This is a genomic window from Streptomyces sp. NPDC031210, assembly GCF_055570395.1.
The window spans coordinates 222,199-277,908 of record NZ_JBVIHH010000003.1 but is presented as its reverse complement, the minus strand read 5'-3'; the positions used below and the strand labels follow the sequence as shown (position 1 = coordinate 277,908).

50 protein-coding genes and 2 pseudogenes (2 of these 52 cut by a window edge) are annotated in these 55,710 nt (G+C 70.5%); 23 read left to right on the top strand and 29 right to left on the bottom strand.

Going from position 1 to position 55,710, the window contains the following annotated elements; translation table 11 throughout:
- Both tap and tpg read left to right on the top strand, forming a co-directional pair.
- Positions 1-1,425, top strand: the 3' portion of a protein-coding gene (tap, locus tag ACZ45Z_RS08400) for a telomere-associated protein Tap (RefSeq protein ID WP_468358091.1). The gene continues 900 nt to the left of window position 1, outside the view; 1,425 of the gene's 2,325 nt are visible here — the last part of the coding sequence; its start codon lies beyond the left edge, outside the window; the stop codon is at positions 1,423-1,425.
- 9 nt (positions 1,426-1,434) lie between these two features.
- Entirely contained in the window at positions 1,435-1,992 is a 558-nt protein-coding gene (tpg, locus tag ACZ45Z_RS08395) for a telomere-protecting terminal protein Tpg (RefSeq protein WP_468358088.1), read from the top strand.
- A gap of 23 nt (positions 1,993-2,015) precedes the next feature.
- Here the strand turns inward: tpg and ACZ45Z_RS08390 are convergent.
- Positions 2,016-2,533: pseudogene (locus tag ACZ45Z_RS08390) on the bottom strand (helix-turn-helix transcriptional regulator); the annotation flags it as partial.
- Between the two features lie 62 nt (positions 2,534-2,595).
- On the opposite strand from ACZ45Z_RS08390, the gene ACZ45Z_RS08385 reads away from it, so the two are divergent.
- Positions 2,596-2,958 carry a hypothetical protein gene (locus tag ACZ45Z_RS08385; protein WP_468358085.1) on the top strand — a complete coding sequence of 121 codons (363 nt, stop codon included), beginning with the start codon at positions 2,596-2,598 and terminating at the stop codon, positions 2,956-2,958.
- Positions 2,955-3,416 (top strand): VOC family protein, encoded by a 462-nt coding sequence (locus tag ACZ45Z_RS08380; RefSeq protein WP_468358082.1) that lies wholly within the window; start codon positions 2,955-2,957, stop codon positions 3,414-3,416. The genes ACZ45Z_RS08385 and ACZ45Z_RS08380 overlap by 4 nt, the downstream gene beginning before the upstream one ends.
- 148 nt (positions 3,417-3,564) lie before the next feature.
- Here ACZ45Z_RS08380 and ACZ45Z_RS08375 read toward each other — a convergent pair whose 3' ends face one another.
- Entirely contained in the window at positions 3,565-3,933 is a 369-nt protein-coding gene (locus tag ACZ45Z_RS08375) for an ArsR/SmtB family transcription factor (protein WP_468358079.1), read from the bottom strand.
- Between the two features lie 110 nt (positions 3,934-4,043).
- Between ACZ45Z_RS08375 and ACZ45Z_RS08370 the strand changes: the two genes are divergently transcribed.
- Positions 4,044-5,210, top strand: coding sequence for a Gfo/Idh/MocA family protein (locus ACZ45Z_RS08370; RefSeq protein WP_468358076.1), 1,167 nt, complete (start codon positions 4,044-4,046; stop codon positions 5,208-5,210).
- A gap of 241 nt (positions 5,211-5,451) precedes the next feature.
- On the opposite strand, the gene asnB (ACZ45Z_RS08365) is transcribed toward ACZ45Z_RS08370, so the two are convergent.
- Complete coding sequence (gene asnB / locus ACZ45Z_RS08365) at positions 5,452-7,290, bottom strand: asparagine synthase (glutamine-hydrolyzing) (RefSeq protein ID WP_468358735.1); 1,839 nt, start codon at positions 7,288-7,290, stop codon at positions 5,452-5,454.
- Between the two features lie 398 nt (positions 7,291-7,688).
- Here asnB (ACZ45Z_RS08365) and ACZ45Z_RS08360 point away from each other — a divergent pair, with 398 nt between their 5' ends.
- From ACZ45Z_RS08360 to ACZ45Z_RS08340, 5 genes are all read left to right on the top strand, one after another.
- Complete coding sequence (locus ACZ45Z_RS08360) at positions 7,689-8,918, top strand: hypothetical protein (protein WP_468358073.1); 1,230 nt, start codon at positions 7,689-7,691, stop codon at positions 8,916-8,918.
- A 303-nt stretch (positions 8,919-9,221) separates the two neighbouring features.
- On the top strand, positions 9,222-10,211 hold the full coding sequence (locus ACZ45Z_RS08355) for a phytoene/squalene synthase family protein (protein WP_468358732.1): 990 nt from the start codon (positions 9,222-9,224) through the stop codon (positions 10,209-10,211).
- A 122-nt stretch (positions 10,212-10,333) separates the two neighbouring features.
- Positions 10,334-11,323, top strand: a complete 990-nt coding sequence (locus ACZ45Z_RS08350) for a polyprenyl synthetase family protein (RefSeq protein ID WP_468358070.1) — start codon at positions 10,334-10,336, stop codon at positions 11,321-11,323.
- Positions 11,324-11,402: 79 nt separating this feature from the next.
- The gene (locus ACZ45Z_RS08345) at positions 11,403-12,002 is read left to right on the top strand and encodes a hypothetical protein (protein ID WP_468358067.1); all 600 of its coding nucleotides are present in this window, start codon (positions 11,403-11,405) and stop codon (positions 12,000-12,002) included.
- A 67-nt stretch (positions 12,003-12,069) separates the two neighbouring features.
- The gene (locus ACZ45Z_RS08340) at positions 12,070-14,241 is read left to right on the top strand and encodes an MMPL family transporter (RefSeq protein WP_468358064.1); all 2,172 of its coding nucleotides are present in this window, start codon (positions 12,070-12,072) and stop codon (positions 14,239-14,241) included.
- Positions 14,242-14,336: 95 nt separating this feature from the next.
- Here the strand turns inward: ACZ45Z_RS08340 and ACZ45Z_RS08335 are convergent, their stop codons facing one another.
- Positions 14,337-14,750: an acyl-CoA thioesterase gene (locus ACZ45Z_RS08335; RefSeq protein ID WP_468358061.1), complete on the bottom strand. Its 414-nt coding sequence runs from the start codon at positions 14,748-14,750 to the stop codon at positions 14,337-14,339.
- Positions 14,751-14,870: 120 nt separating this feature from the next.
- Here ACZ45Z_RS08335 and ACZ45Z_RS08330 point away from each other — a divergent pair, with 120 nt between their 5' ends.
- Positions 14,871-16,061 (top strand): MFS transporter, encoded by a 1,191-nt coding sequence (locus tag ACZ45Z_RS08330; RefSeq protein WP_468358059.1) that lies wholly within the window; start codon positions 14,871-14,873, stop codon positions 16,059-16,061.
- Between the two features lie 179 nt (positions 16,062-16,240).
- Here the strand turns inward: ACZ45Z_RS08330 and ACZ45Z_RS08325 are convergent, their stop codons facing one another.
- Positions 16,241-17,161: a pentapeptide repeat-containing protein gene (locus ACZ45Z_RS08325; RefSeq protein ID WP_468358056.1), complete on the bottom strand. Its 921-nt coding sequence runs from the start codon at positions 17,159-17,161 to the stop codon at positions 16,241-16,243.
- A 535-nt stretch (positions 17,162-17,696) separates the two neighbouring features.
- Between ACZ45Z_RS08325 and ACZ45Z_RS08320 the strand changes: the two genes are divergently transcribed.
- Positions 17,697-18,446 (top strand): dienelactone hydrolase family protein, encoded by a 750-nt coding sequence (locus tag ACZ45Z_RS08320; RefSeq protein WP_468358053.1) that lies wholly within the window; start codon positions 17,697-17,699, stop codon positions 18,444-18,446.
- Between the two features lie 142 nt (positions 18,447-18,588).
- Here ACZ45Z_RS08320 and ACZ45Z_RS08315 read toward each other — a convergent pair whose 3' ends face one another.
- Positions 18,589-18,909 carry a putative quinol monooxygenase gene (locus tag ACZ45Z_RS08315; protein ID WP_468358050.1) on the bottom strand — a complete coding sequence of 107 codons (321 nt, stop codon included), beginning with the start codon at positions 18,907-18,909 and terminating at the stop codon, positions 18,589-18,591.
- A 100-nt stretch (positions 18,910-19,009) separates the two neighbouring features.
- Here ACZ45Z_RS08315 and ACZ45Z_RS08310 point away from each other — a divergent pair, with 100 nt between their 5' ends.
- A complete protein-coding gene (locus ACZ45Z_RS08310; RefSeq protein WP_468358047.1) occupies positions 19,010-19,327 on the top strand; it encodes an ArsR/SmtB family transcription factor in 318 nt (105 codons plus the stop codon).
- 251 nt (positions 19,328-19,578) lie between these two features.
- On the opposite strand, the gene ACZ45Z_RS08305 is transcribed toward ACZ45Z_RS08310, so the two are convergent.
- On the bottom strand, positions 19,579-20,166 hold the full coding sequence (locus tag ACZ45Z_RS08305) for an antibiotic biosynthesis monooxygenase (RefSeq protein WP_468358044.1): 588 nt from the start codon (positions 20,164-20,166) through the stop codon (positions 19,579-19,581).
- 276 nt (positions 20,167-20,442) lie between these two features.
- Between ACZ45Z_RS08305 and ACZ45Z_RS08300 the strand changes: the two genes are divergently transcribed.
- On the top strand, positions 20,443-21,753 hold the full coding sequence (locus tag ACZ45Z_RS08300; protein WP_468358041.1) for a hypothetical protein: 1,311 nt from the start codon (positions 20,443-20,445) through the stop codon (positions 21,751-21,753).
- 119 nt (positions 21,754-21,872) lie between these two features.
- Here ACZ45Z_RS08300 and ACZ45Z_RS08295 read toward each other — a convergent pair whose 3' ends face one another.
- Complete coding sequence (locus ACZ45Z_RS08295) at positions 21,873-23,456, bottom strand: succinic semialdehyde dehydrogenase (protein ID WP_468358039.1); 1,584 nt, start codon at positions 23,454-23,456, stop codon at positions 21,873-21,875.
- Between the two features lie 277 nt (positions 23,457-23,733).
- On the opposite strand from ACZ45Z_RS08295, the gene ACZ45Z_RS08290 reads away from it, so the two are divergent.
- The gene (locus tag ACZ45Z_RS08290; protein WP_468358037.1) at positions 23,734-24,651 is read left to right on the top strand and encodes an oxygenase MpaB family protein; all 918 of its coding nucleotides are present in this window, start codon (positions 23,734-23,736) and stop codon (positions 24,649-24,651) included.
- Between the two features lie 7 nt (positions 24,652-24,658).
- On the opposite strand, the gene ACZ45Z_RS08285 is transcribed toward ACZ45Z_RS08290, so the two are convergent.
- The 8 genes from ACZ45Z_RS08285 to ACZ45Z_RS08250 form a co-directional block, all read right to left on the bottom strand.
- Positions 24,659-25,933, bottom strand: a complete 1,275-nt coding sequence (locus tag ACZ45Z_RS08285) for a polyprenyl synthetase family protein (protein WP_468358035.1) — start codon at positions 25,931-25,933, stop codon at positions 24,659-24,661.
- A gap of 52 nt (positions 25,934-25,985) precedes the next feature.
- Positions 25,986-26,942, bottom strand: a complete 957-nt coding sequence (locus ACZ45Z_RS08280; RefSeq protein ID WP_468358033.1) for a diacylglycerol/lipid kinase family protein — start codon at positions 26,940-26,942, stop codon at positions 25,986-25,988.
- A gap of 4 nt (positions 26,943-26,946) precedes the next feature.
- A complete protein-coding gene (locus ACZ45Z_RS08275; protein ID WP_468358030.1) occupies positions 26,947-28,560 on the bottom strand; it encodes an MFS transporter in 1,614 nt (537 codons plus the stop codon).
- A gap of 4 nt (positions 28,561-28,564) precedes the next feature.
- The gene (locus ACZ45Z_RS08270; protein WP_468358027.1) at positions 28,565-29,419 is read right to left on the bottom strand and encodes an SDR family NAD(P)-dependent oxidoreductase; all 855 of its coding nucleotides are present in this window, start codon (positions 29,417-29,419) and stop codon (positions 28,565-28,567) included.
- A gap of 265 nt (positions 29,420-29,684) precedes the next feature.
- Positions 29,685-31,448 carry a VanW family protein gene (locus ACZ45Z_RS08265; protein ID WP_468358025.1) on the bottom strand — a complete coding sequence of 588 codons (1,764 nt, stop codon included), beginning with the start codon at positions 31,446-31,448 and terminating at the stop codon, positions 29,685-29,687.
- Positions 31,449-32,033: 585 nt separating this feature from the next.
- On the bottom strand, positions 32,034-33,407 hold the full coding sequence (locus tag ACZ45Z_RS08260; RefSeq protein ID WP_468358022.1) for an ATP-binding protein: 1,374 nt from the start codon (positions 33,405-33,407) through the stop codon (positions 32,034-32,036).
- Positions 33,404-33,931, bottom strand: coding sequence for a hypothetical protein (locus tag ACZ45Z_RS08255; protein WP_468358019.1), 528 nt, complete (start codon positions 33,929-33,931; stop codon positions 33,404-33,406). Before ACZ45Z_RS08255 ends, ACZ45Z_RS08260 begins: the two co-directional genes overlap by 4 nt.
- 284 nt (positions 33,932-34,215) lie before the next feature.
- On the bottom strand, positions 34,216-34,668 hold the full coding sequence (locus tag ACZ45Z_RS08250) for a hypothetical protein (RefSeq protein WP_468358016.1): 453 nt from the start codon (positions 34,666-34,668) through the stop codon (positions 34,216-34,218).
- A 373-nt stretch (positions 34,669-35,041) separates the two neighbouring features.
- Between ACZ45Z_RS08250 and ACZ45Z_RS08245 the strand changes: the two genes are divergently transcribed.
- Together ACZ45Z_RS08245 and ACZ45Z_RS08240 are read left to right on the top strand one after the other, a co-directional pair.
- Positions 35,042-35,752, top strand: a complete 711-nt coding sequence (locus ACZ45Z_RS08245; protein ID WP_468358013.1) for a response regulator transcription factor — start codon at positions 35,042-35,044, stop codon at positions 35,750-35,752.
- Positions 35,749-37,275 (top strand): sensor histidine kinase, encoded by a 1,527-nt coding sequence (locus tag ACZ45Z_RS08240; RefSeq protein WP_468358010.1) that lies wholly within the window; start codon positions 35,749-35,751, stop codon positions 37,273-37,275. The genes ACZ45Z_RS08245 and ACZ45Z_RS08240 overlap by 4 nt, the downstream gene beginning before the upstream one ends.
- A 16-nt stretch (positions 37,276-37,291) precedes the next feature.
- Here the strand turns inward: ACZ45Z_RS08240 and ACZ45Z_RS08235 are convergent, their stop codons facing one another.
- Positions 37,292-37,741, bottom strand: a complete 450-nt coding sequence (locus ACZ45Z_RS08235) for a hypothetical protein (protein ID WP_468358007.1) — start codon at positions 37,739-37,741, stop codon at positions 37,292-37,294.
- Between the two features lie 372 nt (positions 37,742-38,113).
- Here ACZ45Z_RS08235 and ACZ45Z_RS08230 point away from each other — a divergent pair, with 372 nt between their 5' ends.
- From ACZ45Z_RS08230 to ACZ45Z_RS08220, 3 genes are read left to right on the top strand one after another with little or no spacing between them, the layout of a single operon-like run.
- Complete coding sequence (locus ACZ45Z_RS08230; RefSeq protein WP_468358004.1) at positions 38,114-38,560, top strand: hypothetical protein; 447 nt, start codon at positions 38,114-38,116, stop codon at positions 38,558-38,560.
- Positions 38,557-38,832: a hypothetical protein gene (locus tag ACZ45Z_RS08225; protein ID WP_468358001.1), complete on the top strand. Its 276-nt coding sequence runs from the start codon at positions 38,557-38,559 to the stop codon at positions 38,830-38,832. Before ACZ45Z_RS08230 ends, ACZ45Z_RS08225 begins: the two co-directional genes overlap by 4 nt.
- A 60-nt stretch (positions 38,833-38,892) precedes the next feature.
- Positions 38,893-39,024: a hypothetical protein gene (locus tag ACZ45Z_RS08220; RefSeq protein ID WP_468357998.1), complete on the top strand. Its 132-nt coding sequence runs from the start codon at positions 38,893-38,895 to the stop codon at positions 39,022-39,024.
- Positions 39,025-39,073: 49 nt separating this feature from the next.
- Here ACZ45Z_RS08220 and ACZ45Z_RS08215 read toward each other — a convergent pair whose 3' ends face one another.
- Complete coding sequence (locus ACZ45Z_RS08215; RefSeq protein ID WP_468357995.1) at positions 39,074-39,325, bottom strand: cupin domain-containing protein; 252 nt, start codon at positions 39,323-39,325, stop codon at positions 39,074-39,076.
- A 130-nt stretch (positions 39,326-39,455) separates the two neighbouring features.
- Positions 39,456-40,124, bottom strand: coding sequence for a cysteine hydrolase family protein (locus ACZ45Z_RS08210; RefSeq protein ID WP_468357993.1), 669 nt, complete (start codon positions 40,122-40,124; stop codon positions 39,456-39,458).
- A 76-nt stretch (positions 40,125-40,200) separates the two neighbouring features.
- Between ACZ45Z_RS08210 and ACZ45Z_RS08205 the strand changes: the two genes are divergently transcribed.
- Together ACZ45Z_RS08205 and ACZ45Z_RS08200 are read left to right on the top strand one after the other, a co-directional pair.
- The gene (locus ACZ45Z_RS08205; protein WP_468357990.1) at positions 40,201-40,713 is read left to right on the top strand and encodes a PadR family transcriptional regulator; all 513 of its coding nucleotides are present in this window, start codon (positions 40,201-40,203) and stop codon (positions 40,711-40,713) included.
- Between the two features lie 57 nt (positions 40,714-40,770).
- A pseudogene (locus ACZ45Z_RS08200) lies at positions 40,771-41,536 on the top strand (transposase); the annotation flags it as partial.
- A 7-nt stretch (positions 41,537-41,543) separates the two neighbouring features.
- Here ACZ45Z_RS08200 and ACZ45Z_RS08195 read toward each other — a convergent pair.
- From ACZ45Z_RS08195 to ACZ45Z_RS08180, 4 genes are all read right to left on the bottom strand, one after another.
- Positions 41,544-44,153: an MFS transporter gene (locus ACZ45Z_RS08195; RefSeq protein ID WP_468357987.1), complete on the bottom strand. Its 2,610-nt coding sequence runs from the start codon at positions 44,151-44,153 to the stop codon at positions 41,544-41,546.
- A 275-nt stretch (positions 44,154-44,428) separates the two neighbouring features.
- Positions 44,429-44,977 (bottom strand): AAA family ATPase, encoded by a 549-nt coding sequence (locus ACZ45Z_RS08190; RefSeq protein WP_468357984.1) that lies wholly within the window; start codon positions 44,975-44,977, stop codon positions 44,429-44,431.
- A gap of 114 nt (positions 44,978-45,091) precedes the next feature.
- On the bottom strand, positions 45,092-45,625 hold the full coding sequence (locus ACZ45Z_RS08185) for a TetR/AcrR family transcriptional regulator (protein ID WP_468358729.1): 534 nt from the start codon (positions 45,623-45,625) through the stop codon (positions 45,092-45,094).
- Positions 45,626-45,786: 161 nt separating this feature from the next.
- The gene (locus ACZ45Z_RS08180) at positions 45,787-46,437 is read right to left on the bottom strand and encodes a CBS domain-containing protein (RefSeq protein WP_468357981.1); all 651 of its coding nucleotides are present in this window, start codon (positions 46,435-46,437) and stop codon (positions 45,787-45,789) included.
- Positions 46,438-47,433: 996 nt separating this feature from the next.
- On the opposite strand from ACZ45Z_RS08180, the gene ACZ45Z_RS08175 reads away from it, so the two are divergent.
- Complete coding sequence (locus ACZ45Z_RS08175) at positions 47,434-47,865, top strand: GNAT family N-acetyltransferase (protein WP_468357979.1); 432 nt, start codon at positions 47,434-47,436, stop codon at positions 47,863-47,865.
- A gap of 391 nt (positions 47,866-48,256) precedes the next feature.
- Here the strand turns inward: ACZ45Z_RS08175 and ACZ45Z_RS08170 are convergent, their stop codons facing one another.
- From ACZ45Z_RS08170 to ACZ45Z_RS08145, 6 genes are all read right to left on the bottom strand, one after another.
- Positions 48,257-49,894, bottom strand: a complete 1,638-nt coding sequence (locus ACZ45Z_RS08170) for a DUF885 family protein (RefSeq protein WP_468357976.1) — start codon at positions 49,892-49,894, stop codon at positions 48,257-48,259.
- Positions 49,895-49,941: 47 nt separating this feature from the next.
- On the bottom strand, positions 49,942-51,762 hold the full coding sequence (gene asnB, locus ACZ45Z_RS08165) for an asparagine synthase (glutamine-hydrolyzing) (RefSeq protein WP_468357973.1): 1,821 nt from the start codon (positions 51,760-51,762) through the stop codon (positions 49,942-49,944).
- 21 nt (positions 51,763-51,783) lie between these two features.
- On the bottom strand, positions 51,784-52,929 hold the full coding sequence (locus ACZ45Z_RS08160) for a GNAT family N-acetyltransferase (RefSeq protein WP_468357970.1): 1,146 nt from the start codon (positions 52,927-52,929) through the stop codon (positions 51,784-51,786).
- Positions 52,926-53,345, bottom strand: coding sequence for an aspartate 1-decarboxylase (gene panD, locus ACZ45Z_RS08155; RefSeq protein ID WP_468357967.1), 420 nt, complete (start codon positions 53,343-53,345; stop codon positions 52,926-52,928). Before panD ends, ACZ45Z_RS08160 begins: the two co-directional genes overlap by 4 nt.
- Positions 53,346-53,387: 42 nt before the next feature.
- Positions 53,388-54,749, bottom strand: coding sequence for a DUF6002 family protein (locus ACZ45Z_RS08150; RefSeq protein WP_468357964.1), 1,362 nt, complete (start codon positions 54,747-54,749; stop codon positions 53,388-53,390).
- 92 nt (positions 54,750-54,841) lie between these two features.
- A protein-coding gene (locus tag ACZ45Z_RS08145) for a non-ribosomal peptide synthetase (protein WP_468357961.1) crosses the window boundary here: on the bottom strand, positions 54,842-55,710 show its 3' end. Its footprint extends 949 nt past the window's final position; the window shows 869 of its 1,818 coding nt (coding positions 950-1,818); its start codon lies off the right edge, out of view — the gene reads right to left on this strand; the stop codon is at positions 54,842-54,844.

Genomic DNA, 55,710 nt, shown 5'->3' with positions numbered 1-55,710 from the left:
CTGACGCGGCGCGGATTCGGGCCGTGGGCCCGCGTCTACCGGCCCGCCCAGGGCGGCCGCCGACAGTGCGTGCAGTTGGCGGTCCTGCCCTGGGGCGCGCTCGATACCCGGTCGTGGGGGAGCACCGAGCGGTTGGAGCCGGCCGGTATCGCCCGCGTGCTGGGCACCTACGCCTCGCGCGTCATCACGCCACGGGGCTCGACCGCCGTCTGCGGCCTGGAGGCGATGACGGCGCTGCGGCCGCCGACCCGCGCGGTGAAGGACGAGGCGAGCGGCGGTTGGGTGTCCGCTCCGATGCCCGGTTCGCTGACCGCGGCCGTCGACCCGGCACCGGTGGAGGCCCCGGACGAGCACCCGGTCGCCGCCGCCCTCTACCCCCGGGGCCACCAGCGCACCCCGGCTGAAGTTCTGGACGAGGAGGCGTACGAGTGGACGCGTGATCCCCAACTGCTCACCGACGCCGAGTGCACCCGTACCTTCGCGGTCGGCATCGACGTCAACACCGCCTTCCTCGCGGCGGCCAACCGCTTGGTCGTCGGGCTCGGTGCGCCGGTTCACGTCAAGGCGCCGCCGTTCGACAAGAAGACACCGGGCTCGTGGCTGGTGGACCTGTCCGGCATCGAGCTGGACCCGCGCCTGCCCAACCCGTTCACCCCGCACGGCGTGCGTCCCGACGGGCCGGCCTGGTACGCCACGCCGACCGTCGCCTACGCCCAGGAGCTCATCGACACCTACCACCTGCCGGCCACCATCCGGCCGCTGGAGGCGTGGCTCCGCCCCGAGTCCGGCCCGTATCTGGATCCTTGGTACAAGCGCGTCTCCGAGGCGTACAAGGCGACGATGGCCGACCTCGGCGTCACCTCCGACCTGTCGGAGGCGGAGTTCCTGGCGGCGATGGAACGCCACAAGGCCACCGACCCCGCCCTCGCCGCCGTGCTGTCGGCGATCAAGTCGACGGTCAAGGGCGGCATCGGCAAGCTGCGCGAGCGTCCGCAGGGCGCCCGCTACAAGTTCGGCGAGGACTGGCCCGCGCTGGAGCGGCCGACCTGGCGCCCCGACATCCGGGCCGCCGTCATCTCTGCCGCCCGCGTCAACATGCACCGCAAGATCCTCAAGACGGCGCTCGCCACCCAGCAAGCCCCGGCGCCGACGAGGGATCTCCTGCTGAGCGAAGAAGCACTGATCCCCGTCGCGCTGCTGTCGGACTGCGCCGTCTACCTCTCCGACGGCCCCAGCCCACTCGACTTCCTCCCGCGCACCGCCGACGGAAAACCTGCCCCCGGCACCTTCCGCCTCGGCGTGTCGCCGGGGATGGTGAAGCACGAGGGCACCCAAGAACTGCTGTGGGCGGTCCAGATGCTCGACGAAGGCCACAACCCCGCCCGCCACATCAAGGGCACCGACGCCGCACTCGACGGAGAGTAGGAGCACCCCGTGGGCCTCCTCGGCGACAGCCTCGACAAGGCTGAGGCGAACACCGCCACCCGCCCGATCCCGAAGTCCGCCGGCGCGCGGATGCGGTTCCTGGTCAGACAGGAGAAGGGCTCGACCAAGGCCGTGGCGCGGCTTCTGGGCATCTCGCAGCGCACCGTGGAGCGTTACCTCAAGGACCAGATCAAGCGGCCCCGCAGGGATCTCGCCGCCCGCATGGAGCGTGAGGTGCGCAAGCGCTGGCAGCCCCGCGTGCGGGAGAAGGCGAAGAAGCAGGCGGCGAGCCGGACCGGGATCGTCATCGAGACGCGGGCGAGGTTCGGGTTCACCGCCGCGCCGGGAACCACCGACGACGGGCGGATCCGGCTGATCACTCAGCACCTGCCGCCCGCCTACGCCGCCCGCCTCTTCGACGCCCAGGCCGCCGGCGCCACCGAGCAGCAGTTGCAGAACATCGCCGCCGAGGGCCTCCAGGAGATCTACTTCAAGGACAGCGGCCGCCGCGCCGACGGACTCCTGGTGGAGTTCACCGACATCGATTACGTGGAACTCGACTTCTGACCCGGCAGTTGGGAAGAGTCAGGTGCCGGCGCGTGGACGAGGAAGCGCGTCTGGTGCGGGTAGACCCGGCTCGCCACACCCTCCGGCACGTACGTTGCCGCGTCGGGCGCCGCGCGCGGGAGGAAGCGCCAGGCCCGTGCGGAGGCGTCGGTCATCCGGTCGACGCGGAAGCTGCGCCAGTCGTCGCGATCGAGGTCGTAGGCGAGGAGGTACCAGCGCCGGTCGGAGGCGACCAGGCGGTAGGGCTCGACCCGCCGCCGTCGCACCTCGCCCCCTGGGGGCACCTCCCGGGCGGAGTTCGCGGGAGCGTAGTCAGGTCCTGCCCCGGGCCGAGTTGGTAGCCGCCGCCGACACCTTGACTGGCATGCACCGGATAGCCGAGCGTGCGCAGCCGCTCGACATCACGCCGTACCGTGCGCGGCGTGACCCCGAGACGGTCGGCGAGCTCGGGGCCGGTCCAGACCTGGCGCTGCTGGAGCAGCCCGAGCAGGGTGAGCACCCGCTCCGTCGTGCCCCGCTCATCACCGCTCGCCGCATCCACGTCGCCCAGCCTGCCAGCGCTAGCGGACCGATCCTGTCCGCTATGGGTGTCAGGGTGACTCCATGGACGTAGACGTAGAGATGGACGTAGACGTAGAGGTGGACGTGGGCGTGGGCGTGGGCGGGGAGGGAGACGCAGGCGCACTCGATTTGAACGGGACGCTGCGTGAGCAGTGGGAGTTTCACTGGAACCACCAGCTCCGAGCCCGGCTGGAGGGTCTGACCGACGACGAGTACTTCTGGTCGCCGGTGCAGGATGCCTGGAGCGTGCGGCCGCGCGGCAGCTCGACGGCGCCTGTCCGGTTCGGTAGCCGGGGAGTTCACGATGGGCTACGCCCACCCCCAGCCGGTCACCTGTCCGAGGTCTGCCTGCTGCGCGACCTCTACCCGCACACGAAACCCGCCACGAACGGAGCAACCCGATGAGCCGCCACCTCCAAATCACCTTCGACGCCCACGACCCGCGGGCACTGTCGGCCTTCTGGCGCGACGTACTGGGCTATGTCCACCCCGGCCCGCCCGGAGTCGACCTGCCCGAGGACGCCGACCCGCTGGCCGCTTGGGACGACTTCCTCGCGGGGGTCGGCGTACCGGAGGAGCAGCGCAACGCGAAATCGGCCATCGAGGACCCGGCCGGGCACGGACCACGGCTGTTCTTCCAGCAGGTGCCGGAGGACAAGGTCGCCAAGAACCGCGTCCACCTCGACGTCCGCGCGGCCCCTGGACTGCAGGGCGAGGAGCGGATGGCGGCGCTGGAGGTCGAGTGCGACCGGCTCGTCGCGCTGGGAGCGACGCGGGTACGTCGCTACGAGCCCGCGCCCCCGATGAGCGCCGGCTTCATCGTGATGACCGACCCGGAGGGCAACGAGTTCTGTCTGGACTGACGGACTGACGGACTGACGCACTGGACTGACGCACTGGACTGACGCGGCTGGGCGGTTGTCGCTCCCGGCCATAGAGCGACGCAAAGTCGCAGTTCACAGGGTGCGGCGGCACCGTAGCTGCCGAGCGGGTGTTGTCTTTCTGTGGCGACTAGCGCGCGGCTCCCGTGCGGGCGGCTCCCGTGCGGGCGGCTCCCGTGCGCGCGGCCGCCTCGCGCAGGACGAGGTCGAGCAGGCCAGGGAAGCGCCGGTCCAGCTCCTCGCGCCGGAGGGAGTTGATGCGGCGCGTGCCCTCGTCCTGCTGCCGGATCACTCCGGCCTCGCGCAGCACGCGGAAGTGGCGGCTGACGGTGGACTTGCCGACCGGGAGGTCGAAGCAGCCGCAGGCCACCTCCGACTTGGCGCCGAGGGTGGTCACGATGCCCAGGCGGACGGGGTCGCTGAGGGCGTCCATCACGGTGAACAGGTCGATGTCCTGCTCGTCGGGGTGGAGCAACGGAGAAGAGGTTCGGCTGGCCACGGCCCCAGTATCCACGGACCGCTCCGAAATTTCATGTTCGCATGTGAGCGAACATGGGCTACGGTGGTGATCATCGGCCGGTGGCGCCGGCCCACACGAAGGGAACCGCCATGACCTCCTCTCTCGCATCCCCGCGGGCCTCCACGCCCACCTCCGCGTCGACCGCCCCGATCGGCGTCGGCATCGTCGGGCTCAGCGCCGGCGGCGGCTGGGCGGAGGCGGCCCACGTCCCGGCCCTCGCCGCCCTGCCCGACGCCTACGAGCTGCGCGCCCTCAGCGCCAGCAGCGCCGAGTCGGCGAAGGCGGCCGGGGGGAAGTTCGGCGTTCCGCTGGCGTTCGGCAGCGTCGAGGAGCTCGTCGCGCGGGACGAGGTGGACCTCGTGGTCGTGACCGTGAAGGTGCCGCACCACCGGGAGCTGGTCATGTCCGCGCTGGCCGCCGGGAAGACCGTGCTGAGCGAGTGGCCGCTGGGCAACGGGACCGCGGAGGCCGAGGAGATGGCCGAGTTCGCGCGGTCGCGGCAACTGCGCGGCTTCGTCGGGCTCCAGGCCCGCTCCGCGCCCCCGGTCCGCTACCTGCGCGACCTGGTCGCGGACGGCTACGTCGGGGAGGTGCTCTCCACCAGCGTCATCGCCTCGGGGCGGGTGTGGGGCGCCACGTTCGCCAACCGCAACACCTACTTGCTCGACCGTGCCAACGGCGCGACGATGCTGTCCATCCCGTTCGGCCACACCGCCGACGGACTCGCCTCGGTGCTGGGCGAGTTCACCGAGCTCAGCGCCACGACGGCCACCCGGCGCACCAAGGTCCGCCACGAGGAGACCGGGGAGTCCGCGCCGACGAACGTCGACGACCAGATCGCGGTGACCGGAACCCTCGAATCGGGCGCCGTCGCCTCCCTCCACTTCCGCGGCGGGCTCGCCCGCTCCACCAACTTCCTGTGGGAGATCAACGGAACCGAGGGAGACCTGCTCGTCACCGGCGACTCCGGACACCTCCAGTTCGGGCAGGTCACGATCCATGGCGCCCGCGGGAAGAACGCGACACTGGCCGAGCTTCCGGTCCCGGCCCGTTACGACGCGAACGTTCCCGCCCTCGCCCTCGCACGCGACACCATGGCCTACACCGTCGGCCACGCCTACGCCCAGTTGCGCGCCGACCTCGCCGAGGGCACCCACACCGTCCCCGACTTCACCCACGCCGCGCGCCGCCACCGCCTCCTCGACCACGTCCAGCGGGCGGCCATCACGGGGGAGCGCCAGCGCGTCAACGGCTAGTCGGCGGAGGTTGTGGTGCCGCGCCCGGTGAACGGGTGCGCGAGAGTGGCGGTGAGCCGCAGCCGGCCGGTGAGGGGAGCGGTGGCGGGCGAGAGGGGCGCGGTCGATACTGGTCTGGTACCCGGAGTGACCCGGCGCGGCCGACGCCGAACACGACGGACTCGCCCCACCGGTGAGGTCAGACCTCCAAACTTACGGATCAGACCTCCAAACGTACGGATCAGACCTCCAAACGTACCGATCAGACCTCCAAACGTACGGAGTAGCGGCGCAGCCACGTGTTGAGCAGCAGCGCGCACTCCATTCCGTAGCGGTCCAGGTAGTCCTCCAGGCCCGGCCCAGGGGGCGGGCTGTCGGTCATCTCCGCCGCCCACTCCCGATCGAGCAGCGCGTGCACGGGCTGGCCCTGATCGGCCATCAGGTCGGTGAACTGGGCGCGGATGGCCCGTGCGTACGCGCGGTGTGGCGTCGAGGGGTAGGGGCTCTTGCGCCGGTCGGCGACGGACGCGGGCAGCAGGTCGCGCGTGGCGGCGCGTAGCAGGCTCTTCTCGCGGCCGTCGTGCGTCTTCATGGCCCATGGGGTGTTGTGGACGTAACCGACCAGGCGGTGGTCGCAGAACGGCACCCGCGCCTCCAGGCCCGTGGCCATGGACATGCGGTCCTTCCTGTCCAGAAGCCGCGGCAGGAAGCGGGTGAGCGCGAGATGGCCCGCCTCCCGCATGCGTCGCTCCTGTACGTCGGTCACGGCGGCGACGTGTTCGACCTCGGCCACCGCCTCCCGGTAGCGGTCGCGCCGGTACGCGGCCAGGTCGAGCCGTTTGCGCAGGGCGGGGGAAAGCATCCGGTCGAGGGTGCCCGCAAAGGTCCGCCGGCCCTCCCCGAGCCACGGGAAGGTGCCGGAGGCGACCGCCTCGGGATTGTGGAACCAGGCATAGCCGCCGAAGAGTTCGTCCGCCGACTCCCCGGACAGGGCGACGGTCGAGTGTCGTCGTACGGCTTTGAACAGCAGGTAGAGCGAGGTGTCGCGTTCGGCGCGGCCGATGGGCAGGTCCCAGGCGGTGAGGGTGGAGGTGCGGTGCAGCGGATCGGCGAGGTCGGCCGCGGGCAGGACGATGTCCGTGTGGTCGGTGCGGGCGTGGGCGGCGACCGCGTGCGCGTACGGCCGGTCCGGGCTGGCGGATCCGGAGTCGCCGGGGTCCGCGAAGTCCACGGCGAAGGTGGCGAGCGGCCCCGAGCCCTGCGCCGCCAGTCGCCGGGCAGCCAGAGCCGAGAGGGCGCTGGAGTCCAGGCCGCCCGACAGGAGTGTGCAGCGCGGCACGTCGGCCACGAGCTGGCGGTCCACGATGTCGTCGAGCAACTCCCGCACGGTGTCGACCGTCCCGGCGAGGTCGTCCGTGTGCTCGGCAGCGGGCAGTGTCCAATACGGGCGCTGGTCGGACCCGTCACGCGTCACGCGCAGCACATGTCCCGGCTTGACCTCGTACATCCCCTGGTAGACCGCGTGACCGGGGGTCTTGGCGAGCGCGAACAGCTCCCGGAGGCCGTCGAGACCGACGACGGCCTCGGCCCAGGGGTGCCTGAGGATCGCCTTGCACTCGGAGCCGAAGAGCAGCCCGTCGGGGGTCGGCCAGTAGAAGAGGGGCTTGATACCCAAACGGTCGCGCACGAGGAGCAGCCGCTCCGCGCCGGTGTCCCACAAGGCGAAGCCGAACATTCCGTTGAGCCGCTCGACGAAGCGCGCAGGGCCCCACTCCAGGTAGGCGTGCAGCACGACTTCGGTGTCGCTGAGGGTCCGGAAGCGGTGGCCCAGCGCGGCCAACTCGGCCCGTAGTTCACGGTAGTTGTAGATCTCGCCGCTGTAGCTGATCACCACCGCGGGTCGGCCGGCGGACATCGGCTGGCTGCCTGTGGCGGGGTCGATGACGGCGAGCCGACGATGACCCAGGAGCGCGTGGCGGCCACTCCACAGACCCTCCGCGTCGGGCCCCCGGCAGGCCATGCTCGCCGTTATGGCCATCAGCACATCGCGGTGCGCCGTCAGGTCCCTCGCGAAGTCCACCCAGCCCGCCACACCGCACAAGTCGCGCACGCCTCCTTCGCCGGATGGACAGCCGACCGAAAATGTACGCCACAGGCGGCGACAACCGGCCGCGTTGTGGTCGGGCGGGGTGTCGGCGGCGCCGGGAAGGGCCGGCCGGATACGTGAGCGAAGAACACCTCAGACAGATCACCTCAGACAGATCCTCCAGCCCGATCCCCTGGCGAACCGTTTCCAACGGTCGGGGGCTGCCACCACGCCCTGACGCTCGTTGAACTGCTAACTCGCCCCGAAGTCAATGACATTGACCCTGCGCGGCAAGTTCAGGCCCCCCGACGCCGGCTGTTCCCGACGCCGGTCGGGCCAGGTCCGCAGGCGGTTGAAGCGCACGTGTAGGTTTTCCCCTGGGGAAGGCGATCACGCGGGGGGAAGCGATGGACATGTCGGCTGCGCGGGCCCAGGCGTACCAGCGGGTGCACGAGGAGACCCGGGCCCGACTGGCGGCGGCGGTGGGCGCAGACACCGCCGACCTTGACCGCACCGCGGGGGAGGCCGCCGACCGACTGCATGAAAGCGGGCAGGAGCCCGACTTCGAGGTCAGGTCCGCGGACTTCGCGACCGACCCGTTCTTCGTCTGCGCCGACCGTTACTGGCGCCGACGCTTCGCCGACAGCCCCTCCGCGGCCACCGCCTTGGCCTGCGCACGCTGGATCGCCGTACACACCACGGCGGGATGCCGCTCCGCCGTCCGTGAGCAGTGGACCCTGGGCAACGGCTTCATCAACCGGGCCCATCTGGAGACGCGCGAGCAGATCGACGAGGCCGCCCGAGCCCTCGCCGGCACCCCTGAGGCTGCCGACCTGGCCCTGACCGTGCTGCTCTACCACGCGGGAAAGCTCCGCGCGAACTTCGCCTTCGACGACCTGAACGCCGTCCTCACCGCCTCCGCCCTCGCCACCGCTGCCGGCCCCCACCGCAACGAGCCCGTGGTGCTGGCGCTGCGGTCCTTCGCGGCGTTCGGCAGCCGCTCCCTGACCACCGAGCACGCCCGCGAACTTCTCGACCGGGCCTGGGCGGCACCGGACCGTTCGCGGCATGTGGTGGACGTGTGCCTGAACGGGCTGGCGTTCTCCGTGCCCTTCGACGGTCAGGGCGAACTCCTGCGCCGCATGGCCCAGGAGGCGGTGGACACCCACCCCGACAACCACATGTTTCGCTTCCGCCTCGCCACAGCCCACCACCTGTGCGCCGATCACGACGAGGCCCTGCTCCACCTCGACGCCGCTCTCGCCCTGCTCGCCCAGTCAGGGGCCTTCAGCCGCGAACTGCTCCTGGAGCAGTATCTCGTCAAGCGGGACGCCATCCATGAGGCCCGACTGCGTGCCTTGCGCGAGGCTGAGCACGAGGCACGCTGGCAGCGACAGGACGCGGCCAACGCCGACCTGGAGCGCGCCATGCACCGCTCCTCCGTACGGGCTGTCGAGCTGGTCGCTGTCTTCACCTCGGCGATCGCCTTCGCGGTCGGCTCCCTCCAGGTCACCCTCAGCGGCACGCTGAAGCTGCGCGAGCGGCTGTGGCTGCTGACTGCCCAGGGAGCGGGGCTGGCCGTCTTCGCCCTGCTCATCGTCGGCGGCACCTGGCTGATCACCGGCAGACGCTCCCGCCGCTGACCACCCACGCCCCTTCAGCCCTCCACTCCCTCCACTCCCTCCTCGTCCGCCTCGTCACGGGTGCGGCGCTCGCCAACAGAGCCCTGGGGGGTGCGGACGCGCACATCAGCGCGCGGCAGCAGCGCTCGGCCGCCCCGCGTATCCGCCGCGTGCCCCCGCCGGAACGGCGCGACCCTTGACCACCGAACTTGAGGGAAAATACTCTCAGATTACGGTAAGTGATGCATTGGTCACTTTTCGCACACGTGACCGGATCGGGGCGGCCTGACCGGCGACTACGCAGCAGGTGGCGACCTCTTGGGAATGCCGCCGGGCGGCGATTCCACGCTGGGAGGGCCAATGGCTATGGGTATGTCGCGGTGGTTGGCTGCGGCCGGAATCCACGACCCGCGACTGCGGGCGAGTTACGAGTTCTGCGACCGGTTCCACCGGAGACGGCAGAGAACGATGTATGTGGGCACGTTGCTCCTCGCGCCGGCCACACGCCCCTACCTGATCGCGCTGAGCGCCTTCGCCCTCTCCACCGATGACGTAGCGGACACCGGCGATCCGGCGCTGCGGGCCGACCGGTTCACCGACTGGACCGAGGCCACCGCGGCCGACCTGGCCGCCGGCCACAGTGGCCATCCGGTACGGCATGCCCTGGCCCATACGGTGCGCACGTACGACCTGCCACTAGAGGGCCTGTCGAGGATGGTGACCGGCTGGCGTGGCGACGTCGGAGTGGCCGGCTTCGCGACGTACGCCGAGCTGCGGGCCCACATCCACGCGACCACGACCGAGTTGGCCCTGCTGAGCCTGCCGATCGTGGGGCTCCAGAAGAGCGCGGAGGAGGCCGAGCCGGCGGTCCGGGCCATCGGTGAGGCCACGCAATTGACCGAATATCTTGACGGCCTCGCCGAGGACCTGCGCAACGGGCGGTGCTACCTGCCACTGGAGGACCTGGAGCGGTTCAAGGTCACGGCCCAGGACCTCCGGGCCGGCCGGTGGTCGCCGCAGGCGGCCGCCCTGTTGGCGTTCGAGGTCGAGCGGGCCCGCGGCCTGTTCGCACGCGCTTACGAGGGTCTGGAGACGGTCCACCCTTCGGCCCGCCCTTTCTTCCGGGCCGGTACGAGCCTGTGGGCGGCGTTTCTGGACGATCTGCTCGCCGCCGGACCCGCGGTGCTGCGCGACGCGGGGCGACGGCGGTTGGGGCGCCGGCTGCGGATCGCGGGCCCGGCCTACCTGGCGGCCCGCCGCGCCTGGCGGACCACTCCCGCACCGGTGCCGATCCCCGCCCCCGCACTGCCCTGACCGGCCATCGCCGTCCTCGACCCAGGGGGTTACCCGTGTCGCAGCGATCCATACCCCGGCCACCTACCGGTCGGAGCGCGTCCGAACTCGATGACCGGCCCCGTGAGCGGAAGGGCGAGGAGATGACCGCACCCATCGGACTGTCCCAAGCGGCCATGGTGGTACGCCGGGAACTGGAGCTGCGCGGACAGGCGCGCACCGACCGGCTCGACGAGATATGCGCCCACGCGCTGCTGCCGGCCGGCAAGCTGCTGCGGCCGACGCTGCTGCTGGAGTCGGCGGAGGCGGTCGGCGGGCTGCCCGATGCGGTCCTGACCGCGGCGATCGGCTGTGAGCTGGGCCATGTGGCCAGCCTGATCCACGACGACATCATCGACGGCGACCAGACGCGCCGGGGACGGGCTTCGGTGCCGTACCGCTACGGCATGGAACAAGCCGTCGTCGCCGGTGACTTCCTGATTTTCTCGCTGTTCCACGCCCTCGCGCAGTGCCGTCACGGCGGGATCGCCGCCGACCGGATCGTGTCCACCCTGGAACTCCTCTCCACGGTGGGGATGGAGATGTGCCGGGGCGAGCAGGCCGAGTTCGGCCTCGTCGGCGACGTGGAGTGCGGCATCGAGGACTACCTGGCGATGGCCGGCCGAAAGACCGGAGCCCTGCTCCGAGGCGCCTGCGCCGCGGGGGCGCTGCTGGGTGGCGGGTGCGCCGCCTGGGTCGGTGCCCTCAGCGACTTCGGCGACCACTTGGGCGTCGCGTTCCAGATCTGCGACGACCTCCTGCCGTACGTCGCTGACGAGGCGGTAGTGGGCAAGGCCGCCACCAGCGACGTGCGCAACCGTAGGCCCACGTTGCCGGTGATCCTGGCCCACCAGGCCGCCTCGCCGGCCCATCGCGCCCGCCTGCGCCGAGCGTTGTCCGGCGCGGTGCCGGAAGCGGCGGCGTACGCCGAACTGAGGATCCTGCTGGCGCAGACCGGCGCCTTGGACCAGGCCCGGGAGATGGCCGTGGAGCAGGGCCGGCGGGCGGAGAAGAGCGTGCTGCTGCTGCCCGGCTCACCGGCCCGGGACCGGCTGCGCGGCTACGCCGAACTCGTCATCACCCCAGACGTCTGAGGCGCTGTGCCCCAGTGGCCGCGCGTCAGCGACAACCCGCCGACCACCCGTGGGCGGGCACATCTCAGGGAGGTTCACCATGTTGGAAAAGCGAAGGCCGTGGATGCGTGGGATCGCGTATCTCGGCACGCTGGGGGCGCTGGCGTTCGTCGGTGCCGCCGCGACCCAGGCCGCGGCCGCTCCGGACCGGCTTCCGCAGGCACGTGCCGCCGCCGACACCGGCACGTGCAGCGGATCGGGCTCGGCCGTGGTCCAAGACCCGCACCCGGGTCTGCACCGGGGTTTCTCGACCACTGAGGTGTTCGAGGGCGACGGGGCAACCACGTCGTGTACGAGCAACACCGCCATCGCCAAGGTGAGCGGCAGCGGCACCAGCACGCTGACCGGCACCTGCATCGACGCCACAGGAACGGCCAGCGCCAGCGGCGTCAAGTCCTTCGACTCGGCAGGCCATGTCCTGGGCCAGAGCAGCGGCACCGCCAACGTCGTCCTCGTGGCCACCGGCAACAACGGCGTCAAGCTCACGGTCAGCAGCGGCAGCATCACCTCCGGCTTCCAGAGCGGTGCCATCTTCTCCGGCGTCGCCCTCTCCGATCCGGGTGTCAATGCCGACTGCCTCCTCAACAACGGGACGCTGAGCAGCGGTTCGGGCGACGGCAGCGGGTCAGCGTCGCACTGACCGACAGCCCCGCCCCCAGGCCGTGCCGGGCGCGCCCGGCACGGCAACCACCACCCTGAGGAGCGACGTGTTCAGCACGCTTGGCCTCCGTGTTGCCCGGCGCCGTTGGCCCGTCCAGCTCGTGGCCCTGGTTCTGGTCATCGTCGCCTCGTTGGGCGCGATGGGGTTGTCCGGCCAGCTCAGCCACGGGGGCTATCTCGATCCCGGAACGGAAGCGGCCCGGGCCACTCAAGCGGTGCGGGACCGGGTCGGGTCCGGTGGCGCGGACGTTCTTGTGCTGTACCGCGGATCCGGCCTGTCGGCGTTTCACGACAGCCGGTTCCGCGCCGCGGTGGAGAAGTCCTTGGCGGGTGCGCCTGACGGCACGATCGCCTCGGTCATGACCTATTGGAACACCCAGAACGCCGCCTTGGTCTCGGCCGACCAGCACACCGCGATCGCCGCGATCATGCTCGTCGGCGCGAACGACACCCAGCGCGTGGCCGGCTACCGCGCGCTGCGGTCGGCCCTGTCCGCACCCGGGTTCCAGGTCTCCGCCACCGGCCCGATCGCCGTACTGGAGGAGATCGCCGAGCGGAGCCAACGCGACCTGCACCGCCTGGAACTCCTCGCGCTGCCCCTGGTCGCGCTCCTGCTCCTGGTGCTCTTCCGCAGTGTGGTGGCGGCGCTGCTGCCGGTTCTGGTGGGCGGCCTGACCACGGTGACCACGCTTGGCGTGATCCGCCTGGTCACCACCGTCACGGACTTCTCGGCGCCCGCGTTGGTCGGTGTGGTCGCCGTCGGCCTGGCGCTCGGCGCCGATGCCGCCCTGTTCGTGGTGAGCCGGTTCCGCGAAGAGCTCCACCGGCATCAGGGGGGCGGCCCGATCGCCATGCATGCCGTGCCCGACGCGGTCGCCGCCACGGTCGCCACCGCGGGCCGTACGGTCTTCTTCTCCGGGATGACGATCAGCGGTATCGCGCTGGCGCTGCTGTTCTTCCCCCTCGGCATCATCCGCAGCTTCGGCATCGGCGCGGCGATCGCCGCGGCCCTGGGCGCGCTCATCAGCATCACCGTACTCCCCGCTGTGCTCGCCGTGCTGGGCCACCGGGTCAACGCGCTCCGGATCGGCCGTACCCACCCCGCCGGGGGAGGGGCGGCCTGGTGGGCGCAACTGGCGCGAGCGGTGATGAAGGACCCGATCCCGTACGCCGCCGGTGTGCTCGCCGTACTGCTCTTCCTCACCCTCCCGTTCTTCCACACCCGCTTCGCCTTCCCCGACGAACAGGCCCTGCCCCCCACCGCACCGGCCCGGACCGCCACCGACGAGCTACGGCGTGACTTCGCGTTCGGCACGCTGTCCGCGGTCCAGGTGGTCACCACCTTCGCCGACCCACTGGACACCCCCCGCGGCGCCGCGGCCCTGCGGGACTGGAGCGCCCGACTCGTCACCACCCCGGGCACCAACCGGGGCCACATCACGGCGAAGGCCGGCCACACCGCCGTCATCCACATGGCCTACGAAGGGCAGGCGGACGATCCCGGCGCGGCGGACCTGGTCCGGCGCATCCGCGCGCTGCCCACACCCGCCGGCGCCCAGGTGCTGGTCGGTGGTCAGAGCGCGATGGCCACCGACACCGCCGACCGGATCCTGGACCGCCTGGGCTGGGCGCTGCTCTACGCCACCGTCGCCGCGTTCGTTCTGCTCACGGTCACCCTGCGCTCGATCGTCCTGCCGCTCAAGGCACTGGCGGTCAACGCGCTGTCGCTGGGCGCGTCATTCGGCGCCCTCACCTGGATGTTCCAAGACGGCCATCTGATGTGGTTGGTCGGCGGCACTTCCACCGGCCACATCGACCTGTTCCAACCGGTCACCATGCTGTTCATCATCATCGCCCTGGCCATGGACTATGAACTGTTCCTGCTCTGCCGCATCCGCGAGGAATACGACGCCCACGGCGACAACCCCAACGCGGTCGCGTCCGGACTCCAACGATCCGGGCCCCTCATCACCGCCGCCGCCCTGATCGTCCTGGCCGTGTTCACGGTCTTCGCCGCCAGCGATGTCACCCTCGTCAAACAGCTCTGCGTCGGCATGGCCATCGCCGTCCTGCTCGACGCCACCATCGTCCGGCTCCTCCTCGTCCCGGCCGTGATGCGCCTGCTCGGCCGCGCCAACTGGTGGCTTCCCGGGCGAAACCGGCCGGGCTCACCGGCACACCACCCGACGGCCCGTATCCCTGAACGGCGTGGTTCGTGAGGCCCGGTTCCGTGACGGACGGTGGACTTCGCAGAGGTGGGAGAACCCAACGGTGATCATTGGGTTGAGAAGCGGGTGCTGCTGGACTGGTCCTCTTACCCTGCTGAGGTGTAGGGCTGGAGGGCCGCACGAACCGGGGTGGGCATCTCCTTCTTGCTGTGCGTCTCGGGATCCACGAACACGTGTCGCACTTCGCCTTCTGCGATGAGCCGTTCACCGATCTTGAACACCGGGCGCACGATCATGCTCGTCGTTCCGAGATGGGTAAGGGGCATCTCAATATCGAGCAGCTCATCGAAGCGTGCCCCCAGGCGGTAGAGGATCCGCGCTTCTGCCACGACCAGGTCGGCTCCGCCCTCGACCGTGGACGCGTAGTCCCCGATGACTTCTCGCCACAGCTCGGTCAGGGCGACGTCGTAGTAGAAGAGGTAGTGACCGTTGAACACCATGCCTTGCTGGTCACACTCGCTGTAGCGCACGCGCAATCGGTGCGTGAACAACTTGGCCATGGCGAGATCGTAGTCGCCTCCCGTACTGATGACCGAGGCGGCGGGAGAACCGGCGACGCGTCGGGTACGCCGCGCCGGTGCGGGGTGGTGCGGGGCGGCGCGCGGGTTACCGTCGATCGCATGGACGGTGATCGCCTAGGTTGGCGCCAGTGTTTGCTCGGCGGGGCGGTGTTTGCCGTGTGCATGGCCGGCACCACGCTGCCGACCCCGCTCTACGGCCTCTACCAGGGGAAGTTCGGATTCTCCGAGTTGGTGGTGACCGTCGTGTACGCCGTGTACGCCTTCGGGGTCATCGGCGTCTTGCTCCTGGCGGGCAACGCCTCGGATGCCGTGGGAAGGCGGCCGGTGCTGCTGTCGGGCCTGGGATTCGCGGCGGCCAGCGCCGTCTGCTTCCTGGTTGCCACCGGACTGGGCTGGCTGTACGCGGGCCGGTTGTTGTCCGGGCTGTCCGCCGGCCTGTTCACCGGGGCCGCCACGGCGTACGTGATGGAAATGGCACCGTACGGTGGCGCCGCCCGGGCCACGTTCGTGGCGACCGCCGCCAACATGGGCGGCCTGGGCTGCGGTCCGCTGCTCGCCGGAGTGCTCGCGCAGTACGCCGCCTGGCCGCTGTACCTGCCGTTCGCCGTACACCTCGCGCTGGTGGCCGGCTCGGTCGCCGTCCTGCTGTGGCTTCCGGAGACCGTACGCGAGCGGCGGCCGCTGAGCGGCGTACGGCCGCAACGGCCCGGCGTTCCCCCGCAGGTGCGGGCGGTGTTCGGGCCCGCGGCGATCGCCTCGTTCGTGGGGTTCGCGTTGTTCGGGGTGTTCACGTCGGTCAGTCCGGCGTTCCTCGCGCAGTTCCTGGACGTACACAACCACGCCGTCAGCGGACTGGTCGTCGCGCTCGCCTTCTTCGCCTCGACCGCCGGGCAGCTAGCGGTCGGCCGGGTCGGGGTGACGCGGTCGCTGCCGCTGGGCTGCGCCGGGCTCCTCGCCGGGCTGGCGCTGCTCGCGGGCGCGCTGCGGTGGGATCTGCTGCCGCTGATCGTGCTGAGCGCGCTCGTCGGCGGGGCCGGGCAGGGACTGGCGTTTCGTGGTGCGCTGTCCGCGGTGGCCGCGGCGTCTCCTCCGGGCCGCCGCGCGTCAGTGATCTCGATGCTGTTCGTCGTGGCGTACGCGGGTATCTCGGTACCGGTGATCGGAGTGGGCGTCCTCGGGGCATCGATCGGCCTGAGGGCCGCGGGGCTGGTCTTCATCGCGTGCATGGCTCTCCTGGTGACGACCGCGGCCGGCTACCTGCTCCGGCGGCCGGTACGGGCGGCTGAGTGAGCCCGCGCGACGCGGTGGCCCCGTTGCGACGGTCAGCAGGGAGGAGCAGCCCGGGACCGATCTCGCCGCGAGCGGAGCAGTCGGAGCCGCAAGGGGCGGGAGGGCGGCGGCCGTTGGTGCTGCACACCCACCCACAGCCCTTGAAGCGGTGGCGATGCGTGGGGGCGGAACCGGGGCCTCTACGGGGTCTGCACTCTCAAGGATTTCGGTAGTCCGCGGACATGCTCCAGCGTCGCCCCATGGAGATCGACGTCCGAGAGATTCGCCCCCGTCAGGTCCGCGCCGCTGAGGTCGGCGTCCGTGAGGTCGGCGTCTGTCAGGTTCGCGCCCGAGAGTTTCGCCTCGGTGAGGTCCGCGCCGGTGAGGTTCGCCCCGGAGAAGTCAGCGTTACGCAGGTCCGCTCGGTAGAGGTCCGCATGAGTCAGTTTGGCGTCGGTGAACTGTGCTTTACTCGCCCGGACATCACTCAGAGTGCCTCGATCGATGTCAGCCTTGGCGAGGTTGGCGCCCTCCACGTTCGCGTCGTTGAGGTCGGCATGGCCGAGGGACGTTTCCTCAAGGACCGCGTGTTCCAGTACGGCCGAGCTGAGGACCGCGTGTCCCAGGTCCGCGCTGCTGAGGTCCGCACCGCTGAAGTCGGCCTCGGAGAAGTTGATGCCGACGACCCTCTGGTGGACGTCGTCCCACACACCGAGGTCGCCCATCCCGCGGAGAGAGACGCGTGCGAGATCGAGGTCTCTCCTGCCTTGGCCCCTCCTGCCGTCGTGTTCGGGTTGGCGGTTGGCCAGCACGGTCATCGCCACCTGGGTGTCAGTGGTCGGCTTGCCGGCCGTCGGGGCCGCCTTCGTGCCGCCGGACGGGGGACGGGCGTGTTCCCGTACATACGCGGCCACGACCGAGACGATGGTGGGTTGGTCTCGCGGGGAGTCCTGCATGATGCGCTCCAAGGCGTAAAGCCCTCCCACGCGAACGTCCAAGGACGGCGATGACAGATTGTGGATGGCGGCGTTGAACCTGTTGGTGATCTGACCGTGTTCGGCGATCTCCAGCTGTTTGCTGGCCTGGCTCACCGATGCCCAGGTGAAGAGCAGGGCGGCCATCGCGGCTAGACCGGGCAGGACGGATGCCGTCAATGCGAGCAACTGCAGGTGATTGCCGGCCCCGATACCGCCGCTCGCGCTGTGTCGGCGGCTCCTGCGTCGTTGCTGTTGTCCCCCGGCACGCCGGTGCGCAATGCGGCGAAGTCGCCTGATGTCAGGGTGTCTGCTCACTCCTCCATCGCACACCACAGCGGTGGGAACGAGGAAGACGCCACGCTTGTGGTGTTCCCGTAGGTGTGGGCTCCCGCCCGGTTCCGGGGTTGAGGAACCAGCGGACTGTCGTTCTCGCTGAGAATGATCACGATTGGGGTTAGCCTGGAGATCTTCTACGGCTGTGGCCGGCGTGAAGAGGACGCTGATCCGGAGGGGGCCACCTGCTCAGCCTCCCGGATCGGCCGAGTTGATCGTCGCTGCTACGGCTCGCACCGTTCGCCCGGTGATCGCAGGTCACCACCGGGTTGGTCTCTCGCTGACCTCTGGTTGACCCGAAATTCTCAGAGGCTGTGCACTGGCATCAGCCCAAGGAAGGAAGCTCTTGCCCACCAAGACACTGCAGATTCCCACCGCGGACGGCCAGGCAGACGCTTTCGCCGCCTTCCCCGACAGTGGCGAGCGGCACCCCGGGGTGCTGCTGTACATGGACGCCATCGGCGTGCGGCCCGTGCTGAAGGAGATGGCCCGCGAACTGGCAGAGCACGGGTACTACGTACTCGTCCCCAACCTCTACTACCGGCACGGCCCCGCACCGGTGATCGACCTTCCCGAGCACATCGGAGAAGAGATCCGGCCCGCGGTCTTCGCCCAGTTGATGCCCTTGGTGGAGGCGCACACCACCGAGCGTGCCCTGCGCGACGCCGACGCCTACCTCGGGTTCCTCACCACCCAGCCCGAGGTCAGCCCCGGACCGGTCGCCGTGATCGGCTACTGCATGGGCGCCGCCCTGGCGATGCGCACCGCGACGGCCCACCCCGACCAGGTGGCCGCCGTCGCCGGATTCCACCCGGGCTTCCTGGTCACCGACGCGCCCGACAGCCCGCACCGCCTCGTCCCCAAGCTCACCGCCGAAGTTCACCTCGGCCTCGCCGAAGGCGACCTGTCGCCCGAGGCCATCAGCGAGCTCAACCAGGCCCTGGATGCCGCAGGCGTCGGCTACACCACCGAGATCTATCCCGGCACCGTCCACGGCTTCACCATGGCCGACACCGACGCCTTCAACCCCACCGCGCTGCAGCGCCACTGGGACCGCCTGCTTCCCCTCCTCGGCCGCACCCTGGCCAAGAGCTGAGGCTCCCGCTCGGAAACCACACCTGAAGCTCACGGCTCCGGGCGCCGGGGCCCGGGCTCGCAGGGGAGGGGCAGGGGCGGGGGCCTCCGTGATGTTCAGGTCGTCCCAGCGTCACTGCACTGAGGGTGCCGGAGGTCCGCCCTCAGGTGCGGGCGGCGGACGGGTAAGGGCTGTGCATGGTGAGGAAACGTATGTCGAGGTCGGACTTCAGGTAGTCCATGCGCCGCTCCCAGAAGGCCCGCATATGGGGGAGGGCCAGGTGAGCGTCGAGATCGGCCTGGGAGCGCCACGCCTCGTAGAAGACGAAGACACCGGGTTCGCCCTGATCCTCGTGGAAGTGGTACTCCAGGCATCCGGGTTCCCGCCGGGTCGGCTCGACGAACGAGAGCAGGAGCTGTTTCAACTCCTCGGCGCGTTCCGGCTTGGGCCGAGCGGTGCCTACGAGTGTGAACGGCTGGGGCATGAAGGCTGCCTTTCCCATAGGTACGGTGATCTTCGTACCTGCCCCACGCTAAGTGAATCCATAGGTACGATGCAAGTCGTACCTAAAAGGAGGTGTCCAGATGCCCGACGATGAAGGCCATCCGACCGTCGAGGAGATGCAGCTCGGTCCAGTGCTCGCCGCGCTGGCGGATCCGTTGCGCCGCCGAGTGGTGCGTGAGTTGGCGGCCGAGCCTGATGGCACGGCGCGGACGTGCAGCTCCTTCGGGCTGCCGGTCTCCAAGGCCACGGTCACCCATCACTTCCGCACTCTGCGCGAGGCCGGGCTGATCCGGCAGGTCGCCCGGGGCAACAGCCGGATGGCCAGCCTGCGCCGGGCCGATCTGGAGCAACGCTTCCCGGGGTTGCTGGCCATCGTGGCGGCCGAGCCGGAGGAATGATCCGGAGCGGGGCGGCTTCACTTGAGCCTGCAGGCGTGCACGTCTGCACGCTGTATCGAGATCGAAGTACGCGGTGCCGCACCGGCACGTGCAGCGTTCTCGCACGCGGAGGTGCGGCACCTGTCGGCGAAGTGCGACGTGCGCTGGATCATCCTCGCCAAGAACGGCCTCCAGCACGAGCGCCACATCAGCGGGAAGTGTCTCCGTCACGTCGTCACCGTGTCCGCTGCTCAGATGCGTCCATGCGCGGCCTAGTTGGGAGAAAGGAACGAGTGGTGGAGCGTATAGCGCTTGAAGGGGGCGCTTCCAAGGGCGACCTCGTCGTGGGATGCGGCATCGGTCCACTCGGTGATCACAATCACGCGTTCCTCACTGGATGTCAGGTGGACGTGTGCTCCAAGCAAGCCCGGAGCCGGCCGCACCACGCTCTCTACGTCGGCGGCTGCCATGGTGCTGACCGCGAAGATGCCAGTGGGCTGCACCGCGTCATGTAGGACGCTGCGGTGGCGGCGGGTCCGGTTGAGCCCGGGACGTTCGATCCCCGGTACGAGCGTATCGACGCGGCTGACCAGGTTGCCGCGATGGGCGCGGGCCCACAACAGGTGTTCTTCATCGCTGGTCCACTGAGCGTAGAAGAGCAGACTGGCGCCATCCGTGGAGACGAAGATGTGTTGCGCCAACCGCCCTGTGGGCGTCTCGGCTGCCGCCCACTCGTCAATCACAGCATCGGCGGCGGCGCGCGAACGCTCAGGGCTACCCGTGAGCCACTCGCTCATCAGGGCCGTATTGGCTGCAGGCTGAACGAGATCGAGGAAACGTGTCATGTCGGCGACTCTCATACATCCACTGCACTTGAGGTCAAATGCGCGGGCTTGAGCACGAGTCATCACAGGGACTCGAAACCGTCCTGGGTGAGGTGACCTTGCCGCTGGGCCGGTCCGGGAGCGATGACGGAACGAACGGGGCGGCACACCGCGATCCAGGGGCTACGGCTACAAGCTCGCGTAGGTCGTGGTCGCCTTCCCCTCCCCCCACCCGGCTGGCCAAACCTCCTGGCCGGCGGCACTGTCAGTGCCCCGTCGTAGGCTGCCGAGCAGGGATCGTTCGGGGAGGCGATGGGGGCAGTGGTGCGCAGGCCGGTCGAGGGGGAAGTCTTTGTTCACTACGGTCAGATCTACGTCGAGAGCGATCCGGACGGCTGCGGCCCGGACCTCGCGGAGGCGTTCGCCGGGCAGAGCGGCGGGCTGTGCGGCGCGGCGGTCCCGGGTGCGCTGTGGCTGACCACCGGGCTGCACACGGGTGACGTCGGCTTCACCGTAGAAGTGCATGACCAGGCCCCGCCGCTGGAGGGGGCCTGGGAGGACGTTGTGGAGGTGTCCTTCCGTCCCGGTTCCGGAAGCAGCACGCTCGTGCAATGGGCGGGCGAGGCATCCTGGGGGCTGGATCTGGAAGAGATCGACTACCGGGTGCGCTACTGCGCCCAGGGCATGGACGAGGCAGCCCAGCGGGACACCCTGCTGGACGACGAGCCTCAACTGGACTGCTACCTCCTGCAGTTCTGGCCCGCCCCGCCCGCGCCCGACCGCGTGCTCAGGCAGACCTCGGCGATCGCCGCCTATTGGCACGACTACGCCCGCAAGCTGCCGCCGCCGCCCACACCCGCGGAGCGCGCCGAAGCCGAACGCCTCGCCCGCCTCGTGCGGGAACAGGCAGAGGAAGAACGCCGGCTCGCCTACGAAAAATGGGAGTGGGGCGGGCAACTGCCGAGCCGGGCCCTGCGCGACGTCGGTGGCAATGTGAGCGGTCTGCTCGACTTCGACCCGGCACTCGTCCACGCCATCGACGCCGCCGGCCGCGAGACCCAGCGCGCGGTGGCCCTGTTGGCCGCGCGCCGTGCGTGCGAGAAGGCCGGTCTCACCGACCTCGACTGGATCGCCGCAGCACTCATCGCCCTGGCCGAGGGGCACCCGCTGCCGCCGCCCCTGGACGATCCGGACCGTGTGTGGCAGGCCCTGGAATCGGACCCGCGCGTCCCGGACAGGACCGTCGGCCGGGCCATCCCGCCCGAGCGGCCCCCCTTCCAGCCGCCGGCCCGGGACGACGCGCACGTGCCGGTGCCCCAGTCCGAGCAAGCCCTGTGGATAGTTGGCCCCGCGGCCGCCGTGGCCAAGTCGTCGCCGAGCCCGCCCGAAGCTCCGACGCCGCCCTCCGACGGAGCGTGCACGTTGAGCGTCACGATCGGCGAGCCGGATCCGTCCCTGCGCATGTCCCAACCGCACATGGCCGTACCCGCGCTGCTCGATGCCGCCGAAGCCGACCCGCTCCAGGCGGCTCTCGACGCGGTGCACGCAGCCGTGGCCACCTACGGCGAGGACTACCGGGCACTTCTGCGGGAGGTCTGGTCCGTGTGCCAGGGGCGTCTGTAGCCGTTGGTGTGCCGGGTGACGTCGCCGGTTGGGCATGCGCCACCGGTGACCACCGCCCCTTCCTGCCTCCCGCCGGCTCGGTAGTCCTCGACCTGCCGCCGGCGTTCGGAAGGCGGCCGTCACAGCCCCAGGCGTCTGGCCGCCAGCAGCAGGCGGGAGACGCGGTCGGCATGGTCTCGTCCGGCCGTTCCGGTCGGCCCGCTGAGGGGGAGGAAGCGCTGAACGGCCAGGGTCTGCGCTTCGGTGTAGTTGAGGAGGCCCTCGCGGCCGTGGCGGCGGCCCAGGCCCGAGTCCTTCATGCCGCCCATGGGCGCGTCCACGGACGCGTATGCCGCCGCGTGGGCTTCGTTCACATTGACCGTCCCCACCCGGATCTGTCGGCCCATGCGCAGAGCACGCCGGGGGCGGGAGGTCCAGATGCTGGCGTTGAGCCCGTAGGGCCCGGCGTTGGCCAGGGCGATGGCCTGCTGCTCGTCGTCGAAGGGTTGGACGGCTGCGACCGGCCCGAAGACCTCGGTGTCGTGCAGGGCCATCTGGGCGGTGACGTTGGTCAGGATGGTGGGTTCGTAGAAGAACGGTCCCACGTCCGGTCGGGGGCGGCCGCCGGTGATCAGCCGTGCTCCCTTGGCGACCGCGTCCTGGACATGGCCGTGCACCGCTCGCAGCCGCGCGCCGGACGCCAGCGATCCCAAGTCGGCGTGGTAGTCCAAGGACGCGCCCATGCGCAGGGAACGCGTCCGCTCGGTGAAGGCGCGCAGGAACGCCTCGTAGAGGCCGGTATGGACGAGCACCCGCTCCGCTGACATGCACAGTTGGCCGGCGTTGGTGTAGCAGGCACGCACCGCGCCGGCCGCGGCCGCGTCGACGTCGGCGTCGTCCAGGACGATGAGGGCGTTCTTTCCGCCGAGTTCCAGCGTGCATCCGATGAGGTGTTGCCCGGCCAGCTTCCCGACGTCGCGACCGGTGGCGACCGAGCCGGTGAAGCATACGAAGTCGCTGCGGGCGATCACCTGGGGGCCGATTTCCTCGCCGGGGCCGGTGACGACCTGGAACAGCCCGTGGGGCAGGCCGGCGCGGTGCAGAAGGTCGCGGACCCAGGTCGCGGTGAAGGCTCCCTGGAGGTCCGGCTTGCAGACGATGCCGTTCCCCGCCACCAGCGCCGGGAGGGCGTCGCCGACGGCCATGGTCAGCGGGTAGTTCCATGGGGCGATCACGCCGATGACGCCGCGGGGGCGGCGGAGTTCGACCGTGCGGGTCAGCAGCGGCAGAGCGCCGCGGCGGCGCCGGGGGCGGAGCAGGGCGCGGGAGTGACGGCCGTAGTGGCGAGCGGTCAGCGCGACGTCGATGATCTCCTCGAAGGCGTCCCGGCGCGTCTTTCCGGATTCGAGCTGGATGAGGTCCAGGACGTCGTTCTGATGACGTAGCAGCAGGTCATGGAATCGGAGGAGGACCGCGGTGCGTGCGCGCAGGCTCTGTGCCGACCAGCGGTCCGCTGCTGTCCGGGCGGTGGCGAAGGCGCGCTCGACGTCGTCGGGTCCGCAGTGCGGCACATGGCCCAGGGCGGTTCCGGTGAACGGCGCGATGCTGGTGGTGCAGGCGTTGGTTGAAGAGGTGACGGCCGCCCTGCCCAGCGGCGGCTGGCATGCGGGATCCGGGCGAGGGCGCCGGGCGGGTGCTGACGGCGGGGCATCGGGCGGGCGCACGGCGGTCCTCTGCTTTCCGTGGTCGTCACAGGCCGGAGGGGGAGGGGCGTATGCGCCGGACGGCACATCTGAAGAATCCCCGGCGGTGGGACATCGACCGAGAAGCGTGGCCGTGAACACCCCGGAAAATACCCGGAACTACCAAAGGTGATTTCGGCATTTATGCTGGGGATACCGTCATCTGTCGGCCGGGAGAAGGTGGTCCGGCCAGGATGGCACCGGGTTGTTGCCGGGGCGCGTCGTGCCCGCTCCGGCTGACAGAGAGGAACGGCCGGGGATGACGCGCAGGCGCAAGGAATTCGCCCGCAGTGCGGCCGCGAACCGCTTCCGAAATGCACGACGTATCGCCGCGCTCGACCCTTACCACGACCACCTGGAAATCTACCGGATCAGCTCTGGGCTGGAGTTCCCCTGGGACTACCAGCGAGCGCTGGAACTGGCGCTGCTACGCACGTTCGCCGTCCCGACCATCGGCGGACTGGTGGACGCCACCGAGCAGTTCAGGCGGTCCGGCCAACGCCGCTATGACGACACCCTGGTCCTCATGGCCGCACTGGCCAAGTACGGTTACGACTCCCCGGAAGGGAAGGTCGCACTGCGGACCATCAACACGGCGCACCGTTGGTACACGATCCGTAACGACGACATGCTGTATACGCTGTCGGCCTTCGTCTTCGAACCCATCCGGTGGATCGACAGCTATGGATGGCGGCCGTTGCTGGAGCAGGAAAGGCTGGCTGCGTTCTGGTTCTACCGCAATGTCGGGAGCCGAATGGGTATCACCGGCATTCCGTCCGACTATGACGGCCTCCAGCGATACAACAGGGAGTACGAGCGGTCGCGATTCGCTCGTACCGACGCGGGGCGCAGAGTGGCCGATGACGTCCTCGGCGTGGTCGGCGGCTGGTTCCCTCCCCCCTTGCGCCCGCTGGCCCGCCGGAGCGTGCTCAGTTTTCTGGACGCACCGCTGCTCGCGGCATTCGGATACCGCCGGCCGCGCGCCCTGCCGTACCTTCTCCACCGGGCGCTCGGCGGCCGGGCGCGCATCGAGCGGCTGTGCGGGCCCCGTCGCCGCTCCTACTATGACCGCCCGCCGAAGGTGCGCAGCTATCCGGGAACGCAACACGACTACTCCGTCGCGGACTTCGGGGTGCGCGCGCCGTCCCCGGTCGGCCCCGAGTGGAGACGCCGGTGACCGTTCGTCACGCCACGCGTGCGCGAAGGACCGTGTGGCGGGCGAGGGCCTCGATGAAGAAGGTCTGGCGAGTACGGGGGAGCAGTGGGTCGAGATCAGCCCAGGCGGGCCGCACGGTCTGCTCGGCCTCCGCCGTGCAGGCGTCGAGGGCGCCGCAGGAATCCAATGCGGCGATCACCTCCCGGACGGTTGCGTCGGTGATCCGGCGTCCACGGACCGACTGCCAGATGGCCTGCATGTCCCGATGGGGGAGCAGTGCCACCGCATGGGCCAGCGGCATCGTCACCTTCCCGTTGCGCAGGTCCTCGGCAACCGACTTGGTCGGAGCTCCCGCACGCACCACCCCGCGCAGGTCCAGGACGTCGTCGGTCACCTGGTAGGCGGTGCCGATCGCCTCCCCGAACCGCTGCAGCGCGCCGCGCAGTCGCGGAGGAGCGCCCACCAGGAGCGCGCCGACCTCGAACGCGGCGCGGACCGGGATTCCGGACTTCAACCGGTGCGTCAGCCGTACCTGGTCGAGCAAGGGGGTCGCGTCCCCCGAGGCAACCGCCTCGTCCATCTCTTTCCGCAGGCCGAGGAGGTCCAGCGCCTGCCCCGCGTGTCCGGCGCGCAGGGCGGCCAGATAGGACCCCTGGATGGCGCATCGGAGCGTCGCGTCATCGGGCACGACCATCCGCAAGGCGCGGTCGAAGGTGAAGAAGGCCGCGGTGCCGGCATTGAACGCGACGGGCGTTCCGTAGACCTTGTGGGCCGTCACCTTTCCCCGCCGCAGGTCCGCTCCGTCCTCGATGTCGTCGATGAGCAGGGAGCCGGTGTGCATGAGTTCACCGGCCGCCAGCAGCGGCGCGCAGCGCGCGCTGTCGCCGCCCAGGGCATCGATCACCTTGGCCAGGAGGTACGGACGCCAGCGTTGTCCTCCGGAGTCGACCAGATGGCGCACGGGGCGCACCAGCGTCTGGTGGAGTCGGCCGCCGACCCGCGCGGCGACGGAGGGCGTCAGATCCTGGTCGTCGGCCAGCCCGAGCAGGCCGCGGGTGGCGGCCAGGCCCATCGCGTCGGCATCGGGGTACAACGCGTTGATGTGGGCGCTGATCTCCGCGCTGAACCGGCGCATGTCCTTGCGTACGACGCGGGGCAGTCCCGTCCCACAGCCGCTCTTCCGGCGTCGTGCGGGCGGTCCGCGGAACGCGAGCGCGCCGTCCGGGTCCGAGGGCTTCTCCACCCCGGCGGGTGAACTCTCACCACTGCCGCCCGCCGACGACCGACACACCGTGTTGCGCATGGGGCTCACCATCCTTGTCATACGGGCAGCCCGGGCTGCCGAGGTCTTCCTGCTACACCGCCACCGCGAGCGCCCGGCGGGAGGAGGAGAACGCCACCTCTCGGCACGGCGGCAGCGGCTCCCCATCCACGTGCAGCGCGACCGCCCGTGAGGCTGTGACGGAGAACGTCTGCTGCCGCGTGAAGTGGCGCGCCGCCTTCCCACCGTGGTCGCGGTGCGGTAGGAGGAGCATGCGCGCCATCAGGGCCGCGCAGCGGTGCACCGACAGGTCCGTGAGCGCGAGCGCCTCCAGGTCCGTGTGGAAGGAGGCGCGCGGACACGGGGCCAGCGGCCACGGACCCAAGTAGGCGTAGGGCGAGGCGTTCGCCACCAGGACGGCGAAGAGCCCAGCCACGCTGGTCTCCGCTGCGGGACCCATCGTCAGTGCGGGGTTCCCGCGGTCCGTTCCATGGAGGAAGTGCCGTGCCCCCTCTGCGAGGTAGCGCCCCCAGGTGGCGGACTTGCCGGCCGCACGGGCTTCCCGGACGCGTGCCATCAGCTCCGCACCGAATCCCACCCCCGCGCCCGAGACGAAGTACCGCTGGTTCGCCTTTCCCAGGTTGATGACGGTCTGCCGTCCTTCCGCGACCGCGGCCGCCAGTTCCCGAGCGGCCCGCCTGGGGTGGAGGGGAACGCCGAGCGAGCGTGCGATGACGTTCATTCCGCCGGTGGGGACGATCCCCAGGACCGGCCGTGCCTCGGGTACGCCGTCTGCTCTGTCTGCCCCATCGGCTCCGTCGGCGGCGAGCAGACCGTTGACCACCTCATTGACCGTGCCGTCGCCGCCGACCACAGCAACCAGGGGACGTCCTTCCCGCTGTGCGGCCCGTGCGAGCTCCACGGCGTGTCCGGGGCGTGCGGTGGCGACCACATCCAGACGCACTGCCGTGGACAGTTCGCTCGTAACCTCGTCAATGTCGGCCCCACCGGCCCGCGTTGACGCCTTGTTCACCACGAGAAGTGCGCGCATCGCCTCACTCCACCGCACCGGGTCGGTCCGCGGCCCGGGGCAGAGCCGCGACCTGCGGCACCGCCGCTCGGTCCTTCCGTGGCAGTACGACAAGGACAAGGCAAGCCCCGGCGAAACAGACACCGACCGACATCCACGACGTCGTGCGCAGCCCGGCGACGAACGCCTGGGCCGCATCCTCCGCCAACCGGCGCGCCGCCTGAAGACGATGGAGAGAGCCGACGCCCGGGTCCCCGATCGGTGACGAGGCACCGGCGGCCAGGCGCTTGGCCTCCGTGAGCGCGCCCAGCAACTGCTCTCGGGCGCTTCCCGACGTATCACGGGCGCCTCCCGACGCACCGTGGCCGGGGCCGACCGCATCGGCCATCCGGTTCGAGTACACCGTGTTGAAGACCGACCCGATCACCGCGACACCGGAGGTGCTGCCCAGGCTCCGTACCGCGTCGTTCACGCCGGCCCCGATGCCTGCCTGTTTCCGGGGCGCCGACCGCATGATCAGCCCCGTGGCCGGCCCACCGGCCAGCCCGGTGCCGAACCCGACGAGGACCAGGAAGGCGTGGAGCCGGCCGTCGCCGGAGTCGGCCGTGGTCCCGGCCAGAAGGACGAAGGAACAGCCACACAGCACCAGCCCCGTGGCCATCATCGACCGTGCCTCCGCCCGACGTGCTCCCAAGGCGGCGACCAGGCCCCCGACGGCGACTCCCAGTCCGCCGAGCAGCATGGTCCGCCCCGCGCCCAGGGGCGACATCCCCCGCAGACCCTGGAGGTAGAAGGTGAGGAGGAAGGTGGATCCCACGAGGGCGAAGAACATCAGCGAGAGCGAGACGGCGGCCACCGCGTACCCACGGTCGTGGAACAGGCCCACGGGCAGCATGGGTTCCCCGGCCCGGCGTTCCCAGGAGAGCATCGCCGCGAGCAGCAACACGCCGGTCGCCGCGGCCGCCAGCACCCACTCGTCGGTCCAACCCCGCGCCGGCGCCTGAATGAGGCTCCACATCACGGCGAACAGGCCGGCGCCGGAGAGCAGCAGCCCCACAGGGTCCGGCCCCGGGGCCGTCGCCTCGCGGCAGGGCGGCACGAGAAAGCCGACACAGACCAGCGTCAGGACGACCAGGGGCACGTTGCCCCAGAAGCAGGCCCGCCAGGCGTAGTGCTGTAGCAGCCACCCGCCGAGGACGGGACCGACAAGGACGCCCACACCGGCGACCGTGGCCCAGATCGAGATGGCCAGCCGCCTCTGCCCCTGGTCCCGGAACACGTGCACCAGCACGGAGAGCGTGGACGGCATGATGAAGGCGGCACCGGTTCCCATCAGCGCGCGGGCCGCGATGACCACCGCACCGCTGCCGGCCACGGCGCCCAACACCGACGCCGCGCCACAGACCAACAGCCCCACGACCAGAGCCCTGCGCCGCCCTCTGCGGTCCCCCCAGTTGCCCGCGGCCAAGACACCGGAGGCCAGGGCGAGCGTGTACGCACCCACCACCCACTGCAACTGCGCCGGGCTCAGACCGAGATCACCCTGCATCTCGGGAAGCGCGACGTTGACGACGGTCTGGTCCACCCCCAGCAGCATCAGCGCCAGACTCAACACGCCGAGCACACTCCACCGCCGCATGGCGCTAGCCTTCCCGGCAGGGGACCGGAAGGCAGGAACGCACCAGCGAGTCGAAGAGCGCCTGGGGCAGCAACCACCGAAGACCCAGCGAGACGTGGGCCACCGTCCCCACGGCGTACCGGGCGCGGGGAGAACGCGCGCGCAGGGCCTGTTCCACTGTGCGAGCCACCCGTTGCGGTGAGCCGGTGCCGTACCGCCGGGGCGCGCCCCGCACCCTCCGGTAGCAGCGGTCGAGGTCGCCGCGGAAGGCGGCATAGCCCTGGGTTCCTCTGGCGCGGGAGGCGAGCATTTCCAGTGCGGTGTCGATGAACCGGGTCTCCACGGCCCCGGGCTCGATCGTGCTGACGCGGATCCCGAAGGGCCTGACCTCGAAGCGCAGGGCATCGCTGAAGGCCGTCAGGGCGTGCTTGCTGGCGTGGTAGCAGCCGCCTCCGGGCAGTGTGAAGCGGCCGGCCACGGACGACACGTTGACGATGCGTCCTTCGCCTCGGGAACGCATCGCCGGTAAGGCCAGTTGTGCCATGGTGAGCTGCCCGAACACGTTGACCTCGAACTGGCGGCGGACGTCGCGCAGGTCGGTGTCCTCGACCGGCCCCGGATGGGCATACCCGGCGTTGTTCACCAGGCCCCAGACGGCACCGTGCCTCCTCTCGACCTGCTGTACGCACTCGCGCATGGACTGCTCGTCGGTGACGTCGCACCGCAGGACGTGGGCCCCGGCGGCGGCCAGGTCCTCCAGTGTTTCGACGCGCCGCGCTGTCGCGTAGACGGCGTAGTTCCGGGAGATAAGCCGCTCGGCGACGGCCCGGCCGATACCCGAAGAGCACCCCGTGATGACGACTGCGCGTGTCCCTGCCATCGGCGTTGTCCCCTTCATGGGTATGGCCTCGCAGCCCGTTGCTTCTCCCTTGCCACACCGGACGAAGACATTCGCCCACGACCCTCGTTCTTCACCCGTATGCGGTCCGTCTTCCCCTGGACTGAGGGCAGGTCGCCCGGAGCGCGCAACGGCCGACACCCACTTCTCGGGTGTCGGCCATCGATGATCAGCGCCCGCGCATCTCGTCTGAGGGCCGGGAAGCCGGCCGCTTCACGTGCGGAGGCAGCCGGTTGTCGTCGACCGGTCAGCCTGAGGTTTCTTTCCCGCAGGTGACTTCGTCCCGGGGCACGTAGTGGGTCTTGAACGTTTCCCGCTTGGCTTCCATGCCGTCAGAGTGGAACACCCGGTCGACGTTGACGTCGAAGCCTTCGAGCGGGGGCTGTGGCAGACAGTCCTTCGCGGCACCCGGGCGGTTGCCCGGCTGTTTCACGTTGGTGCGGGGGCCCGTGACCGCTTCAACGGAGTCGTACTTCTTGGTGCCGAGGAAACTGACCGTGACAGAGGTGTCCGTAGCACTGGCCTGGATGTAGATGGCGTTGCCCGAGTCGTTGTTGAACTTCAGGTCGAGACTGCCCCAGACCACCGTTGCCTCCCGGCCTTCCGGGTAGCGCTCGATGTAGAACGAGTGCGCCCCGTGCTCCACCGGTTTGACGCCCGCGAAGAAAATGGCGTTGAAGACGGTGGTGGCGACAGTGGAGACGCCCCCTCCGGGCGCCTTGGTGTACTGGTCGTCCTGGATGATGATGCCGTCCACAAAACCATTGGCCTTGGTCCGCTCACCAACGGTGCGGTTCAGGCTCCAGGTCTCGCCGGGAAGCACGACCGACCCGTTGATCAGTTCCGCGGCACGGCCGACGTTGGTTGTGCGGTACGGGGCGCGCTCGAAGTTGACCGTGAAGCTGGACATCTTCTCCTTGATGCCCAGTCGTTCGACGGCCTGACGGGTGAGCTTCGGCTGTACCTCCTCGGCGGCCACCGCTGCGGTACGGCCCGCCCCGGTCCTGGTCAGCAGGGGCAGCACGGCTTGCTCGATGCCCTTGGCGGTCACCTCCCGGCCGGTTTTGCCGTCCGAGGCCACCACCCGGTCGCCGTCCAGGCGCAGTTTCGGCTCGGCCACCTTGCCGGTGACCGGTGCCAGGGGGCGGGCCACCGCCGGATCCTCCAGGAGCGCCTTGCCGTCGAGTTCGGGGACGAGCCGGTTGGTCTTGTCCGGTTTCATCGCGAGGTGTTTGCCGACCGTCACGGCGCTGATGGGGATCTGCCGTCCGGCTACGGTGATCGTGACCGGGGCCGACATCGCGGGCTGGGCGAACTGCGTCATGGCGCGGTTGACTTCCGCCGCGTCGATACGGGGTGCGCTCCGCCGGACCGGCAGTACGACCGGTCCGTCCTGCCGGCCGGGGACTGCCGAGCTCAGGGTCCCGACCGCGCCGCGCACATCGAGGGACTGCCCGGCGCGCGGCTCCACAGGCACTGCCTTGCCCTGCTCGAAGGAGACCGCCCCGTTCCGGGGCGTCGTGTCGTACTGCTTGGCCGTCTTGATCAGCGCCGCGCGGGTCTTCGCCTCGTCGGCGTGGATCACCGGTTCGATATCGCGGTCACCACCGGTGAACAGTCGGCCGATCACGGTCAGCGGATCGGCGCCCGCTCGCGCGGCACGGGCGACGGTCTGCTGACTGTCCAGGGAGAATCCGGCCGCACGCGCGTCGATGGCGGCGATACGACCGCCGATGCGCACCTTCACCGGCTCCGGCCAGGTCTTGGCTATCTGCTCGTCCAGCCTCTCCTGGGCCTGTGAGCGACTCAGCCCCCCGATGTCCACTCCGCGCACCCTTGTGCCCCCCGGTATGTCGTCACCGGATGCCGCCACACCCGCCAGGTACAGAGCGCCGACACCGACGCCTGTGGCGCCGGCCAGAAGCGCGGCCAGGCGGATTCGGCGGCGGGCGGCCTGCGTGGGGCCGGTGGGAAGGCCGGGCCCGGGGCCGGGGCCGGGTGAGCGAAGCACGTGATCTCCTTGCCTGCGACTGTCGCTGTCGCGCCATACAAAAGACGCCTCACGTCGCAAATCAGACTTAGCGACGGTAGTGAGGGGGCATATAAAGGCTAGATAAGATCCACATTCGCCCGACGCCGAGCACCGCGGCGACTGCGCCGGCGATGCGTGGAATCTGGGGCGGGGCCGCTGCCCCACACGCGGAGACCCTCGCCGGCTCGTGAGGAAGCTCACGATCGACTTCGACCGTGGGCACCGCCATGCACAGTTCAAGACGGCTCAGGATTTGTCGTGCGCCGCACGACCTACCGTCGTGGCGGAAGCAAGATCGCGGCAGAAACGGTGCCGGGCGGTGAGCGGCAGTGGCATGACCGCCAGGGACGTCCGCGAAGAACCGCGTCTCCTGCGCGCGCGGACCGCCCCGAGCACGGGCACACAGCCGCCGCGTCCGGTCAGCGACCACCTGACCTCGGGCCGTGACCCCCCAGGCAGCACGACACCACCGTCCTGCTGACCAAGGCCGCTGCGCAGCGCGGACTGGACAGCAGCAAGCGTTCGCTCTACGCGCCAGGGCTGCACCGCTGCGAGCCCCTGCCGTCACGTACCTCCCTCGGAAGGTGGTTCTGGCATGTCGGCGGGGGTGGGGAGGGTGAGGGTGGTGAGGGCGCCGCCATCGGGGGCGTTGGCGAAGTGGAGTTCGGCGTTGATGAGTTGTGCTTGGCCGGTGGCGATGGTCAGGCCGAGGCCGTGGCCTTTGCCGCGGCGGGAGGTGTGGAAGCGTTGGGGGCCGCTTTCGAGGAGGTCGTCGGGGTAGCCGGCGCCGTGGTCGCGGACGGTGAGGACCGGTCCGCCGACGGTCAGGGTCACGGGCGGCGTGCCGTGGCGGTGGGCGTTGGTGATCAGATTGCCCAGCACGCGCTCCAGGCGGCGCCGGTCGGTCTCCACCCAGGCGTCGCGCAGAACGCGCACCTCGGTCGGCTGCCCGGAGGCCCGTACGACCCGTTCGGCGATGTCTCCGGTCTGGTGGAATTCGAGTTCCGCCTTCTCGGTCCGGGAGTCGAGCCGGGAGATCTCCAGGAGGTCCTCGGTCAGCTTGTGCAGCGCCTGGACGCGGTCGGTGACCATTTCGGTGGGGCGCCCGGGAGGCAGCAGGCCGGCCGCCGCGTGCAGGCCGGCGAGGGGGGTGCGCAGTTCGTGGGCGACGTCGGCGGTGAAGCGCTGTTCGCTGTGCAGCTTGCCCTGCAGAGTGCCGGCCATCGCATCGAGAGCGGCGGAGACCGCGGCGATCTCGTCCAGAGACCGGTCCGGGCCGTCGTCCGTTCTCGGATCGGCGACGCGCGCATCGAGGTCGCCGGCGCTGATCCGGCGGGCGACATCGGCGGTGTGGTGCAGGCGACGGGTCACACGGGAGGACGCGAAAGCGCCCACGGCCACGGAGGTGCCGATGGCCAGGGCAGCGGAGAGGCCGATGGCCTGGTCCAGGCCCCGGATGGTTTCGGCGCCGGCGCTGTAGTCGTATCGGGCAGCCAGAACCTTGCCGCCGGCGGCCGGGACGGCGGCCCACATGGTCGGCGCTTGGGCGAAGGTGCCCAAGGCGGTGCCGCGCTCGCCGCGCCGGGCATTCTCGCGCAGCTCGGCCGGCAGGGCGGGAGGGTTGAGGGCGGAGTACGCCGGCAGGGGCGCACCGTTGGTGTAGTCGCGCTCGGCGGCTTCGAGGCGGGCCAGGGCTTGGGTGCGGGCCTGCTTGACGGTCTGCCCGGTGACGATGGCGTGGACCAGGACGCCGAGCAGCCCGGCCACAAGGCAGCACACGGCTGCCAGGAACAGCACTGACCTCCAGCGCAGTGAGCGAGGCCGGAAGCCCGCCGGCCATCGCGCCGGGAGGCGGCGCCGCTTCGCACGATCAGCGCGAGGTGCGCGATCAGGCCCTACCGGCTGGGTCCCGTGCTCGCCGGACGAGCTGTGGGTCATCGGTGGCCGCCTGGGGAGGGCGTGGCGCCCTTGTCCGCGCGTCGGATCTCGTCGGTGCTTTGTGTCATCGAGCCCAGGCGCGCGTCCCAGACAAGCTCTCGGCGCACGACGTAGTCCGGGGCGTCTGCGGGTTCGGTGACGATCAGCTTGCCGTCGGCCAGGTCCACCGAGCGGGGCGCGACCCCGATGTCGAGGATGCGGGTCAGTTGGCCGTCCATGAAGGCGTAGCAGCGCACGTTCAGAGTGGGGCTTTCCAGGCTGAAGCCGAGGATGAGGTCGTCTTTACCGTCACCTGTCAGGTCCTGGTAGACGGGCTCCAGGACCGGGCAGTCCGGCTTGCCCGCGGTACAGACGGTCTTGTCCAGATACGGCTCCAAGGTGTTCATCGGACCTTCAGTCGTCGCGGCGACCTCCGCGGCGAAGACGTCGGACGGGACCAGGGCGCGGACGTTCCCCGCAGAGGCTCCCCGAACGTTGGGGATCTTCAGGGGAGCCACCGTCACGTCGGCCTGCTCTGTTGACATCGGTGCCGGAGACCGGTGGGGCCACAACCGCTTCGGCGGTGCCACCGTCGCGGCCTTCCCGGCGCTCACCAGCTCCCCACTGGACCCGCACCCCGCCACCGCGGCACAGGCCAGCATCGCCGGCAGGAGGAACAGGCGCCTGACAGGCGCGACCGAAGAGAGCGAGAGCACGGAATTCCCATTTCGGAGCAAGGCGCAGTGAATCTACAGCAATGCCCGAAATGGTTCCATTAGGTCCCGGAACCCCGAGGCGCAGAGTCCGCGCACAAACGCCCCGGGACGACTCAGGGGTGGTAGCGCTCGGTGACGTCGGTGGCCACCCCGTCCGCAACGTGCACCCGGACCTCGACACCGCCCTGCTTGGCGTCCCGCTCCAGTTGTGCGACGGTGCGCGGCTCGGTGCCGTAGCGGACCTTGGTGTCGGTGGAGACGAAGAACGCCTGCTCCTGACCCGACTTCGAGACAACCGTCAGCTTCCCGGGCGCCAGGTACTTCAGGGTGCCCGACAGGGTGCCGGTGACGCCGTGCCGTCCCTGTGCGGCGTCGGCCATCGCCTGCTTCTCTCCCGGAGAAGAAGAGACAGAGGGCTTGGCCGCGACCGTACGGGCCGGGGTGTGGTCCGAGGAGGGCGTGGCGGCGTGGACGGTGGCCGCCGTCGCACCCAGCGCCGTGGCGGCGATCAGCGACGCAGCCGCTATACGCCGGGCCCGAGGACGCTTGAGAGGCGCGATGTTCATATCGGTTCCTGACTGTTCGGTGATCGGGAGGACGAAATGAACGTTACGGAGCATGCTTCTCACCGGCCTCACAACCGTGCAACGGCAGACAATCGCAATACCCACAGCGATGTAACGAAGCCATGCCGCGGCAACGGATGGGGACGGGTCAACCCGTCACAGCGATCCCACAAGATTGCCTTCTACCGTCGGGGCGCGGCTGTCCTCGTGCGGGCTGCCGTCATGGAGTGGAATGGACGGCGAACTCGAACGGCACCGAAAGTGAACTGCACCCACTGCGGCGGGCTTGTGATCCAAGGGCCCGACGGCCGGTGGTGCTGCAACAACTGCGGGGCGAGCGGATGAGCCCGATGAGAACAGAGCGGAGTCCTGCATGTGCGCGGCGAAGCGCCTCGAACGCGTCCTCGTCGTCGATGACGACGCGGTGATCCTGCGTTCCCTTGGACGCGGCCTGCGCCTGAACGGCTTCGCCGTCGCGCTCGCCGAGGACGGCCCGGCCGCCCTGGCCGAACTGGCGGCCACGCCTCCCGACGTGATCGTGCTCGACGTCTCCCTGCCGGGGATGAGCGGCATCGACATCTGCCACTCCCTGCGTACCGACGGGGACGAGGTGCCGGTGCTGATGCTGTCCGCGCTGGACGAGCTGGAGGACCGGGTGGCGGGCCTCCAGGCCGGGGCGGACGACTACCTCGTCAAGCCGTTCGCACTCAAGGAACTGGTGCTCCGGTTGCAGGCCCTGCTGCGCCGCCGTCCGCCCGGTCCGACGGACGCGGTGCGGATCGGTGACCTGGTCCTGGACGCGGCCGCACGGGAGGTGACGTACGCGGGCGCGGAGGTGCGGCTCACCCGGCGGGAGTTCGAGTTGCTGGAGGTACTCGCCCGCAACGCCGGTGTCGTCCTCACCCGTGACCAGCTCCTCGACCGGGTGTGGGGCTACGACTTCGAGGTGCGCACCGACGCCGTCGACACCTTCGTCAGCTACCTCCGGCGCAAGCTGGAGGCCGGGGGCCGGCCGCGCATCGTGCACACCGTCCGCGGAGTGGGCTTCGTGCTGCGGGCGCCCGGGCCGGAGGCCGTGCGATGAGGCTCTCCACACGGATCGCCCTTGCGATGGGTATCGCCCTCCCCTTGCTGGTCCTGGCTTCGGGGGCGCTGTTGCTGCGTCTGGTCACCCATGATGTGCACGCCGAACGTGACGCCCATCTGCGGGAGCGGGCCGCGGTGCTGCTGCCACTGGCCAGGAGTCTGTTGCAGGTGGAGGGCAGCGGTCGGCCCCGGAAGACGGCGAACCACGAGCGCAGGCTGCTCGATGCCGGGCTCGACGTCGGGGTGCGGCTCACATCGGCCGGCGACGGCCAGGCGTCGGGCCGGGTGGTGGCCGAGGCCGGCCCGCAGCCGGTTGACGCCGTACCGCTGCCGCCCGCAACGCTCGAACCGGCGACGGTACGGTCCAAGGGACACTCCTGGCGGGCGCTGTCGGTGCAGGTCCGCGGGGCGAACGCGAAGGCCGGCCGCCAGGGCACGCTGTGGGTGTTCTCCCCCGGATCGGCCGGGAACGCCGAGATCGACACCGTCCAGAACCGCATCGTTCTCGTGGCGTTGATCGCCGCACCGCTGGCCGGGCTGGTCTCCCTGGCCATCGCCGAGCGCGCCACACTGCCGCTGCGGCGGCTCCAGCGTCGGGCCGGCGGCCTGGACCCCGGTACGAATACGGCCCGTCTGGACCACACCCGGTCGCGGATCACCGAGGTGGACGACCTTGCCGGCACCCTCCAGACCGTCCTGACCCGCTACGACGAGCAGGCGGCGCGGACCCAGGAAGCGCTGGCCACCGCCCGCGCCTTCTCCGCGACGGTCTCCCACGAACTGCGCACGCCGCTGATGGGCATGCAGACCAATCTGGACATCCTCACCGACCACCCGGATCTCGACCCGGCCGACCGCGCCGAGATCCTGGACGAACTCCATGCCGGACATCGGCGGCTGATGGGCATGCTGGTAGCGCTCCGCGCGCTGGCCCGAGGGGACCTGGTGGAAGCCGACGCGTTCGCCGTCGTGGACCTCTCCGAACTCGTCGCGGCGGCGGTGGCCGACCTGGCGCGGCACCACCCCGAAGCACGGCTCACCACCCGCCTCGCTCCCGGGCTGAGGCTGAGTGCCTGGGAGACGGGCCTGCGGATGGCGGTCGACAACCTGCTGCGCAACGCGGTCATCCACGGCAGCCGGCCGGGCGCACCGGCCCGGGTCACCGTGACGCTGCGGCCGAGCGGCCGGACGGGCGAAGCGGCCGCCGTGCTCACCGTGGAGGACGACGGTCCGGGCATCGCGCCGCAGGAGCGCGCACAGGTCTTCCAGCGGTTCCGCCGGCGCCCGGGCAGCCCAGGTTCGGGCCTGGGCCTGACCCTGGTGGCGCAGCAGATCGCCCTGCACCGCGGCACGGTGGAGATCACGGAACGTCCGGAGGGGTCCGGCGCCTGTTTCGAGGTGCGGCTGCCCCGGCTCGGTGACGCGCAGAACGACACCCGAACCCTCGAACTTCCGCTGCGCCGCGCCTGGTTGAGCGAGCTTCCGGTACCGGGTCCCGCCCGGGACCCGAGCGAGGGCTGAGTGAGGGCTGTGCGCGTCATCCGGTCCGGAGCCGGGGCCGGGGCTCCCTGGCCACCCGCGCCGTGGCGAGGGTCCTGCCCGCGGAGCACGTCACCGAACGGAACCGGTCGCCGACCTCGGCCACCCAGAACGCATCGGCGACCGTGAGCGCCTGGACCCGCAGGCCGCGCCGCCACCCGCGGAAGGCGACCTCGACGACATCGGCGCCGGGCGGCAGTTGCCCCCACGCCAGCGACCACCGCGTCGCCGAACGGCCACTGTGCCGGCCACCCCGCAGCAGGGACACGCTGAGCGTGGTCATGACGGACACATCGATCAGCCCGGCCCCGCTGTGCACCTCCAGGGCGGGCCGGCCCGCGGAGCCCCGCGCGGTGCGCAGCAGCCAGCCGCTGCGGGGCAGGCGCAGTTCACCGGGCTCGGTGGGGCGGAGGATGGGCGCGCCCGTCAGCAAGTACTCATCCGGCATACAGACACCACCGCATTTCACAGTGCCTCCTGGGTTCAACGCCTGTGGACTTCCACGGCTTCGGGATCCGATGCCTCCGGAATGCGATCCCTCCGGGGCTCCACGGCCAGGAGCCTAGAAGCGTTCCTTGTGGATTCCTTGTGCCGCTCCGTCCCCCTACCGGTCCCACACCGGTCCCAAGGCCCGTCCACCCAAGCCGTAGGGCCCGGCCCCCTCTTCCCCCTTCCCCGGCCCGTACGCCCAGTTTCGTACGGCGCTCCGGCTCACAAGCTCTCCACAAAGAACGCCCCTACGGTCTGCGGCAGACGGCCCGTCCGCGCCCGGTGCGGACACAGCGGCCGTGTCCAACCGCCCCTGGAAAGGAGCACCACCATGCAGCGTCCCAAGACCGCAGTGGCCACCGCCCTCGCCGGACTCGCGCTCACCGGTTCCCTGCTGAGCGCGGCGGCGCCGGCGAACGCGGCGGAAACCGGCGGCGGCCCGGCCGCTTCACCCTCGACGGCGAGGTCGGACCAGCAGCAGCGGCACCCGGGCGGCAAGGGCCTCTGCGCCCGGGTGCCCAGGCTGGAGAAGCGCATCGACCGCGCACTCACCCGGCTCAACGGCGGTGTGCACACCCGTGGTTCCATCGCGCGGATGGCGCAGCGCGTGAAGAAGGCCCGCGCCAGGAACCAGGACGAGGTCGCCACGTTCCTCCAGGACCGGCTCACCCGCCGCAAGCAGCTCAAGCCCACCCTCACCCGTGAGCGCGGCGACCTCAAGGCCGTCGCGGAGTGGTGCTCGACGAGGGACGACGCCAAGGAGAGCAACGGCTCATGAGGCAGGCCCGGCGCGCCGCGCTGCTACTGACGGCGGCGGTCGCGGTACCGGTCCTGGCGGCCACCGGCTGCTCGGGGGACTCCGGCGAGCAGCCGTCGCCCGGGAGTTCCGCCACAAGCGGCGCATCCTCGGCCCCGGACGCCGGCTCGTCGTCCTCGCCCTCCTCACCGTCCTCATCGTCCGACCAGGAAGCGCGGATGCGGAAGAAGGTTGAGGACGCAGAGAAGGCGGCGGACGCGGCCGACTCCGACGCCGCCGACGACCCGCGGTGAGGAGCCTCTGAGAGAGGCCGGGCATCCACGGACTTCCTCCCGGGCCCCGCCCGCGCGGTCATGGGAACGTCATCCCAATGGACGCAGGTCGGCGAGGACTACGTCCGCGGTGTCATCAACGCCTTCAACGAGCGGGGGTTCGACGCGCTGGCCCCAAGAAGGGAGCGGGGGACGCCCCAAGACGATCAGTGACCAGGTGCGCGAGCACATCTGCCTGATTGTCTGGACGTCCCCCGCCGACTTACCTGGCTGAACTGGATCTGGCTGAACTGGGTCCGGGTTCCTCCACGATCACCAACGTGCCGCGGCTACCAGGGCCGACAGCGTGTCGAATACCCGCTGGCACCCGGTACATCTCGCCTGTCTCCACGGCGATCTCGGTGCCCTCCACCAGCAGTTCCAGCCGCCCGTCGAGCACCAGCAGCACCTCATCAGCCTCGTGAACCTCTTCCTGGGCCGGGCTGCTTCCACAATGTGTAAGCAGCCCGCCCATCACAGTCAACGGATGCCGGAAAGCTATCTGAGCAGGGACGATCGTCGGTCGACCGTTCGGTAAAACCTCTCCCCGCCCCCGGCTCGATCACCGGCCGACGATGCGTGACGAGCCACTGGCTAGTGCCGCATCAGGCAATGTTCGCCCTGTCCCCGTCCTCCGATGCTGCAGGGGTTGCGATCAGTCGGTTCGTGATCTCCTCGGCGGTCAGCACGAGTGCGAAGCCTTTGCGCAGGACGGCGAGTTCTGGTTCCTGGAGCGACTCGTCGTCGGTGGCCGTGGTGTCGGATCCGAAGACGACCTTATAGCCGCGTTCGTATGCCTGCCTGGCCGTGGTACCGCAGCAGTAGTTGGTGAGGGTGCCTGTGACGATGACCGTGTCACGGCCGAGGTTGCGCAGCATTGTGTCGAGAGGGGTGTCGTAGAACGCGCCGTAGGAGGACTTGCGGATCAGGGGCTCATCGGGGCGGCGGCCCATCGGAGCCCACACCTCGGCGGGGCCCGGGCGGCGCCAGTCGGTGTCGGCATGCGGGAGAAAGCGCAGGGCGTGCGGCCGGTCCAGTCCGAGATGTGTGTCGTCGAAGATGGTCCAGATCACCGGGATCGAGGCGGCCCTGCAGTCCTCGACCAGCTGCCGCAGTCGGGGTGCCATCCGGGTGGCCGCGGGCACCCAGTAGGGGCTCCACCCGGGGCGGACGAATTCGTCCTGCATGTCGATGACCAGCAGCGCCGTGCGTTCGGGCCGTACGTCAAACGATGCCCGGCCGTGCTCGTAGGCGTCGCGCGCTCGCGTGGTCACCCAATCCTCGGTATACGCCATCCCTGCCCCCTATGTCGATTCGAGGTACCTCGTTTCGATGTGCGAGAGTAGCAGCATGCTGGAACTCGCGATCCTGGGATTCCTGGCCGAGGGGCCACTGCACGGCTACCAACTGCGCCGCCGGATAGCGCACTTGTCTGGTCATGCCCGTCCGGTCAGCGACGGCAGCCTCTATCCGGCGATCAACCGCCTGGTCAAGGCCGGGCTGCTCGACCGCCGAGCCGAGCCAGGCGCCTCGGCCGTCCAGCGGCACACCCTGAACCTGACCGCCGCCGGTCGCACCGAGCTGCTGCGTCGGCTGCGGGAAGCCGACGACCTGGACATCAGCGACAGCACCCGGTATTTCACGGTCCTGGCCTTTCTCTCCCAGCTTCCCGACCTCGCCGACCAGCACGCGGTACTGCGCCGGCGACTGGACTTCCTGGAACAGCCCGCGAGCTTCTTCCGTGATGGCGACCGCCTCCTGGGCGCCGAGGACACCGACGACCCCTACCGCCGCGGCATGCTCACCATCGCCCGCACCACCAGCCGCGCGGAACGGTCGTGGCTACGGGAACTACTGGCCTGACGCCGACACGGCGGGCCCCGCCGGGCTGCATCCGGATGCTCCCTCTGCCCGCGAGAGTTCACCAGTGACGACCGGGTGCGGGATGTGATCCACAACTTCAACGCCGACGGCTTCGACTCTTTGTATCCGAAGTACAAGGGAGGCCGCCCGAAGACGTTCACGCTGCCCGAGCGGCGCGAGATCAAGAAGATCGCGAAGTCCAAGCCGGCCGAACACGATCTGCCGTTCTCGACCTGGAGCCTGTCCAAGCTGGCGGACTTCCTGAATGGACGAGTTCGGCCCGCTCAACCTCATGCCCCATCCGGGTCGGTAGTGGGCCGAGCGTGGCGGCAAGCGCAAGGACCCCGACCGCGAACCGCGCCGACGGCGGCGGGCGACCTACAACCGCCCCGGCGGAGTACGGCACCTGTTCGCTGCCTACGACCTGGCCAAGGACAAGCTCTGCGGCCACATCAAACCGATCAAGAGGCGGACCCAGTTCCTGGAGTTCTGCCGCTACCTGCGCACCCTCTACCCGCCAGAGGTGCGGATCGCTATCGTCTGCGACAACTTCTCCCCCCACCTGACCACGAAGAAGTGCCAACGCGTCGGCACCTGGGCGGCGGCGTACAACGTCGAGATCGCCTACACGCCGACGAACTCCTCCTGGCTCAACCGCATCGAGGCCCAGTTCACCGCCCTGCGCTACTTCACCCTCGACGGCACCGACCATGCTGACCACAAGGAACAGGGCAGCATGATCCGCCGCTACATCATCTGGCGAAACCGCCACGCCGACGACCGGCGACTACGCGCCGTTGTCGACAGGGCGAACGTTGCCTGATGCGGCACTAGAGGCTCGCCGGGCTCGTGGGCCTGATCAGCAGGGCCGCGACCAGGCCCGCGAGCAGCGTGATGCCGACCGACCACCACAGGGCGTCGGTATAGCCGTCCAGGGTTACCTTGTTGATCACATTCGCCAGTTGTGGTGGAACCCCTCGCGCGCTGATGACTTGGCCGTTCCCGGCCGCTTCGGCGAGGGCCGGTGGAAGCCCGTGTGCAGCCTCCAGTCGGGCGGCGATGGCCGAGGTGAGGACGCTGCTGAACAGGGCCGCGCCAAGCACTCCACCCACCTGGCCGGCAGCGCTGGCCACTGCCGCGCCTCCACCTGAGTCCGGCGCGGCGATGCCGGCCGTCGCGAGGGACAGGAGGGGCATCAGGGCCATGCCGAGGCCGAACCCGGCGAGGAGCATGCCGGGCAGGACCAGGGCGCCGTACTCGCTGTCGGGCTTGAGGAAAGTCAGGAGCAACAGGCCGAGCGCGGTGAGCAGGAGACCCGGCACGATCAGGTTGCGCGGCGCTACGCGGTGCAGCAGGCGGCCGGAGACCTGGGTGGAGCCGATGACGATCGCGACGACCGTGGGCAGCATGGCCGTGGCGGTCTGGAGGGGGGAGTAGCCGCGAACGTTCTGCAAGTACGCCATCAGGGCCGGGAAAAGGGCGAGCGTGCCGACGCCGGTCAGGAACAAGGTGAGGAGGGAACCGATGCGATCGCGGTCCTGGCTGATGTGCGGCGGGAGGAGCGGGTCGGCTGCCTTGATCTGCCACCGTACGAAGGCCACGAGCAGGACGACCCCGACCGCGAACAGGGCCAGCACCAGTGGGACCGTCCAGCCGAGCCGGCCCGCCTGGTGGAAGCCGTGGACGAGGGCGGCGATCCCGCCGGAGCCGAGCAGCAGGCCCGGCACGTCGAGGCGGCGTCCGGTGCGGACCGGGCGGTCGTGCACCAGGGTCGCCACACCGACCACGGCGATCAGGGCGAGGGGGACGTCGACGTACAGGCACAAGCGCCAGTCCAGGTTTTCGAGCAGCCACCCGCCGGTGAGCAGGCCCAGCGCCGAGCCGCCGGCGGCGAGAGCGGCGTAGACGCCGAAGGCCCTGCCGCGTGCCTTCGGGTCGGTGAAGTTGGCCGATACCAGGGCGAGTGCGGCCGGCGACAGCAGTGCGGCGAAGGCGCCCTGCAGGGCGCGGGCACCGACCAGCGCGCCGCTGGTGGGGGCCGATCCGCCGATCGCGGCGGCCACCGCGAAGCCGACCAGCCCGGTGATCAACATCCGTTTGCGGCCGAACAGGTCCGCGAGATGCCCGCCGAGCAACAGCAGCCCGCCGAAAGCCAGTTCGTACGCGGTGAACATCAGGCCCAGGTCGTCGGCGGGCATGTTCAGATCGGCCATGATGGACGGCATCGCCATGCGCAGGGACGTCGCGTCGAGCAGCACGAACAACTGCACAAGAGCGACCACAGCCAGGCCCCACCAGCGTCGGGGGTGGGGGAGCGAAGAGTCCTCAAGGTGGGGCGGGGGAGGGGTTGTGGGCCAGGCATGGGGGTCCACGCCCGGGGGTGGTCCGAACCCCTGTGGGGGGACGCGGTGCGCCGGGGCCGTGGGCGAGTACGCGGGCAGCGGGGGTGCCGACGGCTGCGGTGTCCCGGACGGGACGCGTGGGTCCACGTGGGGCACCGGCGCGTGGGCGGGAGTGGCACCGGGTGTGCCAACGGTCGTCTCAGGGGCGTAGTCCAGCAACCGGGCCGCATGACGGCCGAGTTGGGCCAGCACCGCGCCCGGCAGCCACTCCCCGTCCGTGTCCGCCTCCGTGCGGTCCGCGACCTGCTGAAGGGTGGGACGCTTGGCCGGGTCTTTGTCGAGGCACTCGCGTACGAGATCGACCAGCGGCTCCGGTACGCCGGTCAGGTCCGCCTCCTCCTCGGCGATCCGGAAGAGGTGGGCGTTCAGTCCGGTCGCCGTGGCGCCGAAGAGCAGACGTCCCGTGGCGGCGTAGACGAGGACGGCGCCCAGGCAGAACACGTCGCTGGCGGGGGTGAGTTCGAGGCCGCGTACCTGCTCGGGCGACATGAAGCCGGGGGAACCGATGAGCATGCCGGTGCGGGTGTGCAGGCTGTCCCCGGCGAGGGTGTCCATGGCCCGCGCGATGCCGAAGTCGATCACGCGCGGCCCATCCACCGTCACCAGCACATTGGACGGTTTGAGGTCCCGGTGGATCAGGCCCGCCTCGTGCACCGCCCGTAGCGCGAGGGCGAGACGGTTGGCCAGCACCCTCACAGAGTTCTCGGGCAGCGGCCCGAAGTCGTTCGCCACCACGGTGGTCAGGTCGGGCCCGGGAATGTACTGGGTTGCCACCCACGGCACCGCGGCCTCGGTGTCGGCGTCGAGCACGGCCGCCGTCCAGGAGCCGCCCACTCGCCGGGCGGCCGCCACCTCACGGGCGAAGCGCCTGCGGAACTCCGGGTGCTGTGCGTGCTCGTCCTGGACGACCTTGACCGCGACGGTCCGGCCGGCTTCGGAACGGCCCAGGTAGACCAGGCCCATACCGCCTGCGCCCAGGCGGGCGATCAGGCGGTACGGGCCTATGTGCGTCGGGTCTGAGGAGAGCAACTGGTTCACGGTGGAAAGGTAATCCACGGCACGGGCCACGGCACCGGATTCCGCACTTCCTCTCTGGAAACGCGTGAGGGGATGCCGGGAAAGGCGTGAGGCGATGCCGGGATACGCGTGAGGGGATGCCGGGCAGCGCGTGGGGCGATGCGGCGATTCCCGATGGCGCGTCACCCCGAAGGGCCGGCCGGCAATCCCGTGAGCTGCGAAGTCGTACCGGCACTCTGGTCGTCATCGCCGCGATCGCGCTCTCGCTGCCCTGATTCTCGCGGGGAAGCCCGAGGTCATGCTGCCCGCAGGCGGTGGCTGTCACCGTCGAGCAGTGCGCGTACCCGCTCGACCGTGTCCTCGACGCTGTCCCCGCTGGTGTCCAGCACGTGCGGTTCCATCGGGCCGAGGTCGGCGAACTGATTCCACATCAGTTCCAGTGGTCCCTCGTCCACGAGGGCGTCAGGCTCGGTGCGCGCCACGGCACGAGCGAGCGTGACCTCCCGGCGGGGGCGCAGCACGATGTAGTCGACCGGTGTTCGCGGGGCTGCCACCATCGCCGTGCGGAAGTGGTGCAGCATCCAGGGGCCGACGACCCCGTCGACCACCGTGACAAACCCGCCGGACGCGTACGTGAATGCCGCCCCCGCGATCACGGACAGCACTGTCTGGTTCTGCGCGTCGGAGGCGGGCTCGTAGGGAGGGATGGCCCCGGCCACGATGTAGTGCCAGAAGTCATCCGTGTGCAGGTGCACCGCTCGGTCCTGCCGCAGCCCGAGCTGTCGTGCCACGGTCGACTTGCCGGCGCCTGGGGGACCTGCCAGTACCACGATCCTGCCACTCATGCCAGGAAGGCTACCAACTGGGCTCATCCCTCTGCTGATTCGCATGTCTCACGGGACATACCTGCCGGCAGACTGAGCGAACCGGTGTCTGTCGCACCCAGCGCGATGACTGGGTCAGCCGCGGGTTGCGGAGCGGGGGCCGAGGACGGGGCGTAGGAGGGTTTCGAGGTCGGTGCGGGTGGGGGTGTGGGTGCCGGCCAGGCCGCGCAGGGTGAGGCCGTTGAGGGTGGCGGCGGCCGCGGCCGCGGTGGCGGTGACGGGGTTGGTGTAGTGCGTCAGGGTCTGGATGCTCCGCTGGATGTAGCGGTCGGCGATCGGGCGCAGGGCCGGTCGGCGTAGGGCGGCGAGGTAGAGCTCGAACTCCAGGACCTGCTGTTCGCGGTCGGGGCCTAGGCAGCGCAGGAGGACGTCGGCGAGGAGGACCGCGAGGGTGTCGGTGCTCAGGTCGGGGCGCTCGGCGACCCAGTCGTCGAGGTAGGCGGCGTAGCGGTCGACGGACCGGGTGAGGGCGGCGGTGATCAGGTCGTCCTTGGTGGCAAAGTGGTAGCTGGTCGCCCCGAGGGGGACGCCGGCTCGTTCGGCGACGGCGCGGTGGGTCAGGCCCTCGATGCCGCGCTCGGCGATGACCTTCTCCGTGGCCGCGACGATTTCCTCGATCCGCCGTCGCGGATCGCGGCGGCGTCGCGCGGGCCGTGCGGACTCGACCGGCCCGGGGACAGTTCCGGCCAGGGCCGTCCCCGCCCGGTGGTTTCGTGCTCCGGTGGGCCGAGGCCACCGGAACCGGCGGCCGGCGGCGTGGTCCAGGCCGGCTAGCCCGGGCCCGGGCGGGCGGCGGCGAGGTGGGCGTCCACGGCGACGACACCGTCGACGCCCTGGCAGAGGCCCACGACCACCGGGACGAGACGCGGCTCCGGGACGTGACCACGCAGGGTGACGGCCCCATCGAGGACCTCGATCGCGACGGCGCCCGCCTCCAGGCCGAGGATGCGCCCCAGGACGTCCTGCTCGATCTCTCCGCGGATCTCGACGTCGGGGCGGATGAAGGCGTCGAGCAGGTCGCTGCGGCTGACGATGCCGGTGAGGAGCCCGTCGTCGCCGACCACCGGCAACTGCTTGACGTGCCGGCTGCGGAGTTCCCGCGCGGCCCGGGGGATCGTCCAGTCGGCGCGGGCGGTGAAGACCGGGCTGCTCATGAGCGCGCCCGCGGTCCGGGCCTGGGCCTTGGCCCAGGCGCGCTCGTCGTTCCCGGCCTGACCCTGCGGATCGGGCATGCCGGTCTCGTGCCGCAGTACGTCGGACGCGGACACGACGCCGACGGGGGTGCCGTCCTCGTCCACGACCGGGGCCGCGACGATGTCATTCGCGTCCAGGAGGGTTGCGACCTCCTGGACCGTTGTGTTCGGGCGGAGGGTGATGACCTCCTCGGTCATCACGTCACCGACCGTGCGGCGGTGCAGCATGGCATCGGTCTCCTCCGCTGTGCGACGGGGCGGCCGCGGTCGGACCACCCGGGCGGACGACGCGCGACGCGCCGGCCTTCATGGCCCTGCCGGCTCGTCCACGCCGTCTCCCCCTACCCATGACAGCACCGCGCAGCTCCGGCGACCAGTGACGTTCGGCCTCGCGGGGAGGGCCGGCGGGTCCCACGGTCACGAGCGGGGCCGAGCGGGGCGGATGGTTGGTGACCGGGGCAACCATTTACCCGCGCGGGCGGTGAAGCGGGCACGATCGGTGAGAGGTGCCCTGGCCGCACTGCTCTGTGAAGTGCGCAACCGGTGGCGTCCCTGCCCAGTCCTCCACGGGCCGAACCATTCGGGCAGCTCGGGACCACCGCTCAGAGAAGTCGCGAGGGCGAGTAAACACAACCGACGCCCAGGGCCGCGGCGTCGCCTCGAACGTGAGCAGGGCCCGAGCGAAGCTCGCCCGGGCCCTCGGAATCGAACCCGATGACGGCACCGAGAGCGGCACGGGCTTCATGCCCAGCACGGCCGGGATTCCTACCGGGCCCTCGTCGGCCCCGGCACGGGGCGCCGAGTCCCCACCCGATCCGCTCGGCGGCCTGCTTCGTGAAGCGGAGGAGTGGCTGACCGTTGCCTACACCGATGACGAGGAGACGGCCCAGGCGCTCGCGCGCGTGTGTCGGCACAATCGGGGCGGCGCCACGACGTCGCAGCCGTCGAGCCCCGGGGGCGATGAGTGAGCGCCCCGAATCAACTGCGCCGGGCGGCGTCCGCGGCAGGTGCCGTCGCCATCGCCGTCATCCTGGTGGCCGCCCTGGTGGCGTCGGTGGCCGATCAGCGCCCCACGGAAGAAGTTCGAACCTCTTCCCGTCATCTGTGTGATCTGGGGCGTCCTGCTCGGTCCCGCCGCCGTCCTCGCCCCGAGCAGGCTCGCTCGCGCAAAGGCTCACGCGGCGGACGGCTGCCCGAACCGAGCCCGCAGTACGATGCCTAAGCATGATCACAATCAGGGAAGACGGCTACGAGCTCTCCACAGACACAGACCGTCTCGACATCGACTCGATCCACGAGTGGCTTTCGACCGATGCGTTCTGGGCGTTGGGCCGCAGCCGCGAAACAGTCGAGCAGTCGGTACGCGCTTCTCTCAACTTCGCCATCTACGACGCCGCCGGTTCTCAGGTCGCTTATGCGCGTGTCGTCACCGACTGGGCGACCTTCGCCTGGCTTTGCGACGTGTACGTGGCTCCCGCGCATCGCGGTAGAGGTCTTGGCACGTGGATAGCCGGCGCTGTGCGCGACCACCTGGCTCCCTACAAACTCAAGCGCGTCCTGCTCTCCACCCTCGACGCCCACGAGGTCTACTCGAAGGTCGGCTTCGTTTCCTTCCCGAACCCTGAGAACTTGATGATCTTGAGTCCGGCGCAATGACAGGGCGATTGAGGATCTGTCGCTCAGTGGGTTCGGGCCGGCCGCCGCAATCGGCGCGTGGACGACGGCGTGGCGCTCATGAGTCCGGTCGGCGGAACAGTGGGCCCTGGGCCACGGTGCGCCGATCCGTCGCGATCCGTCACGGCCCGTCACGGTCCGTCCTCCTCGTGGAGCCGTACCAGGTGGCCGCGTGGTTCGGGGGCGTGCTCTTCGCGTGCCGCAGTGTGTTTCCACCTCGTCGACGCGAGCGCGTGGACCGCGACCGTGCCGCAGGTCAGGCCCGCAAGGATTCCGGGGCGCCAGTGCGAACTGTTCGCGCTGTGCGGGCCGGTGGCGCCTTCGGCACCTGAGAGGAGATTTCGCCAGGCAGCCAGCAGGGGGCGCATCGCGGTCACCTCCCTCCTCGCTCTGCCGCGTCCACGTGGGTGCGGTCGCCGAGGAGTTCCCAGCGCTGGAGGGCGAGGGGGACATTGCCCTCGCGCCACAGGCGGCTCAGGAAGGAGGGCAGGCTGAAGGCGGCGCCCTCGTGCTGGGCGCAGTCGGTCAGGAGGTCGTGGATCTGGAGCTTGCCGGTGAGGTAGCTCAGTCCCTGGCCCGGGTGCCCGGCGAAGTAGACCGCTTCCTCCCACGCCGTTCGGGGGTCCATCGGGACGCGCTCGGCGAGTTGGGTGGCGGCCTGTTCCAGGGTCAGCTCGCCGAGGGCGAGGGAGATGTCCACCTCTACGCGCAGGGCGCGCAGGCGCATCGCGTTCACCACGAACAGGGCGCTGGCCGGTGCGTCGTCGAACAGCCCGGCCTGCAAGGCGAGTTCCTCCGTGTGGAAGGCGACGCCCTCGTTGGCCGCCGAGTCGTAGTAGTGGCGTCGCAGCGGGTCGGGGTGGCGCCAGGAGAGGGCCGACTGCCAGGCGTGGACGCCCTCGTGGACGACGCCCACCCGCGGGTCGTGGGCCTCGGCGCGTTGGAAGTACGGCAGGTCGGCGCGGGGCGGGCGGATGTAGCGCAGGGCGTCGTCGCCGGGGCGCCGCGCCGAGGCCATGTGGTGAGGGACGCCGAGCCACGTCAGGGGTTCCAGGTAGGGCGGCATGGGGGCGTTGCGGTAGTGGCGCAGGTCGTCGGGGAGATCGATGAGACCTGCGTCGCGCAGGAAGGCCCGGATGTCCTGCTCGGCCGTACGCTGCCGCTCGATCTGCTGCGTGGTGTCAGCCATGAGCGGTGGCTCGGGCAGGTTCCGGTGGCGGCGGCGCAGCACCAGTTCGGCCCCTGCGGCGCGGGCGTATTCCTGGCGGCCCATGTCCCGCAGTCGTTGTACCGGGTACGGCAGGAGGGCCACGCGGTGCAGGAAGTAGGGGAACGCCTCAGGGCCCGGGCTGACCGGGCCCGTGAAGGTCGGCAGACGGTCCCGGAGCCACTCCCGGTAGCCCACCAGCGCCCGTTGTGCGGAGCCCGTGGCGGCGGTGAGCCCTTCGGCCTGTGCGGTGGTCAGGAGCGGGGCAAGTGCCGCCATGGCCGTCCCCAGCGCCTCGTCGGCGGCGTCGAGCAGCCGCAGCGCGTACTGGGCGAAGGGGGCTGCCGCATGCCCGGCGAGGTGGTGTTCGGCCTGCTCCAGGAGTTCCGGTACGCGGCCGAGGAGGGCCACGACGTCCTGGGCCTGCGTGCCGTGCCAGGGGGGTGGCTGGAGCAGCAGGTTGTAGACGGGCACCAGGGCCTGGTCGAGGTAGAAGCACGGGTTGTGGCGCCAGTCGCGCAGCAGGTCCAGTTCCCAATGCGCGCGGGCCAGCGCGGAGCCCAGCAGGGCCGTATCGACCTGGTCGGCGACGGGCGCCGCCGACGTGTCGAGCTCGTCGTGGCGGCGCCTGAACTCCGCCAGGAAACGCCCGCGTTCGGCGACCGCGTCGGGTGACCAGTCGGGCAGCCAGCCGCCCGGTCGCTCGACCCGGTTGATGTCGTCGTAGGAGTCGGGCTGGGTGGACGCACGCCACGTCCAGAACTCCTCGCCCAGGCGGCCGAGTTCGGCCATGGCGCTGCTCATCGGTGTCTCCTCGCTCCCGGGGGTCGGACTGCCTGGTTGTCGGGCGCTCAAGCGGTCAGTGAGACGTTGTACGTCCGCATCCAGCGGTCGACCTCGATCAGCGGCAGCAGCAGGTGCAGATTGTCGGCCATGGTCATCATCTGGGTGCGGCCCGCGGCGAGTTCACGCACCTTGGGCACGTCGAGCAGCCCGGCCAGCGGGGAGTCGGCGTCGTCCAGCACGGCGTCGAGAGCGGCCCGTACGCTCTTGGCGTGGGCCGGCGAGAAGGTGGCGGGGTAGGCGCTCTTGCGGCGTTCGAGCACCTCGCGCGGCAGCAGGTCGGCGGCGGCGGACCGCAGCAGGCTCTTCTCGCGGCCGTCGGCGACCTTCATCTTCCACGGCACGTTCCAGACATACTCAAGGAGCCGGTGGTCGCAGAACGGCACCCGCACCTCCAAGCCGACGGCCATGCTCATCCGGTCCTTGCGGTCGAGGAGGTAGAGGAGCGGTCCCTGCAGGCTCAGGTAGAGGACCTCGCGCATCCGGGCCTGGAGGCCGGACTCGCCCGTCAGGCGCGGCACGCGGGCGCGGAGTGTGGCGTAGCGGTCGCGCTCGTCGTCGTCGGGGCGGATCCGGGCGCGGACGTCGGGAGCCAGGCAGTCGGTGAGCCGGGGGCTGTTGCCGAGCCAGGGGAAGGTGTCGCCCCAGACGGTGGCGCGGTCGAAGAACCAGGGATAGCCGCCGAACACCTCGTCGGCCGCCTCGCCCGACAGCGCGACCGTGGACCGCTCCCGGATCGCCTGGAAGAGCAGGTACATGGAGGAGTCGAACTGGCCGAGGCTGGGCAGGTCGCGGGCGAGGAGCGTCTCCTGTACGACCCCGGGCAGCGCCTCGGGGTCGAGCGTGATCGAGGTGTGGTCGACGCCCAGGTGGGCCGCGGCGGCCAGAGCGAAAGGCGTGTCGCGTTCGGGGCGCAGCGCGGTGGCGCGGAAGTCGTCGTCGGCGCCCTCGAAATCGACGGAGAAGGAGCGCAGTCCCCGCGTGTGATGGGCGGCGGCCAGGGCGGTGATCGCCGACGAGTCCAGGCCGCCCGACAGCAGCGTGCACAGCGGCACGTCCGCCACGAGCTGGTGGACGACGACGTCCTCCAGGATCTCGCGGACCCGGGCCACGGTGGCGGGTCCGTCCTCGTGGTGCTCCCGGCTCACCAGTCGCCAGTAGGGGGTCTCGTGGGCACCGGACCGGTCGACGCGCACCATGTGGCCCGGCTGCACCTGCCGCAGGTCGGTGTAGGGCGTCTCCCACGGCATGGCGAGGCGGGGGTTGAACAGAATGGGGAGCTTGTCCTCGCTGGTGCGCGCCGTGAACAGCGGGTTGGCCAGGATCGCCTTGGGTTCGGAGCCGAACAGCAGGCCGCCGTCGTAGGCGTGGTAGTAGAGGGGTTTGACGCCGAGCCGGTCGCGTACGAGCAGCAGTTCCTCCCGGGCGCCGTCCCAGATCGCGAAGGCGAACATCCCGTTCAGGTGGTCGACGAAGGCGGCGCCCCACTCCAGGTAGGCGTGCAGCACGACCTCGGTGTCGGACAGGGTCTCGAAGCGGTGGCCGCGCGCCGACAGCTCGGCGCGCAGTTCGCGGAAGTTGTAGACCTCGCCGCTGTACGTCAGCACCACCGGCGCCTCGGGACCCCGCCGGTGCGCCACCATGGGCTGCCGGCCGCCCTCCAGGTCGACGATGGCCAGACGCTGGTGGCCGAGGGCGACGTGCGGGGCGAGCCACACCCCGTCGGCATCAGGGCCCCGCCGGTACAGGGAACCGGTCATGGCCTCCACGGTCTGCCGTTCCAGGGTGAGATCCCGGGAGAAGTCGATCCAGCCGGCTATGCCGCACATCGCGCGCTCCTTGTGCAAACGTCAGGGAAGGGTGGGTTGGACGGCGGGCGTCCGCCGCGAGGGGCCCGGCAGGCCGGCGAGGAAGTCGTCGAAGTGGACGAGCCGGTGCCCGTACACGCCGGGGCAGTTCCAGCGCAGATCGAGGCGCGGCGGCCGGTCGGCGTCGTGGAAGTAGACCGCTTCGAGTCCCTGCCCCTGGCCGAACGCGAGCACGGGGTTGGCGGTCAGGAAGTCGCGGACGGCCGCGGTGTCCCGGCGGGCCCGCAGCACCAGCCGCTTGGCGCCGAAGTGGTTGCCGGGCAGGGCCACTTCGGGGTGCATCTTGCGTTTGAACTGGAAGATCCCCTTGCTCAGGAACGGCTCGCACCCCGACAGGTCCACCCGCCGCAGACCCTGCTCGGCCGCCCACTGCAGGATCAGCACGTACATCGCCATGTAGGTGCCGGAGCGGTACGGGTGGGTGCTGCCTTCGTCCACGCCGGCCAGGCGGACGACCAGGGTCCGGCCTTCGAGGCGGCACAGCATCCCCGCCACGCGGTGGTCCGACTCGCGCAGGAAGAAGAGCACGCCGCGCCGGAAGAGGCACACCCGCGCGCTCTCCCGGTCCTCCGAGCGGGCCGCGTCGCCGTGTCTGTTCTCCATGGTCGGCCGGTGCATACGGTCGTAGAAGAACGCGAAGTCGGCCTCGCCGGTGGCCACTTCCAACGTGCGGTGGTGGGAGCGGAGCTCGCGTGCGTGCTGCTGACGGGCCTTGCGGGAGAGCCTGTGCAGGACGTCCTGCGGGTCGGGCCCGACCGGCACCGTCAGGGTGACCCGGAACGGCAGCAGCAGGCTGTGCCGCGGTGGCCGGGCCGGGGCGCGGTCGCCCAGCACACCGACCGCGAGGAGGTCGGCGCCCGGAGCGGCGCGGCCGCCCGCGAGGTCGGCCCAGGTCGTGGCCTGTCGGGTGCGATGCGAGGGGGTACCGCGCCGCTGCTCCAGGAAGGGCAGTACGTGCGTCAGGCCCTGAGGCAGACCGCCGTACGCCAACACCGGTCCGTCGCCGTCCGGTTGGGACAGGGTGACGTGGGGCCGGGTGGCGACGGCGGCGTCGGCCAGCGTGTGGGCCCGCACGATGCGCGGGTCGGCGCTGTTGTTCCAGACGTACCGCCAGTTCGGTGGGATCACTCGGCCTTCACCGTGTCCCCGGAGGTCAGTCCGTAGCCGGTGGGCACGGAACCCAGGGCGGCGTCGCGGTGCACGACCCGATTGCGGTCGTCCACGAAGACCACGTGGGGTTCGAGCTTGGCGGCCTCGGCATCCGGCACCGTCGCGTAGGCGATGATGATGACGAGGTCGCCGTTCTGGACGAGGCGGGCCGCGGCGCCGTTGACGCCGATGACGCCACTGCCCCGGGGCCCCTCGATCACATAGGTCTCCAGCCGGTTCCCGTTGTCGATGTCCACGAGATGGATCAGCTCACCGGGGAGCAGGTCGGCGGCGTCCATCAGATCGGCGTCGATGGTGAGGGAGCCGACGTAGTGCAGATCGCACTGGGTGACCGTGGCGCGGTGGATCTTGGACTTGAGCATCGTACGGAACATCGTGTGTCGCCTCTCGAAGCCTCGTGGTCTCTTGGATCGGGTCTAGGCGTGGGCGGCCGCGAGGACGGCCTTGGCGAGGCCGTCCGCGCTGTCGACGCGGATGAGGTGCTCGTCGCGCAGCGGGGCGAGCAGCTCGTCGCTGTAGTAGCCGGAGGCGTGCACCACCACGTCGGTGTCCGCGGCGACCAGGCCGCGCTCGCGCGCCACGAGTACGCCGGTGAGCGCCTTCACCAGGGACCATTCGCGGATCAGGGCGGGGTCCTCGGCGATGGTGATGCCGGCCTCGGCGGCGAGCGAACGCACCTGGTCGAACTTGTCGAGGCACTCCCGGCGGGAGACCACGACACCGCCGCCGCCGTGGCGCGCGACGATCTCGTTGACCTGCGGACGCGTCGGCGGCTCCTTGGTGTAGAAGGTGGCGTCGATCACCTCCTGCGGATGGTCCGTGACCGCGGGGAACTCGGCCAGCGCGGACTGCCGCCACAGCCCGGAGCCCTGGTCGTAGGCGTAGTCGGGAACCTTGGTGCCGAGCAGGCTGGTCACCATGTCGGCCGTGGCGAGCTGCTGGATCAGGAAGAAGCCGGGGTGCCGGGCGGGTGCCGTGAAGCCGGCCAGTCCCTCGGTGAGCAGCTCGTGGCCGAGGTGGTAGCCGAGCAGGCCGAAGGCGCTGGAGACGGCGTGGGCGTGCACGCGGGGCGCGGACTCTCCGGTGAGGGGCAGCAGTTCGGCCTCGACGAAGGCGCGTACCGCGTCCGCGATGCGGTAGTTGTCGATGTCGAGGGTGTACCAGACGCGGAAGCCGGTGGTGTCGAAGATCTCTGCGGCGTACCGTTCCACGACCTCGCTGCTGAGCAGCTTCACGTCGGCCGGCCGCTCGACATCGGCGAGGACCACCGGGTTCGCCGTGCGCAGCGGCTGCTCGGCGGTCAACGGGCAGTCGCGCAGCTTGGTGCGCGACGGCTCGGGGGCGAGCATGGCGATGCGCAGCTCGTCGGGTGTGGCGAGGCCGGTCGCGTAGGCGCGGGCCACGGCGTCCCGCAGCGCCGTTCCCTTGTTGCCGGAGGTCGGCGTGAGCAGCAGCACCCGCTCGCCGGTGCGGCGGATGTGAGCGGCGGCGCGGGCGATCATCAGCAGGGACGCGACGGTCTTCGTCGTCCGCGCGCCGGGGTTGCGCATCAGGTCCAGGAGGTACGTATGCGGCTGCACCGGTGTCAGACCGACGTCGGTGACCTCGGTGAACTTCGTGAACGCGGCGTCCTTCTCGTCGAGTTCCAGCGCGATCGCCGACGGCGTGGCGCGCTGGGCACCGACCTTGCGCGCGGCCGCCCGGACCTCCTGGAAGTACCGGTCGAGGACGTTGCGCACGACGCCGCCGGTACCGGCTGTCTGGCTCGCAGCAGACATGGGGGATCCACTCCTTCGGGGAATCTGTTCGTGACCTGGATCGTCAGGGTCGGGAGATCAGCGGGTGGAGATCTGGCGGGGGGAGATCAGGTTCAGAGGCCGGAGGCCGGTGTGGTCGAGAGCTCCGCGACGATGGCCTCCTCCACGGCCTGCGCGAGTCGCCTGACCGTGGGGGAGTCGAAGAGGACGCGGACCGAGAGGTCCACGTCGAAGACCTGCCGGAGGCGGCCGAGTACCCGCATGGCGCGCAGGGAGTTGCCGCCGAGGTCGAGGAAGGTGTCGTCGATACCGATGTGTTCGGGCTCCCGCTCCAGGGCCTCGGCCCAGATGTCCCGGATGAGGACCTGCTGCGGGTTCTGCGCCGGGACGTGCGGAGTGGAGGCGTCGCGCCACGCCCGGTCGGGCCGGGGCAGCGCGGCGCGGTCGACCTTGCCGTTCTTGTTGAGCGGCAGCTCCGCCAGGGGCATCAGCGCACCGGGGACCATGTAGTCGGGCAGCCGCTGCCCGGCAAAGGCGCGCAGTTCCGCGACGGCCGGCAGCGCGCCGCCCGGCCGGGGCACCAGATAGGTGGTCAGCGTCCAGGTGCCGTCGCCCGCCTGGTGGGCGACGGTCGCGGCCTCGCGTACCTCCGGGTGCGCGGTGAACGCCGCGTCCACCTCGGTCGGTTCCACCCGGTGGCCGCGGACCTTGACCTGGTCGTCGGCCCGGCCGACGAACTCCAGCTCGCCGGTGCTGGTCCGGCGTACGACATCGCCGGTGCGGTACATCCGGCCGCCCGGGGCGCCGTGCGGATCGGGCAGGAAGCGCTCGGCGGTCAGCTCCGGCCGTCCGAGATAGCCCCGGCTGACGCCCGTGCCGGCGAGGTACAGCTCACCGGGCTGCCCGTCCGCGACCGGGCCGAGGTGCTCGTCCAGGACGTGAGCGCGCACGCCGGGGAGGGGACGGCCCAGCGGCGGGGAGT

What these genes read in the sequence shown, in the direction of transcription:
- ACZ45Z_RS08215 (WP_468357995.1), bottom strand. Translation starts at nt 39,325, where the DNA reads ATGGGCGGGCTGCTTACACATTGTGGAAGCAGCCCGGCCCAGGAAGAG.
- ACZ45Z_RS08170 (WP_468357976.1), bottom strand. Translation starts at nt 49,894, where the DNA reads ATGAGCAGCGCCATGGCCGAACTCGGCCGCCTGGGCGAGGAGTTCTGG.
- ACZ45Z_RS08220 (WP_468357998.1), top strand. Translation starts at nt 38,893, where the DNA reads ATGGGAACGTCATCCCAATGGACGCAGGTCGGCGAGGACTACGTCCGC.
- ACZ45Z_RS08240 (WP_468358010.1), top strand. Translation starts at nt 35,749, where the DNA reads ATGAGGCTCTCCACACGGATCGCCCTTGCGATGGGTATCGCCCTCCCC.
- ACZ45Z_RS08350 (WP_468358070.1), top strand. Translation starts at nt 10,334, where the DNA reads ATGACCGCACCCATCGGACTGTCCCAAGCGGCCATGGTGGTACGCCGG.
- ACZ45Z_RS08150 (WP_468357964.1), bottom strand. Translation starts at nt 54,749, where the DNA reads ATGTCTGCTGCGAGCCAGACAGCCGGTACCGGCGGCGTCGTGCGCAAC.
- ACZ45Z_RS08280 (WP_468358033.1), bottom strand. Translation starts at nt 26,942, where the DNA reads ATGCGCGCACTTCTCGTGGTGAACAAGGCGTCAACGCGGGCCGGTGGG.
- ACZ45Z_RS08255 (WP_468358019.1), bottom strand. Translation starts at nt 33,931, where the DNA reads ATGTCAACAGAGCAGGCCGACGTGACGGTGGCTCCCCTGAAGATCCCC.
- ACZ45Z_RS08370 (WP_468358076.1), top strand. Translation starts at nt 4,044, where the DNA reads ATGACCTCCTCTCTCGCATCCCCGCGGGCCTCCACGCCCACCTCCGCG.
- ACZ45Z_RS08300 (WP_468358041.1), top strand. Translation starts at nt 20,443, where the DNA reads ATGGGGGCAGTGGTGCGCAGGCCGGTCGAGGGGGAAGTCTTTGTTCAC.
- ACZ45Z_RS08305 (WP_468358044.1), bottom strand. Translation starts at nt 20,166, where the DNA reads ATGAGAGTCGCCGACATGACACGTTTCCTCGATCTCGTTCAGCCTGCA.
- ACZ45Z_RS08190 (WP_468357984.1), bottom strand. Translation starts at nt 44,977, where the DNA reads ATGAGTGGCAGGATCGTGGTACTGGCAGGTCCCCCAGGCGCCGGCAAG.
- ACZ45Z_RS08270 (WP_468358027.1), bottom strand. Translation starts at nt 29,419, where the DNA reads ATGGCAGGGACACGCGCAGTCGTCATCACGGGGTGCTCTTCGGGTATC.
- ACZ45Z_RS08310 (WP_468358047.1), top strand. Translation starts at nt 19,010, where the DNA reads ATGCCCGACGATGAAGGCCATCCGACCGTCGAGGAGATGCAGCTCGGT.
- ACZ45Z_RS08245 (WP_468358013.1), top strand. Translation starts at nt 35,042, where the DNA reads ATGTGCGCGGCGAAGCGCCTCGAACGCGTCCTCGTCGTCGATGACGAC.
- ACZ45Z_RS08230 (WP_468358004.1), top strand. Translation starts at nt 38,114, where the DNA reads ATGCAGCGTCCCAAGACCGCAGTGGCCACCGCCCTCGCCGGACTCGCG.
- ACZ45Z_RS08355 (WP_468358732.1), top strand. Translation starts at nt 9,222, where the DNA reads ATGCCGCCGGGCGGCGATTCCACGCTGGGAGGGCCAATGGCTATGGGT.
- ACZ45Z_RS08235 (WP_468358007.1), bottom strand. Translation starts at nt 37,741, where the DNA reads ATGCCGGATGAGTACTTGCTGACGGGCGCGCCCATCCTCCGCCCCACC.
- ACZ45Z_RS08225 (WP_468358001.1), top strand. Translation starts at nt 38,557, where the DNA reads ATGAGGCAGGCCCGGCGCGCCGCGCTGCTACTGACGGCGGCGGTCGCG.
- panD (WP_468357967.1), bottom strand. Translation starts at nt 53,345, where the DNA reads ATGTTCCGTACGATGCTCAAGTCCAAGATCCACCGCGCCACGGTCACC.
- ACZ45Z_RS08330 (WP_468358059.1), top strand. Translation starts at nt 14,871, where the DNA reads ATGGACGGTGATCGCCTAGGTTGGCGCCAGTGTTTGCTCGGCGGGGCG.
- ACZ45Z_RS08290 (WP_468358037.1), top strand. Translation starts at nt 23,734, where the DNA reads ATGACGCGCAGGCGCAAGGAATTCGCCCGCAGTGCGGCCGCGAACCGC.
- ACZ45Z_RS08345 (WP_468358067.1), top strand. Translation starts at nt 11,403, where the DNA reads ATGTTGGAAAAGCGAAGGCCGTGGATGCGTGGGATCGCGTATCTCGGC.
- ACZ45Z_RS08325 (WP_468358056.1), bottom strand. Translation starts at nt 17,161, where the DNA reads ATGGCCGCCCTGCTCTTCACCTGGGCATCGGTGAGCCAGGCCAGCAAA.
- ACZ45Z_RS08285 (WP_468358035.1), bottom strand. Translation starts at nt 25,933, where the DNA reads ATGCGCAACACGGTGTGTCGGTCGTCGGCGGGCGGCAGTGGTGAGAGT.
- ACZ45Z_RS08360 (WP_468358073.1), top strand. Translation starts at nt 7,689, where the DNA reads ATGTCGGCTGCGCGGGCCCAGGCGTACCAGCGGGTGCACGAGGAGACC.
- asnB (WP_468357973.1), bottom strand. Translation starts at nt 51,762, where the DNA reads ATGTGCGGCATAGCCGGCTGGATCGACTTCTCCCGGGATCTCACCCTG.
- ACZ45Z_RS08335 (WP_468358061.1), bottom strand. Translation starts at nt 14,750, where the DNA reads ATGGCCAAGTTGTTCACGCACCGATTGCGCGTGCGCTACAGCGAGTGT.
- ACZ45Z_RS08205 (WP_468357990.1), top strand. Translation starts at nt 40,201, where the DNA reads ATGCTGGAACTCGCGATCCTGGGATTCCTGGCCGAGGGGCCACTGCAC.
- ACZ45Z_RS08180 (WP_468357981.1), bottom strand. Translation starts at nt 46,437, where the DNA reads ATGCTGCACCGCCGCACGGTCGGTGACGTGATGACCGAGGAGGTCATC.
- ACZ45Z_RS08315 (WP_468358050.1), bottom strand. Translation starts at nt 18,909, where the DNA reads ATGCCCCAGCCGTTCACACTCGTAGGCACCGCTCGGCCCAAGCCGGAA.
- ACZ45Z_RS08275 (WP_468358030.1), bottom strand. Translation starts at nt 28,560, where the DNA reads ATGCGGCGGTGGAGTGTGCTCGGCGTGTTGAGTCTGGCGCTGATGCTG.
- ACZ45Z_RS08385 (WP_468358085.1), top strand. Translation starts at nt 2,596, where the DNA reads ATGGACGTAGACGTAGAGATGGACGTAGACGTAGAGGTGGACGTGGGC.
- ACZ45Z_RS08250 (WP_468358016.1), bottom strand. Translation starts at nt 34,668, where the DNA reads ATGAACATCGCGCCTCTCAAGCGTCCTCGGGCCCGGCGTATAGCGGCT.
- ACZ45Z_RS08380 (WP_468358082.1), top strand. Translation starts at nt 2,955, where the DNA reads ATGAGCCGCCACCTCCAAATCACCTTCGACGCCCACGACCCGCGGGCA.
- ACZ45Z_RS08175 (WP_468357979.1), top strand. Translation starts at nt 47,434, where the DNA reads ATGATCACAATCAGGGAAGACGGCTACGAGCTCTCCACAGACACAGAC.
- ACZ45Z_RS08260 (WP_468358022.1), bottom strand. Translation starts at nt 33,407, where the DNA reads ATGACCCACAGCTCGTCCGGCGAGCACGGGACCCAGCCGGTAGGGCCT.